Origin of the sequence: Agrobacterium sp. YIC 4121, assembly GCF_002008205.1 — a bacterium.
Classification (GTDB): Bacteria; Pseudomonadota; Alphaproteobacteria; order Rhizobiales; family Rhizobiaceae; genus Agrobacterium; species Agrobacterium leguminum.
The window spans coordinates 1-49,240 of record NZ_MRDI01000021.1; the positions used below are offsets into that span (position 1 = coordinate 1).

Annotated in this window: 42 protein-coding genes; 27 read left to right on the forward strand and 15 right to left on the reverse strand. The window is 60.1% G+C overall.

Going from position 1 to position 49,240, the window contains the following annotated elements; genetic code table 11:
• Positions 1 to 206: 206 nt before the first annotated feature.
• Positions 207 to 1,100 (reverse strand): AraC family transcriptional regulator, encoded by an 894-nt coding sequence (locus BTE54_RS18735; RefSeq protein ID WP_020809316.1) that lies wholly within the window; start codon positions 1,098 to 1,100, stop codon positions 207 to 209.
• Between the two features lie 217 nt (positions 1,101 to 1,317).
• On the opposite strand from BTE54_RS18735, the gene BTE54_RS25140 reads away from it, so the two are divergent.
• On the forward strand, positions 1,318 to 1,494 hold the full coding sequence (locus BTE54_RS25140) for a hypothetical protein (RefSeq protein WP_003521762.1): 177 nt from the start codon (positions 1,318 to 1,320) through the stop codon (positions 1,492 to 1,494).
• A 106-nt stretch (positions 1,495 to 1,600) separates the two neighbouring features.
• On the opposite strand, the gene katG is transcribed toward BTE54_RS25140, so the two are convergent.
• A complete protein-coding gene (gene katG / locus BTE54_RS18745; RefSeq protein WP_078053535.1) occupies positions 1,601 to 3,772 on the reverse strand; it encodes a catalase/peroxidase HPI in 2,172 nt (723 codons plus the stop codon).
• A gap of 210 nt (positions 3,773 to 3,982) precedes the next feature.
• Here katG and BTE54_RS18750 point away from each other — a divergent pair, with 210 nt between their 5' ends.
• The 7 genes from BTE54_RS18750 (at position 3,983) to BTE54_RS18780 (ending at position 10,595) form a co-directional block, all read left to right on the forward strand.
• Entirely contained in the window at positions 3,983 to 4,888 is a 906-nt protein-coding gene (locus BTE54_RS18750) for a hydrogen peroxide-inducible genes activator (protein WP_078053536.1), read from the forward strand.
• Between the two features lie 34 nt (positions 4,889 to 4,922).
• Complete coding sequence (locus tag BTE54_RS18755) at positions 4,923 to 5,924, forward strand: LacI family DNA-binding transcriptional regulator (RefSeq protein ID WP_078053537.1); 1,002 nt, start codon at positions 4,923 to 4,925, stop codon at positions 5,922 to 5,924.
• 173 nt (positions 5,925 to 6,097) lie between these two features.
• Positions 6,098 to 7,132 carry a sterol desaturase family protein gene (locus BTE54_RS18760; protein WP_078053538.1) on the forward strand — a complete coding sequence of 345 codons (1,035 nt, stop codon included), beginning with the start codon at positions 6,098 to 6,100 and terminating at the stop codon, positions 7,130 to 7,132.
• On the forward strand, positions 7,129 to 7,440 hold the full coding sequence (locus tag BTE54_RS18765; protein WP_020809312.1) for a MocE family 2Fe-2S type ferredoxin: 312 nt from the start codon (positions 7,129 to 7,131) through the stop codon (positions 7,438 to 7,440). The genes BTE54_RS18760 and BTE54_RS18765 overlap by 4 nt, the downstream gene beginning before the upstream one ends.
• Positions 7,441 to 7,515: 75 nt before the next feature.
• Entirely contained in the window at positions 7,516 to 8,460 is a 945-nt protein-coding gene (locus tag BTE54_RS18770; protein ID WP_065657653.1) for a substrate-binding domain-containing protein, read from the forward strand.
• Between the two features lie 57 nt (positions 8,461 to 8,517).
• Positions 8,518 to 9,723: an FAD-dependent oxidoreductase gene (locus BTE54_RS18775; protein ID WP_078053539.1), complete on the forward strand. Its 1,206-nt coding sequence runs from the start codon at positions 8,518 to 8,520 to the stop codon at positions 9,721 to 9,723.
• Positions 9,723 to 10,595 (forward strand): sugar phosphate isomerase/epimerase, encoded by an 873-nt coding sequence (locus BTE54_RS18780; protein WP_143240746.1) that lies wholly within the window; start codon positions 9,723 to 9,725, stop codon positions 10,593 to 10,595. The genes BTE54_RS18775 and BTE54_RS18780 overlap by 1 nt, the downstream gene beginning before the upstream one ends.
• A gap of 2 nt (positions 10,596 to 10,597) precedes the next feature.
• On the opposite strand, the gene BTE54_RS18785 is transcribed toward BTE54_RS18780, so the two are convergent.
• The 3 genes from BTE54_RS18785 to BTE54_RS18795 form a co-directional block, all read right to left on the reverse strand.
• Entirely contained in the window at positions 10,598 to 11,476 is an 879-nt protein-coding gene (locus tag BTE54_RS18785) for a DUF3313 domain-containing protein (protein ID WP_078053540.1), read from the reverse strand.
• A gap of 108 nt (positions 11,477 to 11,584) precedes the next feature.
• Positions 11,585 to 12,919: a HAMP domain-containing sensor histidine kinase gene (locus BTE54_RS18790; RefSeq protein ID WP_020809307.1), complete on the reverse strand. Its 1,335-nt coding sequence runs from the start codon at positions 12,917 to 12,919 to the stop codon at positions 11,585 to 11,587.
• Positions 12,916 to 13,590 carry a response regulator transcription factor gene (locus BTE54_RS18795; RefSeq protein ID WP_020809306.1) on the reverse strand — a complete coding sequence of 225 codons (675 nt, stop codon included), beginning with the start codon at positions 13,588 to 13,590 and terminating at the stop codon, positions 12,916 to 12,918. Before BTE54_RS18795 ends, BTE54_RS18790 begins: the two co-directional genes overlap by 4 nt.
• A 276-nt stretch (positions 13,591 to 13,866) precedes the next feature.
• On the opposite strand from BTE54_RS18795, the gene BTE54_RS18800 reads away from it, so the two are divergent.
• Positions 13,867 to 15,027 (forward strand): efflux RND transporter periplasmic adaptor subunit, encoded by a 1,161-nt coding sequence (locus tag BTE54_RS18800; RefSeq protein ID WP_078053541.1) that lies wholly within the window; start codon positions 13,867 to 13,869, stop codon positions 15,025 to 15,027.
• 1 nt (position 15,028) lies between these two features.
• Positions 15,029 to 18,175, forward strand: coding sequence for an efflux RND transporter permease subunit (locus BTE54_RS18805; RefSeq protein WP_078053542.1), 3,147 nt, complete (start codon positions 15,029 to 15,031; stop codon positions 18,173 to 18,175).
• Positions 18,176 to 18,541: 366 nt separating this feature from the next.
• Here BTE54_RS18805 and BTE54_RS18815 read toward each other — a convergent pair whose 3' ends face one another.
• Complete coding sequence (locus BTE54_RS18815) at positions 18,542 to 19,084, reverse strand: NUDIX hydrolase (RefSeq protein ID WP_059758602.1); 543 nt, start codon at positions 19,082 to 19,084, stop codon at positions 18,542 to 18,544.
• Between the two features lie 113 nt (positions 19,085 to 19,197).
• On the opposite strand from BTE54_RS18815, the gene BTE54_RS18820 reads away from it, so the two are divergent.
• The 12 genes from BTE54_RS18820 to rffA all read left to right on the forward strand — a co-directional run bounded on the left by BTE54_RS18820 (position 19,198) and on the right by rffA (position 30,339).
• Complete coding sequence (locus BTE54_RS18820) at positions 19,198 to 19,842, forward strand: DUF47 domain-containing protein (RefSeq protein WP_078053544.1); 645 nt, start codon at positions 19,198 to 19,200, stop codon at positions 19,840 to 19,842.
• The gene (locus tag BTE54_RS18825) at positions 19,842 to 20,846 is read left to right on the forward strand and encodes an inorganic phosphate transporter (protein ID WP_003521775.1); all 1,005 of its coding nucleotides are present in this window, start codon (positions 19,842 to 19,844) and stop codon (positions 20,844 to 20,846) included. Before BTE54_RS18820 ends, BTE54_RS18825 begins: the two co-directional genes overlap by 1 nt.
• An 89-nt stretch (positions 20,847 to 20,935) precedes the next feature.
• Positions 20,936 to 21,727: a Ku protein gene (locus BTE54_RS18830; RefSeq protein ID WP_198939190.1), complete on the forward strand. Its 792-nt coding sequence runs from the start codon at positions 20,936 to 20,938 to the stop codon at positions 21,725 to 21,727.
• Between the two features lie 284 nt (positions 21,728 to 22,011).
• Entirely contained in the window at positions 22,012 to 22,710 is a 699-nt protein-coding gene (locus BTE54_RS18835) for a WbqC family protein (RefSeq protein WP_078053546.1), read from the forward strand.
• Complete coding sequence (locus BTE54_RS18840; protein WP_078053547.1) at positions 22,707 to 23,648, forward strand: glycosyltransferase family 2 protein; 942 nt, start codon at positions 22,707 to 22,709, stop codon at positions 23,646 to 23,648. The genes BTE54_RS18835 and BTE54_RS18840 overlap by 4 nt, the downstream gene beginning before the upstream one ends.
• Positions 23,629 to 24,258, forward strand: coding sequence for a class I SAM-dependent methyltransferase (locus tag BTE54_RS18845; RefSeq protein ID WP_078053548.1), 630 nt, complete (start codon positions 23,629 to 23,631; stop codon positions 24,256 to 24,258). Before BTE54_RS18840 ends, BTE54_RS18845 begins: the two co-directional genes overlap by 20 nt.
• 10 nt (positions 24,259 to 24,268) lie before the next feature.
• Entirely contained in the window at positions 24,269 to 24,934 is a 666-nt protein-coding gene (locus tag BTE54_RS18850) for an acetyltransferase (RefSeq protein ID WP_078053549.1), read from the forward strand.
• Positions 24,934 to 25,851 carry a hypothetical protein gene (locus tag BTE54_RS18855; protein ID WP_078053550.1) on the forward strand — a complete coding sequence of 306 codons (918 nt, stop codon included), beginning with the start codon at positions 24,934 to 24,936 and terminating at the stop codon, positions 25,849 to 25,851. The genes BTE54_RS18850 and BTE54_RS18855 overlap by 1 nt, the downstream gene beginning before the upstream one ends.
• Entirely contained in the window at positions 25,848 to 26,231 is a 384-nt protein-coding gene (locus BTE54_RS18860) for a GtrA family protein (protein ID WP_078053551.1), read from the forward strand. Before BTE54_RS18855 ends, BTE54_RS18860 begins: the two co-directional genes overlap by 4 nt.
• 119 nt (positions 26,232 to 26,350) lie before the next feature.
• A complete protein-coding gene (locus BTE54_RS18865) occupies positions 26,351 to 27,115 on the forward strand; it encodes a class I SAM-dependent methyltransferase (protein ID WP_198939191.1) in 765 nt (254 codons plus the stop codon).
• The gene (locus tag BTE54_RS18870; RefSeq protein ID WP_078053553.1) at positions 27,112 to 29,127 is read left to right on the forward strand and encodes a hypothetical protein; all 2,016 of its coding nucleotides are present in this window, start codon (positions 27,112 to 27,114) and stop codon (positions 29,125 to 29,127) included. The genes BTE54_RS18865 and BTE54_RS18870 overlap by 4 nt, the downstream gene beginning before the upstream one ends.
• 39 nt (positions 29,128 to 29,166) lie before the next feature.
• Positions 29,167 to 30,339, forward strand: coding sequence for a dTDP-4-amino-4,6-dideoxygalactose transaminase (gene rffA, locus BTE54_RS18875; RefSeq protein ID WP_078053554.1), 1,173 nt, complete (start codon positions 29,167 to 29,169; stop codon positions 30,337 to 30,339).
• A gap of 100 nt (positions 30,340 to 30,439) precedes the next feature.
• On the opposite strand, the gene ligD is transcribed toward rffA, so the two are convergent.
• The 9 genes from ligD to BTE54_RS18920 all read right to left on the reverse strand — a co-directional run bounded on the left by ligD (position 30,440) and on the right by BTE54_RS18920 (position 42,511).
• The gene (ligD, locus tag BTE54_RS18880; RefSeq protein WP_078053555.1) at positions 30,440 to 32,932 is read right to left on the reverse strand and encodes a DNA ligase D; all 2,493 of its coding nucleotides are present in this window, start codon (positions 32,930 to 32,932) and stop codon (positions 30,440 to 30,442) included.
• Between the two features lie 3 nt (positions 32,933 to 32,935).
• On the reverse strand, positions 32,936 to 33,769 hold the full coding sequence (locus BTE54_RS18885; protein WP_078053556.1) for a Ku protein: 834 nt from the start codon (positions 33,767 to 33,769) through the stop codon (positions 32,936 to 32,938).
• Positions 33,766 to 34,053 carry a hypothetical protein gene (locus tag BTE54_RS18890; protein ID WP_031233563.1) on the reverse strand — a complete coding sequence of 96 codons (288 nt, stop codon included), beginning with the start codon at positions 34,051 to 34,053 and terminating at the stop codon, positions 33,766 to 33,768. Before BTE54_RS18890 ends, BTE54_RS18885 begins: the two co-directional genes overlap by 4 nt.
• Positions 34,054 to 34,095: 42 nt before the next feature.
• The gene (locus BTE54_RS18895) at positions 34,096 to 34,989 is read right to left on the reverse strand and encodes an SDR family oxidoreductase (protein WP_078053557.1); all 894 of its coding nucleotides are present in this window, start codon (positions 34,987 to 34,989) and stop codon (positions 34,096 to 34,098) included.
• A 184-nt stretch (positions 34,990 to 35,173) separates the two neighbouring features.
• Positions 35,174 to 37,513 (reverse strand): EAL domain-containing protein, encoded by a 2,340-nt coding sequence (locus BTE54_RS18900; RefSeq protein ID WP_078053558.1) that lies wholly within the window; start codon positions 37,511 to 37,513, stop codon positions 35,174 to 35,176.
• A 189-nt stretch (positions 37,514 to 37,702) separates the two neighbouring features.
• Positions 37,703 to 38,806, reverse strand: a complete 1,104-nt coding sequence (locus BTE54_RS18905) for a hypothetical protein (protein WP_143240747.1) — start codon at positions 38,804 to 38,806, stop codon at positions 37,703 to 37,705.
• Positions 38,807 to 39,085: 279 nt separating this feature from the next.
• Positions 39,086 to 40,624 carry an ABC transporter substrate-binding protein gene (locus BTE54_RS18910; protein ID WP_223215586.1) on the reverse strand — a complete coding sequence of 513 codons (1,539 nt, stop codon included), beginning with the start codon at positions 40,622 to 40,624 and terminating at the stop codon, positions 39,086 to 39,088.
• A gap of 125 nt (positions 40,625 to 40,749) precedes the next feature.
• A complete protein-coding gene (locus tag BTE54_RS18915) occupies positions 40,750 to 41,730 on the reverse strand; it encodes a mannonate dehydratase (protein ID WP_003521785.1) in 981 nt (326 codons plus the stop codon).
• Positions 41,731 to 41,797: 67 nt separating this feature from the next.
• On the reverse strand, positions 41,798 to 42,511 hold the full coding sequence (locus tag BTE54_RS18920) for a FadR/GntR family transcriptional regulator (protein WP_003521787.1): 714 nt from the start codon (positions 42,509 to 42,511) through the stop codon (positions 41,798 to 41,800).
• 206 nt (positions 42,512 to 42,717) lie between these two features.
• On the opposite strand from BTE54_RS18920, the gene BTE54_RS18925 reads away from it, so the two are divergent.
• From BTE54_RS18925 to BTE54_RS18945, 5 genes are all read left to right on the forward strand, one after another.
• Entirely contained in the window at positions 42,718 to 43,746 is a 1,029-nt protein-coding gene (locus tag BTE54_RS18925) for an ABC transporter permease (RefSeq protein WP_020809293.1), read from the forward strand.
• Positions 43,743 to 44,642 (forward strand): ABC transporter permease, encoded by a 900-nt coding sequence (locus tag BTE54_RS18930; RefSeq protein ID WP_020809292.1) that lies wholly within the window; start codon positions 43,743 to 43,745, stop codon positions 44,640 to 44,642. Before BTE54_RS18925 ends, BTE54_RS18930 begins: the two co-directional genes overlap by 4 nt.
• Positions 44,629 to 45,474 carry an ABC transporter ATP-binding protein gene (locus tag BTE54_RS18935; RefSeq protein ID WP_078053559.1) on the forward strand — a complete coding sequence of 282 codons (846 nt, stop codon included), beginning with the start codon at positions 44,629 to 44,631 and terminating at the stop codon, positions 45,472 to 45,474. The genes BTE54_RS18930 and BTE54_RS18935 overlap by 14 nt, the downstream gene beginning before the upstream one ends.
• Positions 45,471 to 46,208 carry an ABC transporter ATP-binding protein gene (locus BTE54_RS18940; protein ID WP_078053560.1) on the forward strand — a complete coding sequence of 246 codons (738 nt, stop codon included), beginning with the start codon at positions 45,471 to 45,473 and terminating at the stop codon, positions 46,206 to 46,208. Before BTE54_RS18935 ends, BTE54_RS18940 begins: the two co-directional genes overlap by 4 nt.
• 325 nt (positions 46,209 to 46,533) lie before the next feature.
• Positions 46,534 to 48,600: an ATP-dependent helicase gene (locus tag BTE54_RS18945; protein WP_078053561.1), complete on the forward strand. Its 2,067-nt coding sequence runs from the start codon at positions 46,534 to 46,536 to the stop codon at positions 48,598 to 48,600.
• Positions 48,601 to 49,240: the final 640 nt, after the last annotated feature.

Below are 49,240 nucleotides of genomic sequence, written 5' to 3' on the forward strand. Positions count from 1 at the left end.
ATCGTCGCCAAACGCTCGAATACGAGTAGAATCAACACCGTGCGCCATGTCCACCAAATTTAAACCGGACAGCAGTGGGCTCGTCCCGAGGATCTAACCACGCCTCATCAAGTCTGAAGGTCGCAGATCCTCGGGACAAGCCCGATGATGAGGAAAGGTGAGGTTTGCGGCCTCACCAAAACACTGCGCATCGACCTCACCCAGCCTCAAAGCAGCCTGTGCAGCCGTCGCCAGGCGGCGGGTGTGTTTCCCACGGACTGGCGGAAAGCCTTGGTCAGATGGGCCTGATCGGAAAAGCCGAGCTGGGCGGCGATATCGGCCACCGTCAGATCGCCTTCCAGCAGAAGTTTCTGGGCGGCATTGATGCGCCGCTCCAATTGCCATTGCAGCGGCGTCTTGCCGGTGGTCTGGCGAAATACGGTGGCGAACCAGCTTTCCGAAAGCCCGACAATATCGGCCATCTCGGCAACCGTCATACGGTCGTCGCCACGCTTTTCGACCTGGGCAAGAAGCTTGTTCAACTGCGCCTGCGTCAGCCTGCCATTGACCTGCTCCGGCGAAGGGCCGGGAATATCCAGCAGGCCGGCAACGATGCTGCCGACGAGGCTTTCCGCATAGACCGCATGTTTCGAGGGTTCAGCTAGCTCATCGACCAGCAGGCCGGCAAGGGTTTCCACCGAGCCGATATCCTGTATCTCGACGGGACGGCGCAGCGCCGTCATCGCCGCCGAACTGCCCACCGAAGGTGACAGGAAACGCAACAGGCGGTCCTTGTGAATATGCAGGTTGAGATGCGAGAATCGATGCGTGGCGCTGCTGCTCGTCCACATCGGCACGCCGGCCGGCACATAAACCGCCCGTGTCATCGGCCGCGAATGGTTGGTGAACTCGCCATTGCGGTTGGACATGCTGATGCGCGAGGAGACATCGTTGAAAAAGATCATGATACGCGGATCGGCGGCCAGATAATAACCCTTGGCTCCCATCTGGCTTTCCGCTTCCCAGAAAGCACTGACCAGCCCGTCGAACTGGCGCCATTTCACCGGCGCAGTGACGCTGATCCCTTCCGTGTGCCAGGTCATGGAATGCCAGAAACTCAATGCGGGTACCGTCCGGTTGTCGGGTCTGGGGTGAGCGTATGGAAAGACGGGCGCGCTGCGCCAGTCATCGCGCTCTGCCCCAATAACATGACTTATCAATTCATGTTAATAGCAAAGATCGTTATACAGAGAAACATTCGCTGACGCGACAGCTCTGGAACCTCTGGGCGAAACGCCCGTTGAACTCCTGACAGCAACGCAACACGGGAGATTATCAATGGACAGCAAAAAGGAACCGGGCAACTTCGCGGACAAGAAACGCGAAGAGAAGGGCCGTGGCGTCATCGTGGCCGGGCCGGATGCGCATGAAAACGAAAAGAGCGGCAAAGCTCCCTCGGCAAAGGCGGAAAAATCCTCATCGGGCAAACCGGTTGCGGCTTCTGACCGGCGATAGCATGCCGGATCGAGCGGTCGCTGATGCGTCCTTGCCAACCCAGATAGAAAAAACACCTCCCCGATCGCTCAGGGAGGTGCACCATCATTAAACAGTCGGCCTTTGCTTACAGAAGGTCGAAACGGTCGGCGTTCATCACCTTCGTCCAGGCGGCGACGAAATCACGCACGAATTTCTCCCTGCTGTCGTCCTGCGCATAAACTTCCGCATAGGCGCGCAGGATGGAGTTCGAACCGATGACGAGATCCACGCGGGTCGCCGTGTACTTGGCTACCCCGGTCTTGCGGTCACGAATCTCATAGAGATTGTTGCCGGTCGGAACCCAGGAATAGGCCATGTCCGTCAGCGTCGTGAAGAAGTCCGTCGTCAGCGCGCCGGGCTTGTCGGTAAACACGCCATGCGCCGTACCTGCATAATTGGCGCCGATAACGCGCAGGCCGCCGATCAGCACTGTCAGTTCCGGCGCGGTGAGACCGAGAAGCTGCGCGCGGTCCAGAAGCAGTTCTTCGGGGCTGACGACATAGTCCTTCTTGACCCAGTTGCGGAAACCATCCGCCAGCGGCTCCAGCGGCGCAAAGCTGTCGGCATCCGTCTGCTCGGCGGAAGCATCGCCACGGCCGGCAGCGAAAGGCACGGCAATGTCGAAGCCGGCCGCTTTCGCCGCCTGCTCCACACCGTAATTGCCGGCCAGAACGATCACATCCGCAATGCTCGCGCCGGTTTCACGGGCGATCGGTTCCAGAACCGAGAGCACGCGGGAAAGACGGGCGGGCTCATTGCCTTCCCAGTCCTTCTGCGGTGCAAGGCGGATGCGTGCGCCATTGGCGCCGCCGCGCTTGTCCGAACCGCGGAAGGTGCGGGCGCTGTCCCAGGCGGTCGAGACCAGATCGGCAACGGAAAGACCGGAAGCCGCGATCTTCGCCTTGACGGCGGCGACATCGTAGCTGGTGGAGCCTGCGGGGATGGGATCCTGCCAGATCAGGTCTTCCGCCGGAACGTCCGGGCCGAAATAACGGGACTTCGGCCCCATGTCGCGGTGGGTCAGCTTGAACCAGGCGCGGGCAAAGACCTCGGAGAAATGGTCCTGATCGTCCTTGAACTTCAGCGAAATCTCGCGGTAGATCGGGTCGACCTTCAGGGCCATGTCGGCATCGGTCATCATCGGAATGGTGCGGATGGAGGCATCCTCGACATCGACAGGCTTGTCTTCTTCGGCGATGGTGATCGGCGCCCATTGCGATGCGCCAGCCGGGCTGTGCGTCAACGTCCACTCATGCTTGAACAGCATATCGAAGAACCCATTGTCCCACTTCGTCGGCTCGCTCGTCCACGCGCCCTCGATGCCGGATACCACGGTGTCGCGACCGATGCCGCGGCCCTTGGTGTTGATCCAGCCAAGACCCTGATATTCCGGGCCTGCGGCTTCCGGATCGGGGCTGAGGTTGGCGGCGCTGCCATTGCCATGCGACTTGCCGATGGTATGGCCGCCGGCGGTGAGAGCGACGGTTTCCTCGTCATCCATGCCCATGCGGGCGAAGGTTTCGCGCATCTGCGCCGCCGTCGCCAGCGGATCGGACTTGCCGTTCACGCCTTCCGGGTTGACGTAGATGAGGCCCATCTGCACGGCAGCGAGCGGGTTTTCCAGCGTCGCGGGCTTGGTCACGTCGCCGTAACGGCCGTCGCTCGGCGCCAGCCATTCCTTTTCGTCACCCCAATAGGTGTCCTTTTCCGGAGCCCAGATATCTTCGCGGCCGAAAGCAAAGCCGAAGGTCTTCAGACCGGCGACGTCATAGGCAATGGTGCCGGCGAGCGCGATCAGGTCTGCCCAGGAAATCTTGTTGCCGTATTTCTTCTTGATCGGCCACAGGAGGCGGCGGCCCTTGTCGGTGTTGACGTTGTCCGGCCAGGAATTGAGCGGCGCAAAACGCTGGTTGCCGGTGTTGGCGCCGCCGCGGCCGTCAGTCACGCGGTAAGAACCCGCCGCATGCCAGGTAACGCGCGCCATCATGCCCACATAGCTGCCCCAGTCCGCCGGCCACCAGTCCTGGCTGTCGGTCATCAGCGCGCGCAGATCGGCTTTCAACGCTTCGACATCGAGCGTCTTCAGGGCTTCACGATAGTTGAAGGAGGTGCCGAGCGGATTGGTCTTGGTGTCGTGCTGGTGCAGGATGTCGAGGTTCAGCGCATTCGGCCACCATTCGGTTACCGATTTACCCGAGGCCGTATTGCCTCCATGCATGACAGGACACTTGCCAGCCGGTTTTGAAGTTGCGTCCATTTCGCCCTCCGATGGGTTTAACAATTAAACGAAATAATCAATTCGACATGTGCAGCGTTAGAGCCAGAGCCAGCGTCAGGTCATGGGAAAACCGTGCACCGACGCTGGTAACCTCTCACAGCTACAGCTTCTTTCTGTCATGAAGATGACTAACAGCCGGGTTCCATAATTTCCAATTGTATATTCTAAAGGCTGCGATATGCTGAGCTTATGATTGCGCTCTCCATGAAACATCTCCGTTATTTCGACGCTCTGGCCAAGATCGGTCATTTCGGTCGGGCGGCGGAGGCGTGCGCGATTTCCCAACCTGCACTATCTTTGCAGATCCGGGAACTGGAGGAATTGATCGGTGCGCCGCTCGTCGAACGCGGCAGCCGCCAGATTCGGCTGACCGCGCTTGGCGAGGAATTTGCGGAACGCACCCGCTCGATATTGCGTTCGGTGGACGAGTTGCAGGATCTGGCGCGTGCGGGGCACGGCCCTCTCAGCGGTCGCCTGCGCATCGGTGTCATTCCCACCGTCGCGCCCTATCTTTTGCCGCAGGTGATCAAGACGCTGACCCGGCATTATCCCGGACTGGAAGCACGCCCGCGCGAGGCGGTGACACAGAAGCTCATCGAAGACCTTCTCGAAGCCCGGCTCGACATGGCGATCGTCGCCCTGCCCGTCTCGGAACCGGCGCTGGAGGAGGTTCCGCTGTTTTCGGAGGAATTCATTCTGGTGCGGCCGATGGAGGATGCGGGCATGCCGGTGCCGAGCGCCGACAAGCTGGGCGAAATGCGCCTGTTGCTGCTGGAAGAAGGCCATTGCTTCCGCAACCAGGCGCTTTCCTTCTGCAGCACGACCAATGCGCCGCCGCGCGTGCTGATGGAAGGCTCCTCGCTCTCCACCCTCGTGCAGATGGTCGGCGCCGGCATCGGCGTCACACTCATTCCGCAGATGGCCGTCGATATGGAGACACGGCAATCCACCGTCTCGGTGTTCCGGCTGGCGGAACCGCGCCCGTCGCGCACCATCGGCATCGTGTGGCGCAAGAGCAATCCGCTCTCGGCGCAGTTCAGCCATATCGCCGAAATCGTCCGCGAATGCGGCCTTCAGAAACTCGGCCAGTCTTGAAGACGACAGACACATCAATATCAGGAAAGCGAATGTGAGCAGGCCGAATTACCGCGATATCGCCCGCCTCGCAGGCGTTGGAACCGCCACGGTCGAGCGGGTGCTAAACGGGCGCGGCGGCGTTCGTGCCGAACTCGTGGAAAAGGTCGTTCTGGCCGCACGCACACTGGATTATCCGCGCACCCTGCCGGAGACCCACCGAGGCCTCTTGCGCATAGAAGTGCTGATGGTACGCCCGGACACCACCTTTTACCGGCGGCTTTCCAAGGCCTTCGAAAGAATTGCGGCAACGCTCGACCCTCTCGTCGTGGTCCACCGCAGCTTCGCCGAAGAGATGAGGCCGGACGAGCTGGCGAGCCGCATCACCGCCGCCGCAAAGGCGCGCGCGGGCCTTATCCTCGCCAGTCCGAGCAGCCCGGCGGTTAGCGCCGCCGTCGAGGCGGCGGTGGCGCGCGGCGTGCCGGTCGTGCATGTCGTCACGCGCGCTTCGGCGGAAAAGGGCGAATTCATCGGCATCGACAATGGCGCGGCGGGACGGACGGCGGCGCATTTCATCACCCGCATGGCGCGCCAGCCCGGCCCGGTCATCGCGCTCTGCCATCCGATCTATCAGGTCCACCGCGACCGTATCGGCGGCTTTTCCGATTACTTCCGCGATCATGCCGGTGAACATCGCTTCGAATGGCTGGGCTTTACCCGCGACGACGAATATTACGGCGCCGAGGCCCTGCGCATGGCGCTCGATCTCTATCCCGACATGGCCGGACTCTATAATGCCGGCGGCGCGAATGCCGCCCTGATCGACGTTCTTCGCCGGCATCCGCGCGGCAGCGAGATATTCTTCGTCGGCCATGAATTGACCGATTATACCCGCAAGGCGCTGAATGACGGCATCATGGATATCGTGCTCGATCAGGCCCCCGAGGCGCAGGCCCGCCGGGCGCTGGATCTCGTCCTTCGCCGGATCGGTCTCACCGATATCGAACCCGATAACGCGCCCATTCGCTTCGTCACCATCACCGCCGAAAGCCTTTGATCTGATTTGATCAAGGAAGGCTTCGGCGTTCACCGCCCGCCCTGCTAATTTCTCTTCAGGGAGGAAAGCCGCAGAGCGCGAGAAGCGCCGGGCGGCAATGGCGTGTAAACGCCCTTCTTCATCGTGAAAACTTGCGCGGGCGCATCGAGAGCGATCGTCCGAAGGAGAGCGCTATGGACGATCTGAAATATGGAACGCGTAACAAGCGCGGCGACTGGGCGCCCCACCAGCCGGTGGAAACAGCACCGCTCTTTGCCTTTCCGCCGCGCCTCGTGGCGCTTTTAAAGTGGCTGCCGCATTATTTTTTTCCGTGGAATGCGATCTTCGCGCTTTCTGCAGTCGGCTACTGGGCTTTTGTCATTCCGCCCGTCGAAACCATGGCCACGCTTGGCTTCGGCTGGATCGCTTGGCTTTATGCGGTCAATGCGGTCTGCGTCTTTCTCTTCTACGGCGGTTTCGAACTCCATCTCTATATTCTGAAGCGGCAGGAAAACCGCTTCAAATATAACGGCAAATTTCCCGCCGAACAGAAGAGCAAGGCCTTCTGGTTCGAGAGCCAGAACCTCGACAACATCCTGCGCACCTTCCTTTCCGGCGTGACGATCTGGACCGCCATCGAAGTGGCGATGTTGTGGGCCTATGCCAATGGTTATGCGCCATGGCTCAGCTTTGCCGAAAATCCATGGACGCTCGCAGCCGTGGCGCTCGTTGTGCCGATCATCCACGAATTTCACTTCTTCTGCATTCACCGGCTCATCCACACGCCGCTGCTTTATAAATGGGTGCATTCCGTCCACCACAATTCGGTGAACCCGTCGCCCTGGTCGTCGCTATCCATGCATCCGGTCGAGCATCTGCTTTATTTCGGCACTGCCTTTTATCACCTGATCCTGCCGTCCAACCCGGTCCTCATGCTTTACCAACTGCATTATGCGGGTTTCGGCGCGATCCCCGGCCATGTCGGCTTCGACAAGGTCGAGATCGGCGAGGACAAGCTGGTCGATAGCCATGCCTATGCGCATTACCTTCACCACAAATATTTCGAGGTGAATTACGGCGACGCCCTCATCCCGCTCGATAGGTGGTTCGGCACCTGGCACGACGGCTCGGCGGAGGGAGAAGCCCGCATGCAGGAACGCTATCGCAAACGCAAAGAAAAACTCGCGGCCCGCAAGGCGCGCAACACCATCGGGGAGGCAGCCGAATGAACTGGGTTTCAGCCTGCAAACTGGAAGACATCGAACAGGAAGGCGCGATCCGCTTCGACCACGCCGGACGCACCTATGCGATCTACCGCGGTCCGGATGACAGCGTTTATTGCACAGCCGGCCTCTGCACCCATGAGGCCATCCATCTCGCCGAAGGGCTGGTGATGGATTTCGAGGTGGAATGTCCCAAGCATTCCGGCGCCTTCGATTATCGCACCGGCGAGGCGCTGCGGCTGCCCGCCTGCGAAAACCTGAAGACCTATCCGGCGCAGGTGGTGGACGGCGAAGTACGCATCACCATCGGCTAGGCCGGGCTTTCGAGCAGGCCCGAAAGGGCCTCCGGAATGCACCCGGGCGGCCCGGCGCCCCAAGGGAGGACAAACATGAAATCCATCTGTACCATGGCCGCTCTGGCGGTCCTTTTCGCCGGCACGGCATCGGCCGAGACCATCGGCGTTTCAATGCAGAGCTTCGACAATAATTTCCAGACCCTGCTGCGCGAAGGGCTTGGCGCCCGGGCATCGGAGATCGACGGCGTCAAGATCCAGGTCGAGGACGCGCAGGCCGATATTTCCAAGCAGCTCAACCAGGTCAATAATTTCATCGCCGCAAACGTCGACGCGATCATCGTGACGCTGGCAGACACCTCGGCCGCACCCGGCATCAGCGATGCCGCAGCCAAGGCGGGCATTCCGCTGGTCTACCTCAATCTCGAACCGGACAATGTCGCCAAACTGCCGGAAAAGCAGGCCTATGTCGGCTCACGGGAAACCGATGCGGGGCGGCTGGCCGGCGAAGCGGCCTGTTCGCTGCTCAAGGAGAAGGGAAAGGCCGCCGACGCGCAGGCCTATATATTGATGGGCGATCTCGCCCATCAGGCCTCGCGCGACCGGACCTCGTCCTTCAAGCAGGCGCTCACATCCGGCGACTGCAGGGCCGTCACCATCGCCGACGAGCAATCGGCCGCATGGACACGGACAACCGCGATGGACATGACGACAAACTGGATCACCGCCGGCCGACCGATCGACGTCGTCTTCGCCAATAATGACGAGATGGCGATCGGCGCGGTTCAGGCGCTGAAGGCGGCCAGCGTTTCGATGGACGATGTGATCGTCATCGGCATCGACGCCACGCCGGACGGTCTCGCCTCCATGGCCGCTGACGATCTCGACGCCACGGTGTTCCAGAACGCCAGGGGGCAATCGACAAGCGCGCTCGATGCCGCCGTCGCCCTGATACGCGGCACGCCGGTCGACAAACAGGTCATGGTTCCGTTCGAACTGGTGACGCGGAAGAACATGACCGACTACGCCAGCCGAAACTGATCCTCCCCCAGCCGGTGCACCCTGAAAAGCGCGCCGGTCCCTTCTCACGGAGATACCATGGACGCAATCGTCATCATCGGCGCCGGCGAGGCGGGCACACGTGCCGCCTTTGCGCTGCGCGAAGCGGGCTTTGCAGGCAACGTCACGCTGGTCGGCACGGAGCCGCACCCACCCTATGAACGGCCCCCGCTCTCCAAACCGCTCGAAGGGGCGGTGCGGATGAAACCCATCTGCGGCGACGGAGCACTGGAGGCTGCCCGCATCTCCTATCGTCAGGGCGTATCGGCGACCCGGATCGATGTGAAAGACCGCCTTGTGACGCTTGATGACGGGCGGGCGCTCGGCTATGACAGGCTGCTGCTTGCAACCGGGGCACATCCGCGAAAATTAACATGCCCCGGCGCGGGGCTGGCGCTGGATTTCCGCACCCACGCGGATGCGCAGGCGATTTTCTCCCGCACAAATAGCGGCGCCCGGATTGCGATCATCGGCGGCGGGCTGATCGGAATGGAACTTGCGGCGGTTCTGCGCGGCAAGGGGCTTGCGGTCAACATTATCGAGGCCGCAACACGGCCGCTCGGCCGTGCGGTTCCCCCGCGTTTTGCCGAAAGGATACACAAGCGCCATCTCGAAGAGGGCGTGAATTTCCATCTGGGAAAGGGCGTTTCGGAAATCACGCCGGAAGCAGTTTTGCTTACCGAAGGCGCGCGCGTACCGGCCGATATAGTCGTCTCCGCCATCGGCGTCCTGCCCAATGTCGCATTGGCGCAAACGGCTGGGCTTGCGATCGGAAACGGCATTCTGACCGATGCTTTCCTGCGCACCAGCGATCCCCATATCTTCGCGGCGGGCGATTGCGCGGCCGTCTCGCAAGCCGCCGGCGGACATATCCGGTTTGAAAGCTGGCGCAATGCCCGCAGCCAGGCAGAGGTCGCAGCGCATAACATTCTTGGCGCAGACGAGGACTTCGCCGCCCTGCCCTGGTTCTGGTCGGATCAATATGATCTCGGCCTTCAGGTCGCGGGCCTGCCGCAGCCGGAGCATCAGAGCGTCACCCGACCGCTGGGCGATGGCGAACTGGAATTCTACCTTCAGGACGGCCGCCTTGTCGCCGCCGCCGGGCTGGGCGTTGGCAACAGGGTCGCCAGAGACATCAAGCTTGCCGAGATGCTGATCGCCGCCGGCATCAATCCAGATCCGGCGGTCCTTGCCGACCCCGGCGTCAATCTCAAATCATTGCTGAAATGCGCACGGGCGGCCTGATGCAGAAGCTGCTCGTCTTTCAATCGCTGTGGGCCATGGAAAGGCTCTCCGGCGACAGCCATGAACCCAGCCTAGAGGGAAACATAGCCCGGATCGCCGCAGCGGGTTTCGATGGCGTCAGCGCGCATTATACCGACCGTGCGGATGTGTTGCGTCTCAATAGGGCGATCCGTGGCACGGGCCTTCGGATCGAAGGTGTCTGCTTTCCGCGCAGTATCGAGGATCTGCGCCAGACGTTGGCGCTGGCGCAGGAGTTTCCCGTCAGCCATCTCGATCTTCAGGCGGATATCCGTCCGCGCCGGGTGGAAGATTGTCTGCCGCTTCTTGACGGCTGGATGCGGCTTGCCGAAGAGGCGGGCGTTCCCGTCTTCATCGAAACCCATCGCAACCGGATGACCAGCGATCTCCTGTTCACGCTCGACCTTCTGGAACGGCGGCCCGAACTGCCGCTGCTGGCCGATCTGTCCCACTATCTCGTTGCCCGCGAATTCGCCTTTCCAGTCGAAGATGAAAGCCAGCGGCAGATCCGCCGCATCCTTCGCAATGCGCAGGCTTTTCACGGACGGATCGGCTCCTGCGAGCAAATCCAGATCGAGATTTCCTTCGCCCATCACCGCCCATGGGTCGATCTGTTTCTGAACTGGTGGGACTATGGATTCCGCCACTGGCGATCGCTTGCGCCCGATAATGGTGAGCTGGTCTTCACCTGTGAACTCGGCCCCAGCCCCTATGCCATCACCGGCCGGGACGGCAGCGATTCCACCGACAGATGGATGGAATCGCTGCAACTCAAGACGATGGCGCAGACGCTATGGGCGCAAACCGCTCATTCTGCGAGCGGGATCGCGACCGTCTCCGATCTCAACCGCTGATCTTATCGCGACGCGGCCTTTGCGGATCTGTCGGTCCATTCGGGTGGCGCACCGAACTTGTCGGCCACCATGCCCTGCAGGCCGCGCGAGCGGCCATAGGCATCGCATTCGACATATTTCGGTTTTCCGCCCAGGGCGGACCGGATTCGATGGCCGGAGGGGATAGAGAGGTTCAGCCCGTCCGAAACCTTGCCTGTCACCAGAATGCGCGAGAAGTAGTTGGAGAAATCGGCGGCTAGCTCGTAGGCATCTCCGATTTCCGAGACGCGGGCGTTGCCCGTGATGGAATTCGCTCCCTTGGACCAGACGGCAGCAGCGCGCTGGACGCCGGTGCTGTCCACCGCCTCCGCCTCGACGGCGAGGCCGCCAAGCCCGAATGGAAGACGCGGCACGCTGACCGGCAGGACGAAGCCGCTGCCGAGCGTCACGGCCGTCGATACCCCGGCCATGGTCTTATCGGTCGGCACCAGATCGGTGATGACCGTGCGCACCGTCATGTCCGCCGGCTGGCCCAGCGCGGCAATCCGGTATTTATCGCTGAGCGCCACGCAGATGGCGCGATCCAGCGCATTCGAAACAAGGACACGGTCCTTTTCCGATGTGACCCGTGACGAGGCCGCAAAGGAGAAGGTGGTCGGCACGATGGCGACGGTCTTGACGCCGGCCAGTCCGTTGGCGTCCACGAAGGTGCGCGATTTGGTGAACTTGCCCTTGACCGGGCTGAGTTGCGCATAGGAGGTCAGCGTACCGCCTTCCTTGAGCGGCACGGACGTGCAGCCGGACATGATGATGGCAAAGGGCAAGGTGGCGAAGGCGACGCCGCGACTGCGGGACGCCCTGTCGCCGGAAGCCCGGGCAAACAGACTGCACTGTTGTTTCACTGCACGTACTCCAGTTGGCATGGTTGATCCTGTGCCCCACACGGTACGACAGTGAAAATTGCGGCAACATTACAATTGCCCGCCCCTGAAAGCGCGCGCAACGCAGGATCAGAAACGCAACCGGAAGGTGCTTCCGAAGGCGCTGCTGTCCAGAAAGATTCGCCCGTTATGGTTGGCGACGATCTGCTTGACGAGGCTGAGGCCAAGGCCGGCCCCGGTGCTGCGCGGTGTAACGCGATAAAAGGGCTCGAAAATCCGCTCCCGCTGATCTTCGGCTATCCCCTGTCCCTCATCGGAAACCGCGATCTCGCCACTAGCGAGAATCGAGACGTGGATCATCCCCCTGTTTCCGCCATGGTCGATGGCGTTGCGCACGATGTTGCTGATGGCGCGCGGCAGGGTGAACGGGTTGCCCAGTATTTCATATCGCGCGACCTGCGTTTCGAAGGAGATATCGTAGCCCGCCGCAAGCGCGAGCGGCGCGAGATCGGCAACGACAGTGCGCGCCGTCTCGACGAGGTCCAGCGTTTCGCGCCGGTCGTTCACCTGATCGTTTCTTTCGAAGGCGAGAAGCTGCTCCGTGGTCTCCCCAAGCCGCGCGACATCCTCCATCAGGCGTTGCTGCTCGGGGCCTGGCAAGCCCTCTATCCGGGTCTGCATGATCGCAATCGGCGTTCTCAGCTCATGCGCCGCATCGATGAGAAAACGCTGCCGCGCCCGAAACTGCTCTTCAAGCCGTTCGAGAATACCGTTGAAGGCAAGGATCAGGGGCACCACCTCCCGCGGCACATCCTCGACCGGAAGCTTCGAGCCCGGCCGGCGCGGATCGATCTCGGGAGCCTTTTTGACGACGGAATTGAGGCCGGCAAGCGCCTCGCGCACGATGCGGGGAACCGAGAAGAACACGGCAGGCAAGATGACAGCCAGGAGGGGAACGTAAATCTTGTAGGTTCCGGCAAGGAGCGCCAAAAACTGCCCCCTCATATGCGTGGTTCCGCCGAACATGACCCTGACGGAACCCCACTTCGTCTCCATGCTTTCAACCAGGGCGACCTCGGAGACGCCCTTTCCGCCGCGAATATCGGCATCCGTCAGCAAATGCAGATACGGCGACAATTCCTCATAAACGGCAGGCACGGCGCCATAGCTCGCCACCCGCCCGTCCAGCGTGGAAGCCACGAACCAGAGCGTTGAGTTCTCCGCCTTCAGGGCCTGCAATGCCGGGCCATTGGTAACGACCAATCCTTTTTGCGGATCGAGCGAAAGCGACTCATCGAGTGTTGCCGACAGATCGTCCCAGAGCGCAATATTGGGCGAAAGCATCGTCATGCCGTAAAAGCAGAGGCCGATGATGACCACGGCAATCATGGCGGAGACGACGACGCTGAGCTGCCAGCTCAACTTCCACCACAAGGACGAGTTGGAGGTGCCCTGCGCTTTCATGCCTCTTCCTTCAACAGATAACCGATGCCGCGAATATTATGGACGCCAACGCCTGCGGAGGCATCGAGCAGGCGTTTTCGCAGCCGCGATATATGCGCGTCGAGCGCATTGGACTGGATCTCTTCCTCGTAATTGTAGACGGCCGCCTCAAGCGTGGAACGCAGCACGGATTTGCCCTTGCGTTTCGCCAGCGCAACGAGAATCGCAAGCTCGCGCCTTGGCAGATCGAAGGGAGCGGAATTGATCGTGACGCTGAGATGGAGCGGATCGATAACGATGCGGCCGGCTGTGATTTCGGCCGGCGCAAGGTTTGCCGGCCGTCTCAGAACCGCACGCACCCGCGCCAGCAGCTCACCGACGAGAAACGGCTTGCCGAGATAGTCGTCGGCGCCGCCATCCAGTCCGGCTATGCGGTCTTCCGGTTCGTTCAATGCCGTCAACAGTATGATCGGCGTGTCAATGCCGGCATGGCGCAGCTGCGGAATGAAGGCAAGTCCCTCCCCGTCCGGCAGGCGGCGATCAAGCAGGATGGCGTCATAGACGTGCTGGCGCGTCAGCTCCATCGCATCGCCGAGCCACATCGTATGGTCGATGACGATGCCCTGCCTGCCGAGCGTCGCCGTCAGCGCATCCGCCATTGCCTTTTCGTCTTCGATCAACAGAAGTCTCATGCGTCACCGTCCCTTCGCATTCCCTTGTCTGCCAGAAAGGTTGCGGCAGTATTGCGGCAAAGAAGACACCTGAGCATTTCCAACCCCGTGCATGTCCGTTTCCCCTCCGAAAAGGCGTAAAAACAGGGCGATGGAACATCGGACCCTGCTGTTTAAGCAGCTGCGTTCGCAAGGGTAATGCTGCTGCAATTATGGACGCCTATCCAGATGCCATACGCCTCAAGAGAGGCAATGCGACCGCCCGAGCGGCGGTCCCGGTATGGAAAGGATTTCAGCATGTGGGTGAAGAGGACCATCAAGGCGGGGATCGCGCTTGCAGGTTGCGTTCTCGTTGTCACCGCTCTCGATCCGGCGCGCGGCAGCGTCGATGCGAATGAGCGTGTCAAAGGCATCGTGAACGGGCTCGTCGAGACTGCCGCGATGAGCCCGGCAGGCACTCCGTTCGAACTGACGGCGACTGAAACGGCGAAGATCGGCACGCGCCCGATGGTGGAGCGGCTTGGCATCAGCGGCGAGCTTCAGCCCATCACCCGTGTGGTGATCCGCGCCCGTGAAGCCGGCAAGATCGTCGAGATGAATGTCCGCGACGGAGACGCGGTACAGGCGGGCGAGTTGCTCGTGCGTTTCGAAACCGACGAGCTGCAATCGACGCTTTTGCTGCGGCAGAGCGACCGGGATGCGGCCGAGGCCGAGCTGATGCTGGCAATGCAGGCCCTGACGAGAACCGAACAGCTTGCCCTGAAAAACATCGCTTCGGCAGAACAGCTCGACAAGGCGAAAAGCGATGTGGCGGTGAAGACGGCAAGGCTCCAGAGCCTTTCGGCGCAGGCGGATATTGCTCGTCTCGCCCTTCGCAATGCCGAAATCCGCGCGCCCTTCGGCGGCACCGTCACCCGGCGGCTTGCCGAGGCGGGATCGCGTGTCGGTGCGGATGGCGAGCTTCTCACGCTGGTCGATACCAGCGTGCTGGAGGCGAAGGTTCTTGTCGCGACGCGCGATGTTCCGCGCGTCGCCCTCGGCCAGACGGCGGAACTGGAGATTGACGGCCTTGGCGGCCAGATCGTCAAAGGCACGGTCGACCGCATCAGCCCGGTTGCCGAAGACGGCACCCGCTTCATCGCCGTCTATCTGCGGCTTGCCAATCGTGACGGCCGGCTGTGGGGCGGAATGTTCGCCAGCGGATCGATTCTGCTGCGCGAGAAAAACGATGCGCTCGTCGTTCCCGCCATCGCGCTGCGCAAGGATGAGGCCGGTTATCATGTGCTCAAGGTGCAGGACGGCCATCTTCGCCGCCAGACAGTCACGGTGGGAGCGCGCTGGAACGGCGGCAGCCTGATCGAGATTGCCACCGGGCTGAAGGATGGCGAGACCATCCTGACCGCGCCGCTTCCCGAATTGCGGCCCGATATGGCCGTCACCGTCGACAAGGCAGGCTGAAATGTTCTTGACCCGCATATCCGTTACCCATCCCGTTTTCGCCACCATGATGATGGTTGCGCTTCTGGTCATGGGCGCCTTCTCCCTGCAAAGGCTTGGCCTCGACCAATATCCCAATGTCGACGTTCCCGTGGTGGTGGTCGTCACCTCTTATCCGGGCGCGACACCGGAGACGGTGGAAACCGAGGTGACACGCCCGGTCGAGGATGCACTAAACGCCATTGGTGGTCTCGATGAGGTCACCTCCACCTCCTATGAGGGGCGCTCCGTCGTCGTCGCAAAATTCAAGCTTGAGGTGCGCAGTTCAGCCGCCGCGCAGGAGGTGCGCGACAAGATCGCCGCCATCGAGGCGAATTTTCCGGAAGACGCCAAAAAGCCCGTCATATCGAGGTTCGACCCCGCCGCCGAGCCGATCCTGTCGGTGGCGATCAGTTCGACATCGCTCGATGTGCCCGCTCTCACCAGCCTTGCCGATCAGAAGGTGGTGCGGCAGCTGACGACCGTTGCCGGCGTCGGCCAGGCAACGCTGGTCGGCGCGCGCAAGCGGCAGATCGATGTGACAATCGACGAGACGCGCATGCGTGCCCTCGGGATCGGCATCAACGAGGTGGTGAATGCGCTGCGCACCGGCAACAGCAACAGCCCGGCCGGAAGCGTCGTCGATCCCGTCTCCGAACGCACGATCCAGGTGCAGGGGCGTATCGAGGAGCCGCAGGCGCTGCTGGATATGGTCGTGGCAAGGCGCGGCGGCGCGGCCATTGCGCTTCGCGATGTCGCCACGCTTTCCGAAGGAGCGGCCGATGGCGAAAACCGCGCCCTCTATAATGGCCAGACGGCACTGGCGATCGACATCGTCAAGGTTCAGGACGCCAATACGGTTCAGGTCGCGACGGATGTGAGGAAGCGCCTCGATGCGCTCAATGCCGAGCTTGCCCCGCAGAACGTGCAATTGCGCGTCGTCACGGATTCATCGATACCGATCCGCGAATCCGTCAGTCAGGTACAGACGACGCTGATAGAAGGTGCGGCGCTCGCCGTCGCCATCGTCTTCCTGTTTCTAAACTCCTGGCGCAGCACGGTTATTACCGGGCTGACATTGCCAATCGCAATCATCGGCACGCTCGCGGTGATCCATTTCCTCGGCTTCACGCTCAATACGCTCAGCCTGCTGGCGCTGACGCTTTCCATCGGCATTCTGGTGGATGACGCCATCGTGGTGCGCGAAAACATCACCCGCCATCTTCACATGGGCAAATCCCACCTGCGTGCGGCCCTCGACGGCACCAATGAAATCGGGCTTGCGGTAATCGCGACAACGGCGACAATCGTGGCAGTCTTCCTGCCGGTCGCCTTCATGGACGGCATTGTCGGCCGGTTTTTCTACGAATTCGGCGTCACCGTTTCCGCCGCCGTCCTGATTTCGCTCTTCGTCGCCTTCACGCTCGACCCGATGCTGTCCAGCGTCTGGTACGATCCGGACGCCCAGCCCGATGCGAAGCGCGGGCAGGTGGGCCGCCTGATCGCCCGTTTCGACCACGGCTTCGAATGGATGGCCGGGCAATATCGCCGGGCAATCGGCTGGACCCTGCGGCATCGGCTCGTCACCCTGCTAGTCACGTCGGGCATCTTTATCGGCAGCCTGTTCATGGTGCCGCTGGTCGGCACGGAATTCGTTCCGAATGCCGATGAGGGCCGCTTCCAGGTCAATATTACCGCGCCGGTCGGCTCCTCGCGGGACTATACGACAACGAAGGTGCGGCAGGTCGAAAAGGCGCTGAAGGAATTTCCGGAAGTCGAGACGCTTTATTCCACCGTCAATACCGGCGGCGCCGCCGGCAAGCATCGGGCCGCCATAATGGTGGGGCTGGTGCCGCTCGACATGCGGAGCCGAACTCCGCTCTCCCTTGCCGAACCGGTTCGCAAACGCCTGTCAGCCATACCGGGCATAGAGGTCACGATCCTGCAGAATGGCCTTGGCGGCGGCGAAAGCCCGGTGCAGCTCAGCATCCTCGGCGACGATCGGGCGGTCCTCGAAAAAATCGCCACCGGTCTGGTCGAAGACATGAAGAAAATTCCCGGCCTCGTGGATGTGACCTCGAGCGCCAAGGATGTGACTTCCATTCTTTCGGTCCGCCTGAAGCCTGCGGCGGCGAGCGATCTCGGCATTACCCGCTCCGATCTTGCAGCAGCGCTTTCCCCCCTCATCGGCGGCGAGGATGTGTCGAAATGGACGGATGCGGATGGCAACAGCTACGATATCGTCATCCGCCTGCCCGTCGAGCGGCGGTCCGACACGGAAGGTCTCGGTGAATTGATGATCGCAACCGGCCGCACGGCCGCGAAGGGCGCGCCGCTGATGGTGCGTCTCGATCAGGTCGCCGATATCGGCATCATGCCGGCCCCCGCCGAAATCCGCCGTATCGACAATCGCCGCGAGATACTGGTTTCGGCCAATATCGCCGGCCGCACGCTTGGCGAGGTCACGGAGACGTTGCAGGGCCTGACCGCCGGTCTTGACCTGCCGAACGGCTATCGCATCCGCTTCGGCGGTGACGCCGAAACCATGCAGGAGACCATCGGCCATATGGTCACGGCGCTTACCATGGCCGTCATCTTCATCTATATCGTGCTCGCCTCGCAATTCGGCAGTTTCATGCAACCGCTCGCCATCATGGCGTCCCTGCCGCTTTCGCTTGTCGGCGTCCTCATCGGGCTGATGGTGGCCGGCAGCACGATCAACATGTTCTCGCTGATCGGCTTCATCATGCTGATGGGCCTCGTGACCAAGAACGGCATCCTGCTGGTCGATTTCGCCAATCGCGAACGGCGGCGTGGGCTTTCGCTGAACGAGGCGCTGGAAAATGCCGGCGTCATCCGCTTCCGCCCGATCATCATGACGACGCTTGCGATGATCTTCGGCATGATCCCGCTCGGTCTGGCCGTCGGCGGCGGTGGCGCGCAGCGTGCGCCGATGGCCCATGCGGTGGTTGGCGGTCTCATCAGTTCCACGCTGCTGACCCTGATCGTGGTGCCGACCATCCTGTCCTATATAGACAGCATCGTCAGGCGTTTTACCCGCCTGTTGCCGAAAGCGCCGGACGAGGCGGCGGGAACGGCCATGCAGGACCGACCGGCGGCCGCGGCCTAGAGCATTTCCCGTGACGAAGGGTTCCACAGTACACGACGCAACGGTTTCCTGTGCCGTTGCACGCCCACCTCCGTCATTCCGGCCTTGAGCCGGAATCCAGCCGACGCGTGTCTACGCGGCGAGAAACTCCCTTCAGCCCAAGGACTTGGGCTGGCTGGATTCCGGCTCAAGGCCGGAATGACGGAGGTGGGAAACATCGCGCACCACCGCAAACACCGCGATTGCCGTATCAGATTACCTTTCTGTCGTGTACTGTGGCAAGGATTTACGGGAAATGCTCTAACCCTTTGTTTTCACGAATTTTCCCGACGTAAAAGCGATTCCGCTTTACGGGAAATGCTCCAGGGCCATCCGTCGGCCTCGCATTCAGGGTCGCTCGCTGCCCTGACGCTTCTTTTTGCCCTTCGGACGAAAATCGACAAGAAGCGACTTCAGTTCGATATCGCGAACGCGCCTTGCCGCCTCATCCGGGCGCACCCATTCCAGCAGGCGTTCCCCGCGTTCCTTGAAACTGGTTTCCGCCTCCGTCACCTCTATCTGGAACACATCGACCATGCAGGGAACGACATCGCCATTGTCGAGCATCTTGAGATAGGTATAGCGGCCAACCGCATTCTTTTTCACCCGGCCCCGCACGCCGGCCTCCTCCCACGCCTCGATTGCCGCCGCCTCGTGCGGCTTCTTGCGTTTCATCGGCCAGCCGCGCGGAATGATCCAGCGTCCGCTGGTACGGGACGTGACGAGGAGGATTTCGACATCCTCGCCATTGCCGGCATAACGGAAGCAAAGCGCGGCATATTGCTGCCGGAAAGCGCCGGTGAAGAGCTTTTCCGGAACCGCAGCAAGCTGCTGGAGCAATGTCAGTGCACGAGCCGGGCGGGTTTTCCGGCTTTTCTTGGTGGGTTTCATATCCGTTGATAGTGCTGATTTTCCGGGTTGCATCAATGCCCCACGTGCATTTATGACAGTTTTATGACAATCACCCCACACAACTAATAAAGCGCCATTGAGGGCCAATTCGCATGATGAGTATTTTTCGCAAGCTGATGCCGCGCGAGGACCGTTTCTTCGACATGTTCAGCAAACATTCCGAAACCGTCATCAAAGCGGCCGAGGCCCTTGACCAACTATTGAGCGGCATCGACGTCGAGAAGAACTGCGACCTCATCGTCGCCCTCGAACATCAGGCGGACGACATCACCCGCGAGGTGCTGCTCGCCGTCAGGCGCAGCTTCATCACCCCCTTCGACCGCGGCGACATCAAGGATCTCATCCAGTCGATGGATGACGCCATCGACATGATGCACAAGACCGTCAAGACCATCCGTCTTTTCGAGCAAACGGAATTCGATCCGCTGATGAAGGAAATGGGGCATGAGATCGTGCGCGCAGCCGGCCTCATCGCGGAAGCCATTCCGCTTCTCAACAAGGTCGGCACGAATGCGCAGCGCCTGTCATCCATTTCCGAAGAGGTGACCCGCGTTGAAGGCCGCTCCGACGAACTTCACGATCTGGGTCTCAAGGACCTCTTCCGCCGCCACGGCGCAAACGGCAATGCCATGGCCTATATGATCGGCAGCGAGATCTACGGCGAACTCGAAAAGGTCGTCGACCGCTTCGAGGATGTGGCCAACGAGATCAGCGGCATCGTTATCGAGAACGTCTGATGGATGTCGCACTTGCCCTGCCGCTGCTAATCGGCCTTATCGCCATCGCGCTGTTCTTCGATTTTCTGAACGGTCTGCACGATGCCGCCAATTCCATCGCCACCATCGTCTCCACCCGTGTGCTGCGCCCGCAATATGCGGTCGCCTGGGCGGCCTTCTTCAACTTCATCGCCTTCCTGTTCTTCGGCCTGCATGTGGCCGAAACGCTCGGCACCGGCATCATCGATCCGGCCATCGTATCGCCGCAGGTGATCTTCGCGGCGCTGATCGGCGCCATCGTCTGGAACATCGTCACCTGGATTTTCGGCATTCCCTCCAGCTCGTCGCACGCGCTGATCGGCGGGCTCGTCGGTGCGGGATTTGCGAAGGTGGGTTTCAATTCCATCGTCTGGTCGGGCCTGCTGAAAACCGTGGGCGCCATCTTCATGTCGCCAGCCATCGGCTTCTTCCTCGCCCTGCTTCTGGTACTCACCGTCTCCTGGCTGTTCGTGCGGCAGACGCCCTTTGCCGTGGACCGCACCTTCCGCGTGATGCAGTTCATCTCCGCCTCGCTTTATTCGCTGGGACACGGCGGCAACGACGCGCAGAAGACCATGGGCATCATTGCCGTGCTGCTCTTCAGCCAGGGACATCTGGGCGAGAGCTTCTACGTGCCCTTCTGGGTGGTGATTTCCTGCCAGTCGGCCATGGCGCTCGGCACGCTGTTCGGCGGCTGGCGCATCGTCCATACGATGGGATCGAAGATCACCCGGCTGAACCCGATGCAGGGTTTCTGCGCCGAAACCGGTGGTGCGCTGACGCTGTTCGGTGCGACGTGGCTCGGCATTCCGGTCTCGACCACCCACACGATCACCGGCGCCATCGTCGGTGTCGGCGCTGCCCGCCGCGTCTCGGCGGTGCGCTGGGGCCTTGCCGGCAATATCGTCATCGCCTGGATCGTGACCATGCCGGCGGCTGCGCTGATCTCCGCCGCGGTTTACGGGCTGACGTCGCTGTTCGGCTGACGCTCCATCCCTGCCCCGATTTGCCGCTCCTCCAGGAACAAAAGCCACCCCGTGGCTGTTGTTCCGGGGGACCAATGCGGATCGCGGACATGGCACGACAGGTTTTCTGGAAGGGTTATCTCAAGCTGTCGCTGGTGACGGCCTCCGTCTCGCTGACGCCCGCGACGACGGAAGGCAACAAATACACCTTCCACATCCTCAATCGCAAAACCGGCAATCGCGTCGAAAACCGTTATGTCGACAGCATCACCCACCGACCGGTCGCTGCCAAAAACCAGGTAAAGGGTTTTCCCCGCGCCGAGGACGATTACATTATTCTGGAGGATGACGAGATCGATGCGGTAGCGCTGGAAAGCACCCGCACGATCGATATCAAGACCTTCGTGCCAAAAGGATCGATCGACTGGATCTGGTACGACCGTCCGCATTTTCTGCGCCCGGAAGACAAGATCGGCACCGAAGCCTTCAGCGTCATTCGCGAAGCCATGAAGGTGAACGATGTTTTCGGTATTGCGCGCCTCGTAATCTACCGTCGCGAAAGGGCTGTGCTCCTCGAACCGTCGGGGAAAGGCATCATCCTGTGGACGCTGCATTATGGCGAAGAGGTGCGCGAAAGCATTGACGCGCTGGAGCCGAAGATGAAAATCGACCGGCCGCTGCTGGACGCCATGGAAAAACGCATCGGCAAACATTTGACGGGTTGGAAACCGGCTTTGGTGCAGGACCCCATTCAGAAGAAGATCAAGTCCCTGCTGAAGACCAAGGGCGACGAGGTCTCCTCCTCGAAAAAGAAAACCGGCACGAAGGCCCGCACCGGCGGCAATGTCATCAACATCATGGATGCCCTGAAGAAAAGCCTTGCTTCCGAAAAGAGAAGCTGAGGCTCGATGCCTTCAGCGGGCCTTTTTCGGCGGAGCCTGCGGGGCGGCGAAAAAGCCGTCCCATCGGCCCTTCTTGAGTGTGGAAAGACGCGCGTCGATATAGTTTATCAAGCGCGTACTTCAAGGCCAGAGCCGTTCAACACCCAACGATCTCTGACAAAATAATCATCGCCCAGCTAATTAGTTCAAAGAACGGGTTGGTTGACAGCACGAATGTTCCGCAATAAACGTCCTCTATGGCTTGCTTTAGGCGTAGCGGCCTAGTCTGGTCGAGATATCTTTCTTTGTCTAAAATTGCGATCGTTCAATCGAATTATATCCCGTGGAAAGGCTATTTTGACCTTATCGACAGCGTTGATGTTTTCATGCTGTTCGATTCTGTACAATATACCCGACGCGACTGGCGCAACCGAAATCAGATTAAAACTGCGCAAGGACTGACTTGGCTCACCGTGCCGGTGGAGGTCAAGGGGCGCTATAATCAGTCCATAAACGAGACTCGCATCTCGGGGACAGACTGGGCGCAAAGCCATTGGCGAAGCATTGTAAGTGCTTATAGCCGTGCGCCGTTTTTCGCCGCCGAGTCGGAATGGCTCGCGCCGCTCTACAGCGCTCTGCCGGAGGCGATGCTCTCGTCAATGAATGAACGGTTCCTGCGCGCCATCTGCGCGCGTCTGAATATCACGACGCCGATCCTTCGCTGTGAAGATTATAATTTATTACCTGATCGGTCAGCCCGTCTCGCCGACCTTTGCGTCCAAACGCAGGCCAATGTCTATGTTTCCGGGCCGGCTGCGCGGTCCTATCTTGAAGACGCGCCCTTTGCGGAACGCGGAATCGCGGTGGAATGGTTCGACTATTCCGCTTACCCGCAATACCCACAGCTATGGGGCCCTTTCGAACATGGCGTTTCAGTCCTGGACTTGATCTTCAACTGCGGTCCTGAGGCTGAACGCATTTTGCGCTCCAGAAGGTCCACATGATCGACAGACCTCAGCTTTCCGTGGTAGCCACCCTGTATCGGTCTGCCGCCGGTTTGGGGGAATTTCATGACCGAGTAACTGCCGCCGCTCGTGCGTTAGCCGGTGATAGTTACGAGATTGTTCTCGTCAACGATGGCTCACCCGACGACAGTCTCGACCTTGCGGTCGCCGCTGCCGACGCTGATCCGCACCTAGTGGTAGTCGACCTGTCGCGCAATTTTGGTCATCACAAGGCAATGATGACCGGATTGGATCATGCTCGTGGGGAGAAAATCTTCCTGATTGATAGCGATCTCGAGGAAGACCCGGCTTGGTTGGCGGACTTTGATCGAACGATGCAGAGCACGCAATCGGATGTCGTCTATGGCGTACAGACTCGCCGCAAGGGCGGCGTATTCGAACAGTGGTCGGGCGAGGCGTTCTACGGCGTGTTTAACTGGAGCACAGGGCTGGACCTGCCGCGCAATCTGGTCACAGCGCGGCTGATGACACGCCGGTATGTCGACGCTCTGCTCCTGCATCGCGAGCACGAGATTTTTTTGGCTGGTCTCTGGCAGATCACTGGCTTCGCTCAGACCCCGGTCGAGGTGGCAAAACTGTCGCTGTCGGCAACTAGCTATTCGTTTCGACGTAAATTGGGAATTTTTGTCGATTCAATCACGTCCTTTACGAACGCACCGCTGGTCTTCATTTTCCATGTAGGGGTGACGATTTCCTTCCTAGCCCTAGCCTCCATCCTGTGGCTGATCATCAACCGTCTTTTCCTATCGCCCCCTCAGTCCGGCTGGACATCAGTTGTTGCTTCTGTCTGGCTCGTCGGCGGGTTGAATATCCTGTTCCTAGGGGTTATCGGCATTTATCTGTCGAAGATATTCACCGAGACCAAGCGGCGTCCCTATACCATTGTAAGGAGGGTGCATGGCCGCGTCGAAAAATGATCTGACGGCCGACGTCGCCGCGTATTATACTCGAACTTTGGAGGAATACGGAGCCACCCCACGCGGCGTGGACTGGTTCGGCGAAGAAGGCCAACGTAACCGTTTTGTCCAGTTGGCGAGATTGCTACCGGTCAGCAATTTTTCGGTCAATGATCTCGGTTGCGGCTATGGCGCATTTTATAACTTTCTATCGGAAAATCATACGGATTTCCAATACATAGGCTATGATGTCTCTTCCGCCATGGTGGAAGCCGCCCGCGATGTGCTGCCCAAAGCAGGAGTTTCCATTCTGCAGGCTGCAAAACCCACCCAAGTGGCGGACTTCACCGTGGCCTCAGGCATCTTCAATGTCCGAATGCAGCGTAACCCTCAAGAGTGGCAGGACTATATCTTTGCTACGTTGGATACAATCGACGCCGCATCAACGAAGGGCTTCGCCTTTAATTGCCTCACCACCTACTCGGACGTCGAGCGGATGCGGCCGGACTTACATTACACCGATCCCCTTGCGATGTTTGATCGCTGCAAGCGCTTATATGCCCGCAATGTAGCATTGCTGCACGATTACGACTTATGGGAATTCACCATTCTGGTCCGAAAATCGGCCTGAGGAGGCTTATTTGACTCGCCCCCTAATTCTGTTTGGCACCGGCGAGATCGCTGAACTGGCGCATTTTTATTTTACGCGAGACAGCGATCATCATGTTGTAGCCTTCTGCGTGGACGGCTCCTATCTGTGCGAAGATCGCTTCAAAGGTCTTCCCGTGTTGGCCTTCGAGGAAGTGACAGCGCATTTTGCACCCGAGACGCACGCCATGTTTATCGCGCTGGCCTACGCCAAGCTAAACGATCTTAGGGCAGAGAAGTTGGCAGCGGCAGAGGCGGCAGGCTACTCGCTTACCAGCTATGTCTCATCCCGTGCAACGGTCCTGAACGACGGACATTTCGGGCCGAATGCCTTCGTGCTCGAAAACAACACGATACAGCCCTTCGCCACCATAGGTCGAAACGTCACCCTTTGGAGCGGCAATCACATCGGCCATCATGCAAAGATCGGCGACAACGTGTTTGTTTCGTCCCATGTGGTCGTCTCCGGGGGAGTGACTATCGGAGAGAACTGCTTTATCGGCGTCAACAGCACTCTGCGCGACCACATAACCGTCGGTGCGCGGTGCGTCCTGGGTGCCGGATCGGTAGTACTCGCGGATACGGAGCCTGGCGGTGTCTATTCCCCAACGGCAACAGAGCGATCCCGCGTACCATCTTCCCGACTTAGGACAATCTGATGGCATGGCGAAGGCAAGGACGTCTGTTTGATGCCGAGACGATGCTTCCCCATCATCCGCAATTGCGTAGCCACGCCGCTAATCCCTTGGCTGTGAATTTAGAAGGCGACCTTTACCGCGTGTTTTTCAGCGCACGGAACTCGGCAAACCGCTCCTCGGTGGGGGCAGTAGACGTCGACGTCGCGCGCCGAAAAGTGGAAAGGGTTCTAAGCGAACCCGTGATCGCCCACGGACCGGAGGGACGCTTCGATGCCGATGGGATCAGCGTAGGTTGCCTCCATAAAGACGCGACGGGCGCTCGCTATATCTTGTTCATGGGGTGGCAGGCGCCAAATAACGGCCATTGGCGTGGCGATATCGGTCGTTTGCGTTTAGGGGACGACCTTTCGCTGACCCCTGATCCGGCAGGCCCTTACATCGAATCGGACACCATCGATCCTATAAGTTTGTCCTACCCTTGGGTTCATCGCACTGTCGATGGCTACCTTATGTGGTACGGTTCCACCCTTACGTGGGACGAGGGCAACGGGGAAATGTTGCACGTTTTGCGGGAAGCGCGGTCAGAGGACGGAATCAATTGGCGACGCGACGGCAAGACTCTCCCATATTTCCCGGGCATTGCGCAAGCGTTTTCACGGCCTACCGTGGCCCAGGATTCCCAAGGCGTCTTGCAGATGTGGTACTCTTTCCGCGGCGCTCCGGGTAAAACCTACCGAATAGGTCACGCCGTTCGCCGCCCCGGGGGGGAGTGGGGCCTGCAGCACTTGGAAGGCGGACTGGACGTCGCACACGAGGGATGGGATTCGGAAATGGTAGAGTACCCATTCGTTTTCGATCACGACGGCCAACGTCTAATGCTGTATAATGGAAACGGTTTCGGGCGCAGCGGCTTCGGCCTTGCGGTGTGGGAAGAATGACAGGACTGGCGCGTCTTGTGCGCTATGGCCTCGTTGGGATCGCCTCCAACGGTTTGGGCTATCTGGCCTATCTTGGACTAACCACGCTTGGTCTTCCGCCGAAGGTTACGATGACGGCGCTGTATGCGACCGCAACCGGGATCGCATTCTTCGCAAACCGCAGCTTCACCTTCGTGGACCATGGGCGGATGGGGCCGGCTGGCTTGCGCTTCGTGCTGATTTATCTGGCGGGATGGGTTTTAAACTTGATCCTTCTGGAGACCTTTGTCGATAAACTAGGTTATCCTCACTCGTTTGTGCAGGGGATAGCAATCGTGATTGTCGCCGCGGTCCTTTTCGTGCTTCAGCGTCACTTTGTTTTCCGCCATTTTAGCGAATAGAGGTCGTCATGAGGCTTTGCCCTGCCTGCGCTGCAGAGCGCACTGATTTTGATACACCGTGTCCTAGCTGCAGTCATCAAGTCCTACATAGGAACGGTATTCCGATCCTCGCGCCGGCCATGGCGAGCGACGGGGAGGGATTCAACGCCGACCATTTCCACGATCTTTTTGCTCGCGAGGCTTCAAGCTTCTGGTTTCAGGGTCGTAATGATATCCTGTCCTGGGTCATCCAGCGTTTTTTAGGTTCGCCTGAGCGTTTCCTTGAAATCGGCTGCGGCACCGGCTTTGTCCTGTCGCGCCTGAAGCACGATTTTCCGTTGACGCGGTTCACTGGCAGCGAGCTGTTTGATCGAGGCCTGACGTTTGCACGTCGGCGTGTTCCAGATGTCGAGCTGCTGCAGATTGATGCCCGCGCGCTGCCCTACTCCGCCGAGTTTAACGGTATCGGCGCGTTTGACGTGCTGGAACACATAGCTGAGGACGAGCGGGTCCTGTCAGAAATACACCGAGCCTTGCGTCCGGGGGGGCACGCCGTGCTGTCCGTTCCACAGCATCCGGCTCTATGGAGCCTTGCCGATGACATTGCTTGTCACCAGCGGCGCTACAGGCGGGGCGAGCTCGAGGAAAAACTGCGCCGCGCAGGCTTCAAGGTAGTCCTGTCGTCGTCTTTTGTGACAATCTTGCTACCAATGATGTTCGCTGTGCGACGGTCCGGGCGAAACCGTCGCGCGCTTGAAAAGGACCCGGCGGCCGAGCATCGCATGCCTGCGCTTGTTTCCAATGCCCTGCGCGCAACGATGACCGCAGAACTGGCTCTTATGCGGCTCGGCGTCAGGTTTCCTGCAGGAGGGTCACGTCTCGTTGTGGCACGGAAGCCGCTATGAGCATGCCGATAGTTTTTTCCTTGGCCGTAGCGCTTTTCCAGCTTACGGCGCTATATTTGGGCGGTGCGGATGTGACTCTGTCCCTGGCGGGCGTCGTGATGGCGTTCAGTCTGGGAGTAATGGCAACCGGCGATGCCGTGCTTCGATGGGTGGGTATGCCGATTAAAGCACACCTTCCCGCGGCGCTCGTTATCGGATATGGCATCGTTTCCGTGACGCTGTTCGTGCTTGCGCAAAGCATTGGACTGTCGCCACTGACCGGCATCCTCCTTTTAGCTGTTCCAGCACTACCCGCGCTAGTACTATTCTCTCGAACAAATACCCCAGGGGATTTTACAGACCTCGGCTGGTTAGTTGTCATCGCGGCCTGTATCGGGGCGATTGCCTTGTCAGCAATATCCAGTCCGATTGCAATCCAAACCCGCGGAATCCTTACAAGTTGGTATGATTTTTTTCTGCACGGTATCAGCGTGCAGGCATTCGCAGGGTTTCAGGATCGTCCCTCGGATCCCGAAATGGTGGGCGCGACACTGGTTGCCTATCATTATGCGCCCTTCCTGCCCCCTGCAGCGATCGTCGAAGCGACTCGGATCTCCGGGTTGATGGCCGCAACCGCAAATCTCTTGCCCCTTGGCCTGCTGGTCGGTGCCTTGGGGCTTTATTCTCTGGTTACGCAACTGGCGGATCGCTCGGCGGCAATCATCGCGCTCGCGCTTCTGGTGGTCGTGCCGAATCCAGCCAACTATATGCTGCGTTCAGGCTGGTTCGACGTGGCATGGCTAATGTTTGGCTCCCCAGGGTCTGGATACGGAATGGGACTTTGTTTCATCGCCGCGAGCTGTCTCGCCGCCGCACTATCCGGGGCGGAGCATCGACGCCGTATCTTGCTGCTTAGCGCATGGCTTGCGCTCATTGCCATTCTTGAGCGCGTACAGATGTTCATACTGCTCGCACCGCCACTGCTCGCGGTCTGGCTCTGTGCGGTTACCTCGCGTAGGCACCAGCAAATCGTTTTAGCTCTCGCGGTAATCGCGCTCGCGCTGCCCGCCATCCTAATGCTCCTTCCCGACCTTCGGGCCGAATGGCTGGCATGGGCGCGTGTGCCCGAATACATGGATCTAGCGGTCACTTGGTCGGAGCATTACCGTCAGTGGGTCGCGCCGTGGATCGGCACGGATTTTGCTGGTCGGGCTGCGCAACTGCTGCTGATTGTGGCGCTGAGCCTCGGAGTCTTTCTGCTAGCGGCGCCCTTGGCGGCTTTCGCGAAGCTGCGCAGAGTCGGCGCGGAGCCGATGGATTTGCTGCCCCCGATCACCTTGGGCATTTATGTCCTGTTAATCCTTTTCACCCCCCCCGGAGGCAACGGTGACAGCAGCGAGTATAAGCATCGCCACTTCGTTGGGCTCTATTGGTTGTTTGTAGCGTTTACCGCCGTCTGGCTGACCAAAAGTTTACCGCCAAGAAGCGTCAGACCGCTGGCTGGACTATCAGCCATTGCGGCGGTTGTAGTGTGCGGTCTCCTGTCAGGTCGCCCCATCGACGCACCGAACGCCGTCGCCATGCCCTGGGCGCAAGCGTTCCACGGCCAGCAGGTTACAAAAGGGATAGCGGAAGCCGCAAACTTCCTCGCCGCGCGAGCCAAACCGAGTGATGTCCTGGCGGCGGATGCGGCGACCTCGCACGCGCGAATCGGACCGCTGAGCGAACTAATGGGCCTTGTCGACATACAAGCCTATCTCGCGCGTGGAGACCTCAAGGCTCTGCGCTCCAACTGCCACGCGGCGGTGGTCGCAGACCGCCTAAACCTGCTTAAGCGTGTGGACGCGGCCAATAACGCCGATGTTGCACTCGGACTTTTGTCAGAGGCGGATATCAGATATTTTATCCCATTTTCAGGTTTACCGCGCTGGGATGCCACGGGTGGGCGAGCCGCATTCTTGACCGGCGCGGTGGCGGTCTATATCGTCCCTACGTCGGACAAACCAACCCTCGTCGCGAGGGTATGTCCCTGACAATAATGCGGAATCCGAAAAACAGCAAAGTGGACGCACATGGTTCAGCAACAGGGTGATATGATCGCGTTTAACTGGCCCTACATGACAGGGCGGGAGTTGCATTATATTGCTCAATGCCACGCCAACGGCCGCTTTGCCGGCGATGGAACGTTCACACGGCTGTGCCATCGATGGCTGCGCGAGCATACCGGCGCACCGGGCGCATTGCTAACGCACTCCTGCACCGCGGCTCTGGAGATGGCGGCCATCCTTCTGAATCTGGAGCCTGGGGACGAAGTTATCATGCCATCGTTCACGTTCGTTTCAACGGCTAACGCCTTTGTGTTGCGCGGCGCAGTGCCGGTGTTTGTCGATATCCGCCCGGACACACTTAATCTTGATGAAACCCAAATTGAGGCAGCGGTCACATCTCGCACCCGTGCCATTGCACCCGTGCACTATGCAGGTGTCGGCGCCGAGATGGACCAAATTAACGCCATCGCCGCAAAGCACGGCCTCGCCGTGGTTGAGGACGCGGCACAAGGTGTCGCCTCTTTCTACCGTGGCCAACCCCTTGGCAGCCTAGGCACTTACGGGGCCTTCAGCTTCCACGAAACGAAGAACGTCATCTCCGGTGAAGGTGGAGCGTTGATCGTAAACGATCCCGCAAAGGTGCTCGAGGCTGAGATTGTCCGCGAAAAAGGGACAGATCGTAGCCAGTTCCTGCGCGGCGAGGTGGACAAATACACCTGGCGCCGGGTCGGATCGTCCTTTTTGCCCGGAGAGCTAATTGCGGCATTCCTGTGGGCACAGTTGCAGGAGGCCGACGGCATCACCGCTACCCGACTCATCGCTTGGGACCGCTACTTCTCTCTTACCGAGCCGCTTGAGAGGGCTGGACTTCTACGCCGCCCACATGTGCCTCCTCATTGCACGCATAACGCACATATGTTCTACATCCTGCTTGCCGATGGAATTGATCGCGGCACAGTGTTGTCAGGACTCGCCGCCGCCGGCGTTAACGCGGTATTTCACTACGTACCGCTACATTCCTCTCCCGCCGGTGAGGGGCTTGGACGTTATGACGGACCGCTTCCGGTTACGGATTATCTGCATGGACGGCTGATTCGCCTGCCCCTGTGGTGCGGCCTAACCGACACGCAGCAGCAGCGTGTCGTGGAGACGCTGTCCGGTCTGTTGCATTCTGCTGTGGTTCGGGCCACAAGCTGAGTAAATATTGCGGTACGGAGCAATTGGTCAACTCTTGTGGCCTGCAGACCCCTCGCCCGCGGATTCGAGAGGAATGAGGCTGCATGTCTTGACGTCCTATTTACTGCCGATTCTTTAGCAGAGTTTCCGCAGCAGCAAAAAAGCCGTCCCAGGGATCTTTCTTCAGTGCGGAAAGACGCGCCCCGATATTGTTGACGGTGAAATGGGCTGGGCCTATCTCGGCGGTGAGTTCCGACCATTCGAGCGGTGCTGAAATGGCGGCTCCCGGCCGGGCACGAGTCGAATAGGCCGCAACCGCCGTATTGCCCCTGCCATTGCGCAGATAGTCGATGAAAATGCGGCCCTGCCGTTTCGCCTTGGTGGCCACGGAGAGATATTTCTCAGGCTCGGCTTTCGACATATCCGCCGCCATGGCCTTGGCGAAGGCCTTGACCGGGGCCCAGCCCGCCTGCGGCTTCAAGGGTGCGACAACATGCAGGCCCTTGCCGCCGGAGGTCTTGACAAAAGCGGCAAGCCCGGCTTCCTCGAAACGCCGCTTCAGTTCCAGTGCCGCTTCGATCACCTCTTCCCACGCCACATCCTCGCCGGGGTCGATATCCATGGTGATCATGTCCGGCTTTTCCCAATTGGCAGTGGTCGCGCCCCATGGGTGAATTTCGAGCGCGGCGGATTGCACGAGCGCCATCAGGCCATCGAAATCGGTGATGCGGATCAGCGGTTCGCCGCCCTTGTCCTTGGGATCCTTGATTTGCTCGACAGCCTTGTTGATGCCGCGCCAGGCGTGTTTCTGGAAAAATCGCTGCCCCTCTATGCCCTCCGGGCAGCGCAACAATGCCAGCGGCCGGTTGACGACAAAGGGCGCCATGTGCCGCCAGACCTGCGCATAATAGTCGGCAAGCCCCTCCTTCGTCACGCCGTCCTCCGGCCAATAAAGCCGGTCCGGATGGGTGAACTTGATCTTCGATTGCGGCGCCTGGGTATCGGACACGGCCTTCTCCTCGCGTTCGATTTCTGCTGCGGGCTTGTCTTCGCGCACCCCCCGGAAGGAGGCGTGACGCAGATTGCCATCTCCAGACCATGCACGAAACTCCACTTCAGCGACCAGTTCCGGCTTGACGAAATGAAGATCGCGGCGGGCAAGCGCGGTGAGTTTCTCACCGAACGGGCTTTCCTTGCGCTCAAGCGGCTTCAGCCGGCCAAGCAGCATCTCCGCCACTTCACCCGTATAACCTGTTCCGACACGGCCGACATGGCGCAGCTTGCCGTTTTCATAAACGCCGAGCACCAGCGATCCGATGGCGTGGTCGGATGTCGAGGAGACGGTATAACCGCCGATGACGAATTCCTGTCGAATCGAGCATTTGGATTTTACCCATTCGCCCTTGCGGCCCGAAACATATTTGCTGTTCCTGACTTTGGAAATGACACCCTCGAGGCTGAGCCGGCAGGCATGGTCCAGAACAAGCGCGCCACTTTCCTCAAAATGCTGGCTGTAGCGGAGATGAGGGTCACCTGCCGGCAGCAACTTTTCGAGCAGCGCCTTTCGTTCGCTCAATGCCGCACCGCGCAGATCGCTGCCATCGAGGTAAAGGAGGTCGAAGGCATAAAATACGAAGCGGTCGCTGCGCCCTTCGCTCAGATCCTGCTGCAAGGCAGAGAAATCGGAGGCGCCGTTATCCCGTTCGACGACGATTTCGCCATCGATCAACACCGTTTCCACCGGCAGCGCCCTGAGCGCTCCTGTCACGGCCCGGCCGAATTTCTCCGTCCAGTCCAGCCCGCTGCGGGTCAGCAGTTGAATTTTGCCCCGATCGACCCGCGCCTGCAGACGATAGCCGTCGAATTTGATTTCATGCAGCCAGCGAGAACCATCGGGCGGTTTCGGCTTGAGCGTGGCGAGCGCCGGCGGCACGAAAGATGGCATGGCCAGTTTGCGTGCGCCTTTTGGCAGCGCATGCGTCTGTTTCTTGCCCGACGTCGAAGCGGCGGCCTTTTTCGATACCGGCTTGGAATTCCAGGTATCCTTCGGTTTGGCTGCAACTTCCTCGACACTGCGCCCGGTCTTTACGGATTCCGGCCGTTCTTCGAGAATATCCGCGCCGCCCTTATGCCTCGCCTCCTCGTCATCGCCTTTGATTAGCAGCCAGTTCTCCCGGCTTTCTCCGGGCTTTCCGTGCATGCGTACCAGATGCCATCGGCCTTTGAGCTTTTCGCCGTCCAGTTCGAATTCCAGATGGCCTTTGCGATAACCTTTCCGGGCGTCGCCGATCGGCTGCCAGGTGCCGCGATCCCAGACGATCACGGTGCCGCCCCCATATTGTCCTTTCGGGATGACGCCCTCGAAATCGCCATAGCTGAGCGGATGGTCCTCGACATGCACGGCAAGGCGCTTGTCCTCGGGATCGAGGCTCGGGCCGCGCGTCACCGCCCAGCTTTTCAGCACGCCGTCCATTTCCAGCCGAAAATCATAGTGCAGACGGCGGGCATCGTGTTTCTGTATCACGAAGCTGGAGCCCTGCTGTTCGGCCGTCGTCCCTTTTGGCTCCGGCGTCTTGTCGAAACTGCGCTTGGCGTTATAGGTCTGCAATCCCATGGGTCAACTCGCTTTCCGCGGGGCCTTCCGGCCCGCTGCCGTCGCCCTTTTTCTGCTGCCCGCTTCGGCCCCTGCGCTGCGACGCAGGGCCTCCTTGAGATCAATGATATTGTCTACCTTGCGCGGCGGCGGCTTGGCGATTTCCCGGCCTTCGATCTTGGCTTTCACGAGCTCTGCGAGTGCATCATTATACCGATCGCTATAGTCTGCCGGGTCAAATGTGCCCGCACGCTTTTCGATGATGTGACCGGCCAGCTCCAGCATTTCCTCATCGAACTCGATATCGGGGATCGACTTGAAGACAGATGTCTGCGAACGGACCTCGTAGCTGAAATTCAGCGTCGTGGCGACGAGAGCCTTACCGCTCGGACGGATCAGCAGGACACGGTTGCGGCGGAAAAGCACCGCTTCGCCGAGAGCTGCGACATTCTCGTCGTCCATTGCCCTGGCAAGAAGCGTCAGCGCCTCTTCGCCGTCCTCCCCGCTCGGCGCGAGATAATAGGACTTGTCGAAATAAAGCTTGTCGATCTCGTCACAGGACAGGAAGTGCCTGACGCGGATGACCTTGTCGCTTTCCGGCATCAGCTTTGCAATCTCGTCTCCCTCGATGACGATGTGGTCGCCATTGTCGAGTTCGTATCCCTTGACCTGATCTTCGCGAAGAACCGCCTCGCCGGTGTCGCTATCGACATATTGCCGCTCGACGCGGTGGCCGGTCTTGCGGTTGACGATATTGAAGGAGATTTTCTCCGCCGAGGTCAGTGCGGAATAAAGACCGACTTCGCAGTTGAAATCGGCAAAGCTCAGATGGCCCCTCCAGCTCGCTCTCCGGTTCATGTCCGTCGTCCCTCGTCATCGCTGCGGGAGGACATGTCTCCGCGTCGGCCCTTGGCCAGAATGCGCTCGATGGCGGGCACATCCGCCTCCGCCAGAACCGGCACCGGGTCGGACGCCATGGCTTCGAGCACCTCCGGCGACAGCCCGCCATTGCGGATAACCCATTCCATGGCCTCACGGGTTTGCCGCTCCGCTTTCAACTGCGCATAAAGCGCCAGTATCAGCCGGTCGCGAACATCGAAGCTCTTCAAACTTCTGTCTGAACGTTCTGCCTGCCGTTTCATCTCGAAATCCTCAAAGGCCCATCCGTCATTGCGGACATCGCCTCAGGCAATGCCCCTGCCGCCGGTCACGCCATAAACCTCGCCATTGATGAAGCTTGCATCCTGCGATGCCAGCAGCACATAGACGGGCGCCAGTTCCACCGGCTGTCCGGGGCGGCCGAAATCGCTGTCCTTACCGAAATTCTTCACCTTCTCGTCCGGCTGGCCGCCGCTCGGCTGAAGAACCGTCCAGAACGGGCCGGGAGCGACGGAATTGGCGCGCACACCCTTTTCGATAAGCTGCTTTGCAAGCGCTTTCGTATAGGCGACGATGCCGGCTTTGGTGGTGGCGTAGTCCAGCAGGATGGCGGAGGGCTCATAGGCCTGTATCGACGCCGTGGTAATTACCGACGACCCCGGCTTGAGATGGGGAACAGCCGCCTGCGCAATCCAGTGCAGGGCATAAAGATTTGTTTTCATGGTGCGGTCGAAATCGTCCGTCGACAGTTCCTCTATATCGTCGCGATATTGCTGCCTTGCCGCGTTGATGACCAGAATATCCAGTCCATCGAGATCACCGGCCGCTTTCTCGACCAGTTCGCGGCACCAGGCCTCGTCGGTAATATCACCGGGCAGCGCGACCGCCACGCGGCCTTCCGCCTCAATGAGCGCCACGACTTCCTCCGCGTCGGATTCTTCTTCCGGAAGATAGGAGATCGCCACATCCGCGCCTTCCCTTGCAAAAGCGATGGCGACCGCACGGCCAATGCCTGAATCGCCGCCGGTTATCAGCGCCTTGCGCCCTGCAAGCTTGCCGGTGCCCTTGTAGCTTTTTTCGCCATGATCGGGGAAAGGCGTCATATTCGTTACCAGACCCGGCATTTCCTGGGTTGGGGTCGAAAAAGGCGGGCGCGGATACTGGCTGCGCGGGTCCTGCGGCTCGAGGCGGTCTGTCATCGCGGTCTCTCCCATAGATAGATGTCCATCCGTGGCGCATTCGCTGACACAGCAGGCATATCGCCCGGTCGGGCTGACAGCGGCATGGACGCGCCACACACTAACCTAACGATCTGCCTTGGCTCTCGTTCCATCGGACATGGGAAAGGAGGGCGACGACACCATTGTGCCGCCGCATCTTTTATCAAACGGAATGTTTCTTCCGTGTGGTTGCGCTGACGACCTGGGCGGGCGCGACATCCGGTTTGCCGAAGAGATAACCCTGCGCCTGCGCGCAACCCTCATCGACCACCATGCGGTATTGCGCATCCGTTTCAATTCCCTCCGCCGTCACCGGCAGATCGAGGCTGCGGCCGAGGCCGATCACCGCGCGCACGATGGCGCGGGCATTGTCATCGTCGCTCATGGCGGCGATGAAGCTGCGGTCGATCTTGATCTTGTCGAAGGGGAAGCTCTGCAGGTTGCTGAGCGAGGAATAACCGGTGCCGAAATCGTCCATGACGATGGCGACGCCGAGCGCCTTCAACTGGTTGAGGATGATCAATGTCGCCCTTCGGTCTTTCAGAAGCGCGGCTTCGGTGATTTCCAGTTCCAGCCGGTTGGGCGAAAGCCCGGTCTGCATCAGCACGGTGCAGACGACATGACCGAGATTGGCCAGCGAAAACTGCAATGGCGAAACGTTCACCGCGATCTTCAGGTGCGGTGCCCAGCCGGCCGCCTGACGGCAGGCCTCGCGCAGCACCCATTCGCCGAGCGAGATGATGATACCGCTCTCTTCGGCAATAGGAATGAAGACATCCGGCGGCACCACGCCCCGTGTCGGGTGCTGCCAGCGAACCAGCGCCTCGTAACCCACGACCTGGCCGCATTCGACTGACAGCACCGGCTGATAATTCAACAGCAACTCGTTGCGATTGATGGCAAGCCGCAGATCCGTTTCGAGCTGGCGGCGTTCGCGCGCCTCCTGGTCCATCACCGGGTCGTAGAAGGCCAATATGCCTCGCCCGCCCATCTTGGCACGGTAGAGCGCCAGATCGGCGGCGTGCATGATGCTTTCATCGTCCTTTCCGTCCCGCGGGAAGACGGCGATGCCGATGCTGACGCCAACGGAGGTCGGATCGTTGGCAACATTCATCTTCAGTGCGAACATGCCAAGGATCGTCTCAGCCAGCAGGCGCGCCTCTTCCGCCCTTGTATGCCGGGTAGTCAGGATGACGAATTCATCGCCGCCGAGACGGGCGACCACATCCCCTGCCCTTGCGCATTCATCGAGAATGGCGGCGACCTTTTTCAGAACGCGATCCCCCTCGGCATGGCCGAATATGTCGTTGACCGCCTTGAACCGGTCGAGGTCGAGCGCCAGCAGCGCGAATTCGTCCTCCTCGTCGCAATGCTCGATCTGCTGGTGAAGACGGGTCTGGAACATGGTGCGGTTGGAAAGGCCCGTCAGGACGTCGTGGCGGGCGAGATATTCGATTTCCCGCTGCGCTTCGCGCTTTTCCGTCAGGTCGCGAATGGCCATCACCTCGCAGGGGCGGCCGCGATATTCGATCGTTCGTACGCCGAGTTCGAATATCTGCGCCTGCCCGGCGCACTCGTGCACCGCCTCCACCGGTGCATGGCGCGGCAGATAGGCGGGTTGCCCGTCGATGGCCTTGAAGAGATCGTCGGGGTTTTGTCCGACCAGCGACGCTTCCTCCCGGCCCAGAAGGCCGGCAAAACGGGTGTTAAGCTCCACGATCCGCCCATCGCGAACGACGGCGAGACCATCGAGCGTCGCATCCACAAGACCCTTGAGATCGACAAGGTAACGATCCACAAGAGCAGCCGCAGCAGTGGTGGACAGGATCAGGAACGTGACGCCGGAAATGGCGCAGATCATGATCAGCCGGGCGACATTGTCGGGATCAGGCCCGGATACGGAAGGATCCGGCGAAAGCACCGTGGCCGACATGGCCGTGAAATGCAGCGCGCAGATCGCGAAAATCGCCGATCCAGCCGGCGCGGCGATGCGCTGCCAGGAGCCGAGGCGGCGAAAAAGGAAAAAGGCGAGGAGAAAAAACGCCCAGGCAACCGCAAAACCACCCAGCACCGGCCCCCACCGATAGCTGATCGTGGCGGCGACATCCATTCCCGCCATGCCGACGAAATGCATGACAGCAACCGACAGCGTGACCAGCGTGCCGGCGATCGCAGGGCTGTAAGCGGCCTGCGAACGGCTGGTGAGCGCCAGCCAGAAACCGAAAACCGCAAGAACCGCCGAAAACGCCGTGAAGGCGAAATCATAACCGATCGGGACCGCGCCCTTATAGGCGAGCATGGCGACGAAATGCGTGGCCCAGACGCTGAGCCCTCCGGCAAAGGCGGCAACCAGCACCCAATAGGGCTTGCGGCCAGCCGGACTTTCCTCCGCACGCAATAAAAGATGAAAAAAAGCAAACATGCCAAGCAGACAGATAACAGCCGCAAGCAGCACGACCGCCCGGTCGTGTTGTACGACAACGCATTCCAGAACCGTGAACATGACGCACTCTCCCAGCCTCTGAAGAACCGCTCACGGTGGCACTATGGGAGTGGTTTATTTATAAATCTCTAATGCAACTATTGATAAATGGAACGATCTGTCCTGCAACGTACAGAAAGGAACGGGCCGCACGCGGCAGCCCGTAAGCTTTTTCGCGCGCGGCCCGGCCGGGACTAGAGGAAAGGCCGTTTATTTCCAGCTTCGATAATCGGCTGCGGTGCATCCGAAAGGCGCCGGGCCATCGGCGAAACGCTCCTGCAGACGGGCGCATCCCCACTCGTTAATTGCTGCGGGCATCATGTTGTTGAGGTCCATGCCGGGCGAGTTGAACTGCGACGGAGCGCTGGTGACATACCACAGCCAGTAACCGATAACCGCGACGACGATGACGGCCACGATGGCAACGAAAGTCCCAAGTCTGCGCAGGAGGCTCGGCCCTTTCGCACTCGTCGCACCCGGAGCCGAGGCGCCCTCCGGTGTCTGGTTCGCAAGCATCGGGGCAAGCGATGCGAGGGCCTCCGCCCTTTCCTGCTCCGATAGCTCGATCCGCTCCAGCCGGTCGTCGAGCAGAACCGGCAGCGCGGTCTTGCCGTGCCAGACTGCCAGCGCAACATCGTGTTTTCCGTTATGGCCAACGACGACCGGGATTCGCCCCCTCTCCAGATGGGTGAAGGACTGCCGCTTGGTCTTGTCTTCTCTGACCGTATCGGCATAGGTGACGAAGAGACGGCTGCGTTTTTCGGCAACCGCCGTCAGCGCCACCGGAATGAGGGTCAACGGTGCGGGCTTGCGCAGCTGCAGGCGAACCCGCAGGACCCGGATAAGCGTGAACAGCATCGCCAAACTGCCGAAGCCGAGCAGGGCAACGAACACCCCAAGTGTGATGATGCGGTTCCAGAGCATGTCGAGACCCAGCGAAATCGTTGCGAGCTCCGGGTTCTTCGCGGAGATGACCAGTCCGGTTTCATAATCGCCGGAATGGAAATCGACGAACATGACCTCGACATCCTTCTTGTAGCTCACGCCCGCATGGTCATAGGAAAGATCGGCCTCACAGGTCGTGAAGATCGCCTTGCGCGTCTTGCAGCTGCCGCTGATCTCGCCGTTTTCAATCTCCAGCGGATTTTTGCTGATCTGATAGTCGCGCAATATGCCCGGACCTTCGGCGACGAGCATGACGGCCGTGATGACCAGAAGCACCGGAATGGAAAAATAATAGGCTGCAGGCACTGAAATGACGCCACGTTTGAGGCTCAGCGGCCGAGACGGAAGTTTTATCTGTGCAAGGTTCATGGTCATCAACGCATTCTTCGGGAGGTGGGTGAGCGGAGTTCACGACTCTCGCCCGATGGAAGGAATAGTCATCGGTCGGTCTAAACCGATGAAGCCCTTGAGAAAACCCCCTGAAATTACTGGATGGCGTGCGACAGCCACCTGCTGCGACTAGTTTCCTGTCCGCGAAGAGCCGGAGGAGCGTCATGGAGGACGCTTTCAGGGGTACGGACCTAACCGCCGATAAAAAAACGGGCGGTAAAACCGCCCGTCGCAGGTTCCAAAGACTATAGTTTGCCCTTAGTCCTTCGTGACCTTTTCCAGCCGGGTCGTCTGGCTGGGGTGGCCCACATAATCCTTCACGCGCGCATTCAGCACGATCGGCTCGAACCTCTCGAACATCGGCAGCACCGCCGGCTTCTGGGCGACGAACATTTCCTGCATCTGGGTGTAGATTTCCCCACGCTTCTTGGCGTCCGGCTCCAGCGAAGCCTTTGCCGTGAGCGCCGTCAGTTCCGGAATGTCCCAGGCCGAGCGCCAGACGAAATTGCCGGCGTTGTTGGCGGCCAGCGAATTGTCGGGGTTGCTGGAGAATTGCTCCATGGAGCCCAGCACATTCGGCATATAGGCGCCGGTCTGCGGAATGAGCAGATCGAAATCCCGCGCACGGTGGGCGGCGATCACGTCCGAACCGTTACCCTGCTGGATATTGACCTTGATGCCGATCTGGCTTAGCGACGCCTGGATCGCGGTGGCGAGGTCGATGCGCGGCGTCTGCGCGATCGTCTTCAGATTAAGTGTGAAGCCGTTTTCATAACCGGCCTCCTTGAGGAGCGCCTTCGCCTTCTCGACATCGAGCTTCCAGTCCGGGCTCGGAATGGCGTATTCGAAGTTTTCCGGCACCGGCACCGTGCGCGCCCGGCCATAGGGACCCATGATGGTCTTTTCCATGCCCTTGTAGTCGATGCCATAGGCAATCGCTTCGCGGACCTTGGGGTTGGACAAAGGTTCCTTGCCGGCATTCATGGACAGGACGTAGAAACCGCCCGTCGGCACGCGCTGGATCTGGAAGCCTTCCTTGTTGTTGAAGGTTGCAAGGTCGGCAGCCGTCAGCGCACTGGCGATGTCGATATCGCCGCGCTCCAGCATCAGGCGCTCCACCTGGCTTTCCGGCACATGCCGCACGATGACGCGGCGCATTTTCGGGCTGCCGGCCACATAATTCTTGTTGGCCTCGAGAATAATGATCTCATTCGGTGACCAGCGATTGAGCGTAAAGGGACCGGAGCCGGCGGAATTGGTTCTCAGCCAGCCATTGCCCCAATCGCCACTGCTTTCATGCGACTTGAGTTCCTTGCTGTCGACGACGCTGGCGATGACCATGGCCAGACGGTAAAGAAGCAGCTCGGACGTCGTTTCGCCGGAAAGATCGATGCGTACCGTTTTTTCATCCGGCGCGCTCACCAGCTTGTCGACATTATCGGCATTATAACCAACGCGCTTGAGGTTGGCTGCGGCCGCCTGGTTCATCTTCAACAGGCGGCTGAGCGAATAGACGACATCTGCCGAGGTTACCGGATTGCCCGACGCGAAATTGGCCTCGCGAAGATGGAAGGTGATGCCCTTGTCATCTATCTCCCAGCGCTCGGCAAGCTGCGGTGAAACCTTGCCCGAACCATCGACCGAAATAAGACGGTCATAGAGGTTGGACATGATTTCGTTGGCTTTTCCTTCGGTGGCCTGATGCGGATCAAGCGACAGCACCTGAGCCAGCGAGGTTCCGATGACAAGCTGGTCATTCGGTGTTTTGGCCACGGCTGGCGCTGCCTGCACCAGCATGGCGCCAAGGGCCGTGGTGAATGCGAGACGGATCAATGATTTTCTCATACCTGCTCCTCCTACAGATCGGTAATTCACGTTTGGGAAAAGCCCGCGACGCAGCGGGGCGTCGCGGGCCAAAACGGTCAAAGATGTTTGTTATCAAGCGCTTCTATAAGCGCGGCGATGTAGCCGTAGCAGAAGGCGAAAGCGACACCGACGGCATCGCGCCCGGCAATCGTCGGCACATGGTCTGGCATGATCATGTAGCGATAGCCGAGTTCGTGATAGAGTTTCAGCGAACGCACCATGTCCATGTCGCCCTCATCGGGGAATGTCTCCATAAAGGAGAGTTTGCCGCCGCTGATATTGCGGAAGTGGACGTTGAAGATCTTGTCGCGGCTGCCGAACCACCTGATAATGTCGTCGATCTCCTCGCGCGGATTGTCGAGCATCTCGCCGATCGATCCCTGGCAGAAATTCAGGCCGTGATAGGGGCTCTCGCGCATCTGCACGAATTTCTTCAGCCCTTCGACCGTGCCGAGAACCCGGGTGACGCCCCTGTAACCCGGCGGGGTATAGGGATCGTGCGGATGGCATGCCAGGCGTACGCGGTTGCTTTCGGCCACCGGCACCACACGCTCGAGGAAGTAATCGATGCGTTCCCAGTTCTCGTCTTCGGAAAGAACGCCCGCGAGACCCGGTGCCGCATCATGGTCCGCCTTGTCCCAGCGCCAGGCTTCATTGAGCGAGCCGCCGCGGCCGCGCTCCATTTCTGTGCGCGGAATGCCGATGAGGTTGAGATTGTATTTTGCGGCAGGGATTCCGGCCCTGGCGATATTCTCTATCATCGTGCAGACGGCATCGATCTGCCGGTCGCGATCAGGACCGGCAAGCAGGATATCGGGATACGACGCCTGTTCGATGGGCCGCGACGGCAGCGGCAATTGCACCATGTCGAGAACGAGGCCAAAGCTTTCGACCTTGTCACGGTGGCGCTCAAAGTCCTCGAAAGTCCAGCTCGCGGGCTTTCCGGGCGGATCCGCGTTGATATTTTTTACGCCAAGCTGCGCCCAAACCTTAAAATCCTCGTCATCGCGCGCAGCAACCTGGGTGCCGACATACATCGATTCTCTCCTCTCTCCATGCAAGTCATCATATGACATCGCATGAAATAAGATGAGTGTCGAGATGCTATTGCGCTTCTGACAGCAACCTGTATCGGCGCTGGCTCGCAAGCATATGTTCGCGCATGGCTTTTCGCGCCGCTTCCGGATCCTGTTCGACGATGGCGCGCAGGATTGCCTCGTGCTCGGCCTGCACTTTGCGAAGATAATTCGCATCGCCGGTTTCCGGCAGCGTCGGGAACTGCCCGCGCGGTATGGAGCGCGAGCCGAACTGACGCAGAGCCTCCAGATAAAAGCGGTTATTCGTGGCGATCGCGATGGCCGTGTGAAACTCGTAATCGGCATCGACGGTGGTTTCACGCGCATCGATGGCGCGGGCCATTTTCCGATGCGCCGCAGAGATTGCGGCCTCCTGCTGGGCGGTGCGGCGATAGGCGGCGATTGCCGCCGCCTCCCCTTCCGTCGCAAGCCGGAACTCCAGCATTTCCAGCGTTTCCGCAATGGTTCCGACTTCGGATTGCGTCAGTTTCACGCCGGCCCATTCGCTGGCATTGCTGACGAAAACACCCTTGCCCTGGATGGGAACGACATAGCCGGCGGAACGCAAATCCGCGATCGCCTCGCGAACCACGGTGCGGCTCACGCCGTAGCTGCGTTCAAGCTCTGGTTCGGTAGGAAGTTGATCACCGTTTTTCAGTTTTCCACTGCGAATTTCTGCGCTGAGATTATCGATGATCTGTTGTGCCCGCCTCTCCCGCGGCCTCGCTTTGTCGCCCATCATGCCACTCTTCCCTCTTGCAGAATACGAATCCCTTCGCTACTCATATGATGACACGGCCGCACATCATATGTTTTCATGTTAGCTCAGGGAGGAGTTGGGATGAAGTACCATCAAGAGTTTTTGCAAAGGAGAATTGCGCGTCTGCGGCGAGCAGCGTGCAAAGGCTCCACTGCCGACAGCGTTCTCACAGGGAAATGCGGCCAGCAATGACGGAAATCTCACTGCGCGGGCTTGGACATCGTTTTCTGCAACTGATCGTCAGCCTCTTCATCCTGCTCTGCATCACCTTCATCATCGGCCGGGTCATGCCGAGCGATCCGGTCGGGGCAATCGTCGGCGAACTTGCCGATCCCAAGGCCTATGAGGCCATGCGAGCGCGACTGGGGCTCGACCTGCCGCTTTACCAGCAATTCTTCATCTATCTGCGCGGCCTGCTGCATGGCGATTTCGGCATTGCGATCCTGACCGGAAACCCCGTTACCCGCGATCTGGCGCAGGCTTTCCCCGCCACTTTCGAACTCGCCACGCTGGCGATCATCATCTCGACGGTCATCGGCGTCCCACTCGGTCTCGCCGCCGCCCTCTTCCGCGACACCTTCATCGACAAGTTCGCGCGCGTGTTTGCGCTGGTGGGACATTCGATACCGGTCTTCTGGTTCGGCATCGTCGGGCTGGTGATTTTCTACGCGAATCTCAACCTTGTCGCCGGCCCCGGCCGGGTCGATGTCTTTTACGAAGGCCTCGTTGAGCCGAAGACGGGATTGATGCTCGTCGACACCCTCCTTGCGGGCGAGACGGAAATCTTCTGGAACGCGCTTGGACACATCATCCTGCCGGCGATCATCCTCGCCTATATGGCCATGGCCTATATTACCCGCATGACGAGGGCCTTCACCCTCGAACAGCTCAGCCAGGATTATGTCATCGCCGCAAGGGCCAAGGGCGTCAGCCCAGCACGCACCATAACCCGCCATGTGCTGCCCAACATCGCCGTGCAGCTCATCACCGTGCTGGCGATCTCCTATGGCAACCTGCTGGAAGGCGCCGTGGTCACGGAGATCGTCTTCTCCTGGCCCGGCATCGGTCAATACATGACGAATGCGCTGCTCATCGGCGACATGAATGCGATTCTGGCCGCCACAATCGTCATCGGCTTCATTTTCATGTTGCTCAACTTCCTCGCCGATCTGGCCTACACCACGCTCGATCCCCGTACACGGGAGGCCGCACGATGACCGATATCGCGCATAACAATACCGTTGATCGTCCCAGCGCCCTGTCGCGCATCTCGACCACCACCGCGCGGACACTTCGGAAGCTCGCGGACGAACCGCTTGGAATGTTCGGCTTTGCCATTCTGGCCATTCTGGTTCTGGTCGCCATTTTCGCACCGCTCATTGCGCCTTACGATCCTGCGCGCCAGGCGCTCGAAAACGCGCTTCAACCACCCAGCTGGACACATCTGGCCGGAACCGACGAATTCGGCCGCGATATTTTCAGCCGGCTCGTATACGGCACCCGCATCACCATCCAGACGGTACTGTCGGTCTCGGTCATCGTCGGTCCTATCGGCCTTGCCATTGGCGTGATGGCCGGTTTCTTCGGCGGACGAACCGACGCGATCCTGATGCGCGCGACCGATATCGTCCTGTCCTTCCCCTCGCTCGTGCTGGCGCTTGCCTTTGCGGCCGCCATGGGCGCCGGCCTCGGCACGGCGATCATTGCGATCTCGCTGACGGCCTGGCCGCCGATTGCGCGTCTTGCCCGGGCGGAAGCGCTTGTCGTGCGCAATACCGATTACGTCGCCGCCGCCCGTCTCTATGGCGCCTCGCCGCTGCGCATCCTGTTTCTGTACATTGCACCGATGTGCATTCCCTCGGTCATCGTTCGCCTGACGCTGAACATGGCCGGCATCATCCTGACGGCCGCTTCACTCGGCTTCCTTGGTCTCGGAGCCCAGCCGCCGCTGCCGGAATGGGGCGCGATGATCTCCAGCGGCCGCAAGTTCATGCTCGACTACTGGTGGGTCGCCGTCATGCCCGGTATCGCCATCCTGCTGACGAGCCTTGCCTTCAACATCGCCGGCGATACGCTGCGCGACCTTCTGGATCCGCGTCATGCCCGTTCCTGATAGCTCCCCCATCCTTTCGGTCCGCGACCTCAATGTCCGTTTCGGCCGCAACACCATCCCGGCCGTGTCCAACGTCAATTTCGATGTCGGGCGCGAAAGGGTCGGCATCGTCGGTGAGTCCGGCTCGGGAAAATCCACCACCGGCCGGGCCGCCATGCGGCTCCTGCCGAAAAGCGCCACGGTGACCGCGGAGCGGATGGATTTCCTGTCCGAGCCGCTGCTCGAAAAATCCGAGCGGCAGATGGGCGCGATCCGCGGCAGCGAGATGGCGCTTATCATGCAGGACCCGCGTTATTCGCTGAACCCGGTGCTGCCCATCGGAAAGCAGGTGGCGGAGGCCGCCGAACTGCATCTGGCGCTGACCGGAAAGGCAGCGAGAGGTGCAGCACGGGACATGTTGCTGCGAGTGCGCATCAACGATCCCGACCGCGTGATGGCGCTTTATCCGCACCAGATATCGGGCGGCATGGGCCAGCGCGTGATGATCGCCATGATGCTGCTCGCAAAGCCCAAGCTGGTCATTGCCGACGAACCGACCTCGGCCCTCGATGTCAGCGTCCGCAAGGATGTGCTTTTGCTTCTGGACGAGATGGTGCGGGAGAATAATTCCGGCCTGATCCTCATCAGCCATGACATCCGCATGGTCGCGGCCTTCTGCGAACGCGTGCTGGTCATGTATGGCGGGCGCGTCGTGGAAACGCTGACGAAGCTGGAGGATGCGCAACATCCCTATACGCGGGGCCTGATCGCGGCGATGCCCGATCCCCGCAATCCGGTGCGGCGTCTCAAGGTGCTGGACCGTCATGCCATCGATGCGGAGGTGATGCGATGATCACGGTAGACAAGCTCGACGTCGTCTATGGCGCGAAGGAAAACCGCAATCACGTCGTGCGCGGCGTCAGCCTCACGGTCAACAGGGGTGAAACGCTCGGCATCGTCGGTGAGAGCGGCTGCGGCAAGTCGACCTTGCTGCGGTCGCTGGCGGGGCTGGAGGCCGGCTGGACCGGCTCCATCAGCTTTAACGGCAAACCGGTCGGCAAGACCCGCAGTCGCGACGAACTGAAACTGGCGCAGATGGTGTTTCAGGACCCCTACGGTTCGCTGCACCCGCGCCACCGCATCGGCCGGGCTCTCGCCGAACCGATCCGCGCCATGGGACTTGGCGATGGCTGGTCGAAAGTGCCTGCCGCCCTGCAACAGGTTGGCCTGCCCCCACATTTCGCCGAGCGCTTCCCGCATGAACTTTCCGGTGGCCAGCGCCAGCGCGTGGCAATCGCCCGCGCGCTGATCCTCGAACCGCCGATCCTGCTGCTCGACGAGCCGACATCCGCGCTCGACGTCTCCATCCAGGCGGAAATCCTGAACCTGCTTGCCGACCAGCGCGAAGAACGCGACCTCACCTTCGTTCTCGTCAGCCACGACCTCGCGGTGATCGCCCATATGTGCGACCGGGTGCTGGTCATGCAGAACGGCGATTTTGTCGATGAGCTGACCAAGGCCGACCTTGAAGCAGGCGTTACCCATTCGGCCTATTCAGGTGAGCTGTTCGAAAGCAGTTTCCTGTAACGATCACCGCCCGACGGCAACACCGGGCGGCCCATCCACGGCCGCCCCGCCTTCTCCCGTGGCGCAATTTCGGCGATTTCGCCTGCCCGGCAGCGGCCAATCGCCGACAGGGGACGAGCGACCTTTTGGGCCGACAAATCTGACCACCGACTGCGCGCAAACCACCGGAACAATGCGTTCAGCATTTGTTCTGGATTGCTGTTTGAGTCTTTGCTAATCATTGCGACGACAGGGCAGACAATGGCCGGACATTCCGACGACTGCCATCTCTGAACAAGAAGGTTCTCACCCGTGAGGACAGGCAGGTTATCTAAGGATTGCTGGCATGGCGGTTGCCTATCTGGAAAAGCTCAACGAACAGCAACGCAGGGCGGTGGAGCATGGCGTTGGGCTGGCGGAAGGGCACACGGCCGGACCGCTGCTGATCATCGCCGGGGCCGGTTCGGGCAAGACCAATACGCTCGCCCACCGTGTTGCGCATCTGATTGTGAATGGCGCCGATCCCCGCCGCATCCTGCTGATGACGTTTTCCAGACGTGCCGCCACGGAAATGTCGCGACGGGTCGAGCGTATCTGCAAACACGTTATCGGGGCGAATTCGGCAATCATGACAGACGCGCTGGCCTGGTCCGGTACGTTTCACGGCATCGGCGCGCGCCTGTTGCGCATCTATGCCGAGCAGATCGGGCTTAACATCGATTTCACCATCCACGACCGCGAGGATAGCGCCGACCTGATGAACCTCGCACGGCATGAGCTGGGCTTTTCCAAAACCGAAAGCCGCTTTCCAACGAAGGGTACGTGTCTTGCGATCTATTCGCGCGTGGTGAATTCCCAGACGCCGCTCAAGGAGATATTGCGCCAGCATTATCCCTGGGTCGCCAACTGGGAGAGTGAACTGAAAGAGCTGTTTGCAGCCTATGTGGAGGCCAAGCAGGTCCAGAACGTGCTCGATTACGACGATCTTCTGCTCTACTGGGCCCAGATGGTCAGCGACCCCGTTCTTGCAGACGATATCGGCAACCGCTTCGACCATGTGATGGTCGACGAATATCAGGATACCAACCGGCTTCAGGCTTCGGTGCTGATGGCGCTCAAGCCCGGTGGCCGCGGGTTGACCGTGGTGGGTGACGATGCGCAATCGATCTATTCCTTTCGGGCGGCGACGGTGCGAAACATCCTCGATTTTCCGGCTTCCTTCAGCCCTGCCGCCGACATCATCACGCTTGACCGCAACTATCGCTCGACGCAGCCGATCCTGGCGGCCGCCAACGGCGTCATCGATCTGGCGCGCGAGCGGTTCACCAAGAACCTCTGGACCGAGCGGCAGTCGCTGGAGCGCCCGAAACTCGTGACGGTGAAGGACGAGACCGAACAGGCGAATTTCATCATCGACCAGATTCTCGCTAATCGCGAAACCGGCATGACGCTGAAACAGCAGGCCGTGCTGTTCCGCACCTCCAGCCATAGCGGCCCGCTCGAGGTGGAACTGACCCGCCGCAACATCCCCTTCGTCAAATTCGGCGGCCTGAAATTCCTGGACAGCGCCCATGTGAAGGACATGCTGGCCGTGCTGCGCTTCGCGCAGAACCCGCGCGACCGCGTCGCCGGTTTTCGGCTGCTGCAGATGCTGCCCGGCATCGGACCGAAGAAGGCCGGCAATATTCTCGATGCGATTGCGACAGACCCCGAGCCGCTGCTTGCCCTTGCCGAAATTCCGCCGCCGCCGAAGACCGGCGACGACTGGACAACCTTCACGCAAATGCTGGTGGGCCTGCGACAGGCGCCGAACGACTGGCCGGGCCAGATCGGGCAGGCGCGGCTGTGGTACGAACCGCATCTGGAACGCATCCATGAGGATGCGGACACCCGCAAGGCCGATTTGCTCCAGCTCGAGCAGATCGCCGGCGGCTACCCCTCACGCGAGCGCTTCCTGACCGAGCTGACGCTCGATCCGCCCGACGCCACCAGCGATCAGGCCGGCGTGCCGCTGCTTGACGAGGATTATCTCAGCCTCTCCACCATCCATTCGGCAAAAGGCCAGGAATGGCGCTCCGTCTTCATTCTGAATGTGGTCGACGGCTGCATTCCCTCTGATCTCGGGGTCGGCACCACGCAGGAACTGGAGGAAGAACGCCGGCTGCTTTATGTCGCCATGACGCGCGCCAAGGACAGCCTGTCGCTGATCACGCCGCAACGTTTCTTCACCGGCGGGCAGAACCAGCAGGGCGACAGGCATGTCTACGCCGCAAGAACCCGCTTCATACCGGCGACATTGCTGCAATTCTTTGAAACGGCAACCTGGCCACTGGTGTCGGCTGCCGCTTCCGAGCGCAGCGCGCAGCAGATCCGCATCGATGTGGGTGCGCGGATGCGCGCCATGTGGAAGTAAACTTTAGTCGATCGCCTTCCCCTTTCAGAGCCGAAGTTGTGATGACCTCTGGATAAGGTAACTCTGGACTTGGTTTTTCCATTGGTCGGTAAGGTCGCCCCATGCATGCGGACCAAGATTTGCTGAAAAACTAGGTAACGCTCCGAAATGCGCTGCTGGTAATCCGTAATCTGGTTCGTCGGCGCTCAATAACTGGGCTATAACTCGCCGCACTATTGCTCCCGCCCCCAATCGCGCCGATAGAATTGCTTCATGAAAGGCATCTGCGTCTCCCCCGAAAATTGACGAAATTGCAACTTGGCTCCATTAGGTCGCTCTCGTTCACGCTGCGTGCCCAGGCGCTACGGCATATAGGACCATGCGTCTGACCGACGTTACTTATTTTGCTCCAGAGACTGAGGGGGGTATCTCATAATAATTGCGGTCAAGAATAGTTACGAAATGAGGAGGTCTTACGGTGGACAAAAATCCAGTGGACAACCGTCTTTTCCGCTAGCGTTGACAATGCTTGATCAAACATATGCCGCTGTACCGACTGCCAGGCAGTGGCCGGTGACTTGGTGTTGGAGGTCTTATGGAGCGCAGCTCTCTAGCCGTTATTCTCGCAGCGGGCGACAGCACGCGCATGAAATCGTCGAAA

What these genes read in the sequence shown, in the direction of transcription:
- BTE54_RS25140 (WP_003521762.1), top strand. Translation starts at nt 1,318, where the DNA reads ATGGACAGCAAAAAGGAACCGGGCAACTTCGCGGACAAGAAACGCGAA.
- katG (WP_078053535.1), bottom strand. Translation starts at nt 3,772, where the DNA reads ATGGACGCAACTTCAAAACCGGCTGGCAAGTGTCCTGTCATGCATGGA.
- BTE54_RS18750 (WP_078053536.1), top strand. Translation starts at nt 3,983, where the DNA reads ATGATTGCGCTCTCCATGAAACATCTCCGTTATTTCGACGCTCTGGCC.
- BTE54_RS18760 (WP_078053538.1), top strand. Translation starts at nt 6,098, where the DNA reads ATGGACGATCTGAAATATGGAACGCGTAACAAGCGCGGCGACTGGGCG.
- BTE54_RS18765 (WP_020809312.1), top strand. Translation starts at nt 7,129, where the DNA reads ATGAACTGGGTTTCAGCCTGCAAACTGGAAGACATCGAACAGGAAGGC.
- BTE54_RS18770 (WP_065657653.1), top strand. Translation starts at nt 7,516, where the DNA reads ATGAAATCCATCTGTACCATGGCCGCTCTGGCGGTCCTTTTCGCCGGC.
- BTE54_RS18775 (WP_078053539.1), top strand. Translation starts at nt 8,518, where the DNA reads ATGGACGCAATCGTCATCATCGGCGCCGGCGAGGCGGGCACACGTGCC.
- BTE54_RS18780 (WP_143240746.1), top strand. Translation starts at nt 9,723, where the DNA reads ATGCAGAAGCTGCTCGTCTTTCAATCGCTGTGGGCCATGGAAAGGCTC.
- BTE54_RS18790 (WP_020809307.1), bottom strand. Translation starts at nt 12,919, where the DNA reads ATGAAAGCGCAGGGCACCTCCAACTCGTCCTTGTGGTGGAAGTTGAGC.
- BTE54_RS18795 (WP_020809306.1), bottom strand. Translation starts at nt 13,590, where the DNA reads ATGAGACTTCTGTTGATCGAAGACGAAAAGGCAATGGCGGATGCGCTG.
- BTE54_RS18800 (WP_078053541.1), top strand. Translation starts at nt 13,867, where the DNA reads ATGTGGGTGAAGAGGACCATCAAGGCGGGGATCGCGCTTGCAGGTTGC.
- BTE54_RS18805 (WP_078053542.1), top strand. Translation starts at nt 15,029, where the DNA reads ATGTTCTTGACCCGCATATCCGTTACCCATCCCGTTTTCGCCACCATG.
- BTE54_RS18815 (WP_059758602.1), bottom strand. Translation starts at nt 19,084, where the DNA reads ATGAAACCCACCAAGAAAAGCCGGAAAACCCGCCCGGCTCGTGCACTG.
- BTE54_RS18820 (WP_078053544.1), top strand. Translation starts at nt 19,198, where the DNA reads ATGATGAGTATTTTTCGCAAGCTGATGCCGCGCGAGGACCGTTTCTTC.
- BTE54_RS18825 (WP_003521775.1), top strand. Translation starts at nt 19,842, where the DNA reads ATGGATGTCGCACTTGCCCTGCCGCTGCTAATCGGCCTTATCGCCATC.
- BTE54_RS18830 (WP_198939190.1), top strand. Translation starts at nt 20,936, where the DNA reads ATGGCACGACAGGTTTTCTGGAAGGGTTATCTCAAGCTGTCGCTGGTG.
- BTE54_RS18840 (WP_078053547.1), top strand. Translation starts at nt 22,707, where the DNA reads ATGATCGACAGACCTCAGCTTTCCGTGGTAGCCACCCTGTATCGGTCT.
- BTE54_RS18845 (WP_078053548.1), top strand. Translation starts at nt 23,629, where the DNA reads ATGGCCGCGTCGAAAAATGATCTGACGGCCGACGTCGCCGCGTATTAT.
- BTE54_RS18855 (WP_078053550.1), top strand. Translation starts at nt 24,934, where the DNA reads ATGGCATGGCGAAGGCAAGGACGTCTGTTTGATGCCGAGACGATGCTT.
- BTE54_RS18860 (WP_078053551.1), top strand. Translation starts at nt 25,848, where the DNA reads ATGACAGGACTGGCGCGTCTTGTGCGCTATGGCCTCGTTGGGATCGCC.
- BTE54_RS18865 (WP_198939191.1), top strand. Translation starts at nt 26,351, where the DNA reads ATGGCGAGCGACGGGGAGGGATTCAACGCCGACCATTTCCACGATCTT.
- BTE54_RS18870 (WP_078053553.1), top strand. Translation starts at nt 27,112, where the DNA reads ATGAGCATGCCGATAGTTTTTTCCTTGGCCGTAGCGCTTTTCCAGCTT.
- rffA (WP_078053554.1), top strand. Translation starts at nt 29,167, where the DNA reads ATGGTTCAGCAACAGGGTGATATGATCGCGTTTAACTGGCCCTACATG.
- ligD (WP_078053555.1), bottom strand. Translation starts at nt 32,932, where the DNA reads ATGGGATTGCAGACCTATAACGCCAAGCGCAGTTTCGACAAGACGCCG.
- BTE54_RS18885 (WP_078053556.1), bottom strand. Translation starts at nt 33,769, where the DNA reads ATGAACCGGAGAGCGAGCTGGAGGGGCCATCTGAGCTTTGCCGATTTC.
- BTE54_RS18890 (WP_031233563.1), bottom strand. Translation starts at nt 34,053, where the DNA reads ATGAAACGGCAGGCAGAACGTTCAGACAGAAGTTTGAAGAGCTTCGAT.
- BTE54_RS18895 (WP_078053557.1), bottom strand. Translation starts at nt 34,989, where the DNA reads ATGACAGACCGCCTCGAGCCGCAGGACCCGCGCAGCCAGTATCCGCGC.
- BTE54_RS18900 (WP_078053558.1), bottom strand. Translation starts at nt 37,513, where the DNA reads ATGTTCACGGTTCTGGAATGCGTTGTCGTACAACACGACCGGGCGGTC.
- BTE54_RS18905 (WP_143240747.1), bottom strand. Translation starts at nt 38,806, where the DNA reads ATGAACCTTGCACAGATAAAACTTCCGTCTCGGCCGCTGAGCCTCAAA.
- BTE54_RS18910 (WP_223215586.1), bottom strand. Translation starts at nt 40,624, where the DNA reads ATGCTGGTGCAGGCAGCGCCAGCCGTGGCCAAAACACCGAATGACCAG.
- BTE54_RS18915 (WP_003521785.1), bottom strand. Translation starts at nt 41,730, where the DNA reads ATGTATGTCGGCACCCAGGTTGCTGCGCGCGATGACGAGGATTTTAAG.
- BTE54_RS18920 (WP_003521787.1), bottom strand. Translation starts at nt 42,511, where the DNA reads ATGATGGGCGACAAAGCGAGGCCGCGGGAGAGGCGGGCACAACAGATC.
- BTE54_RS18925 (WP_020809293.1), top strand. Translation starts at nt 42,718, where the DNA reads ATGACGGAAATCTCACTGCGCGGGCTTGGACATCGTTTTCTGCAACTG.
- BTE54_RS18930 (WP_020809292.1), top strand. Translation starts at nt 43,743, where the DNA reads ATGACCGATATCGCGCATAACAATACCGTTGATCGTCCCAGCGCCCTG.
- BTE54_RS18935 (WP_078053559.1), top strand. Translation starts at nt 44,629, where the DNA reads ATGCCCGTTCCTGATAGCTCCCCCATCCTTTCGGTCCGCGACCTCAAT.
- BTE54_RS18940 (WP_078053560.1), top strand. Translation starts at nt 45,471, where the DNA reads ATGATCACGGTAGACAAGCTCGACGTCGTCTATGGCGCGAAGGAAAAC.
- BTE54_RS18945 (WP_078053561.1), top strand. Translation starts at nt 46,534, where the DNA reads ATGGCGGTTGCCTATCTGGAAAAGCTCAACGAACAGCAACGCAGGGCG.